Annotated in this window: 49 protein-coding genes, 6 tRNA genes and 1 rRNA gene (1 of these 56 running past the window's edge); 44 read left to right on the top strand and 12 right to left on the bottom strand. The window is 53.4% G+C overall.

From position 1 onward, the window contains the following. Positions 1–4: 4 nt before the first annotated feature. From rrf to yjfF, 7 genes are all read left to right on the top strand, one after another. Positions 5–120: ribosomal RNA gene (gene rrf, locus J1778_RS05410) — 5S ribosomal RNA — on the top strand. 87 nt (positions 121–207) lie between these two features. Further along, positions 208–284 (top strand) — tRNA-Asp (locus J1778_RS05415). A gap of 52 nt (positions 285–336) precedes the next feature. Beyond that, positions 337–412: transfer RNA gene (locus tag J1778_RS05420), tRNA-Trp, on the top strand. Positions 413–818: 406 nt separating this feature from the next. Further along, complete coding sequence (ytfQ, locus tag J1778_RS05425) at positions 819–1775, top strand: galactofuranose ABC transporter, galactofuranose-binding protein YtfQ (RefSeq protein ID WP_217172314.1); 957 nt, start codon at positions 819–821, stop codon at positions 1773–1775. A gap of 111 nt (positions 1776–1886) precedes the next feature. Further along, positions 1887–3368, top strand: a complete 1482-nt coding sequence (gene ytfR / locus J1778_RS05430; RefSeq protein ID WP_217172410.1) for a galactofuranose ABC transporter, ATP-binding protein YtfR — start codon at positions 1887–1889, stop codon at positions 3366–3368. 10 nt (positions 3369–3378) lie between these two features. Continuing rightward, positions 3379–4398, top strand: coding sequence for a galactofuranose ABC transporter, ATP-binding protein YtfT (gene ytfT, locus J1778_RS05435; RefSeq protein WP_217172315.1), 1020 nt, complete (start codon positions 3379–3381; stop codon positions 4396–4398). Further along, positions 4398–5384, top strand: coding sequence for a galactofuranose ABC transporter, permease protein YjfF (yjfF, locus tag J1778_RS05440; RefSeq protein ID WP_217172316.1), 987 nt, complete (start codon positions 4398–4400; stop codon positions 5382–5384). Before ytfT ends, yjfF begins: the two co-directional genes overlap by 1 nt. An 11-nt stretch (positions 5385–5395) precedes the next feature. Here the strand turns inward: yjfF and hdfR are convergent, their stop codons facing one another. Then, positions 5396–6220: an HTH-type transcriptional regulator HdfR gene (gene hdfR / locus J1778_RS05445; protein WP_217172317.1), complete on the bottom strand. Its 825-nt coding sequence runs from the start codon at positions 6218–6220 to the stop codon at positions 5396–5398. 118 nt (positions 6221–6338) lie between these two features. On the opposite strand from hdfR, the gene J1778_RS05450 reads away from it, so the two are divergent. Continuing rightward, positions 6339–6677 carry a MaoP family protein gene (locus tag J1778_RS05450; protein ID WP_217149092.1) on the top strand — a complete coding sequence of 113 codons (339 nt, stop codon included), beginning with the start codon at positions 6339–6341 and terminating at the stop codon, positions 6675–6677. A gap of 25 nt (positions 6678–6702) precedes the next feature. On the opposite strand, the gene J1778_RS05455 is transcribed toward J1778_RS05450, so the two are convergent. Further along, positions 6703–8238: a YifB family Mg chelatase-like AAA ATPase gene (locus J1778_RS05455; protein WP_217172318.1), complete on the bottom strand. Its 1536-nt coding sequence runs from the start codon at positions 8236–8238 to the stop codon at positions 6703–6705. Between the two features lie 366 nt (positions 8239–8604). Here J1778_RS05455 and J1778_RS05460 point away from each other — a divergent pair, with 366 nt between their 5' ends. The 7 genes from J1778_RS05460 to ilvA all read left to right on the top strand — a co-directional run bounded on the left by J1778_RS05460 (position 8605) and on the right by ilvA (position 16681). Beyond that, positions 8605–9843 (top strand): MFS transporter, encoded by a 1239-nt coding sequence (locus J1778_RS05460; RefSeq protein WP_217172319.1) that lies wholly within the window; start codon positions 8605–8607, stop codon positions 9841–9843. Between the two features lie 132 nt (positions 9844–9975). Continuing rightward, the gene (ilvL, locus tag J1778_RS05465; RefSeq protein ID WP_015699153.1) at positions 9976–10077 is read left to right on the top strand and encodes an ilv operon leader peptide; all 102 of its coding nucleotides are present in this window, start codon (positions 9976–9978) and stop codon (positions 10075–10077) included. Positions 10078–10224: 147 nt separating this feature from the next. Continuing rightward, entirely contained in the window at positions 10225–11871 is a 1647-nt protein-coding gene (ilvG, locus tag J1778_RS05470; protein ID WP_217172320.1) for an acetolactate synthase 2 catalytic subunit, read from the top strand. After that, positions 11868–12131, top strand: coding sequence for an acetolactate synthase 2 small subunit (ilvM, locus tag J1778_RS05475; protein ID WP_013577547.1), 264 nt, complete (start codon positions 11868–11870; stop codon positions 12129–12131). Before ilvG ends, ilvM begins: the two co-directional genes overlap by 4 nt. A 16-nt stretch (positions 12132–12147) precedes the next feature. Continuing rightward, positions 12148–13077, top strand: coding sequence for a branched-chain amino acid transaminase (locus J1778_RS05480; RefSeq protein WP_101079475.1), 930 nt, complete (start codon positions 12148–12150; stop codon positions 13075–13077). A gap of 203 nt (positions 13078–13280) precedes the next feature. After that, positions 13281–15131 carry a dihydroxy-acid dehydratase gene (ilvD, locus tag J1778_RS05485; protein ID WP_217172321.1) on the top strand — a complete coding sequence of 617 codons (1851 nt, stop codon included), beginning with the start codon at positions 13281–13283 and terminating at the stop codon, positions 15129–15131. A gap of 5 nt (positions 15132–15136) precedes the next feature. Beyond that, on the top strand, positions 15137–16681 hold the full coding sequence (gene ilvA, locus J1778_RS05490) for a threonine ammonia-lyase, biosynthetic (RefSeq protein ID WP_217172322.1): 1545 nt from the start codon (positions 15137–15139) through the stop codon (positions 16679–16681). Between the two features lie 59 nt (positions 16682–16740). Here the strand turns inward: ilvA and ilvY are convergent, their stop codons facing one another. Further along, positions 16741–17622, bottom strand: a complete 882-nt coding sequence (gene ilvY / locus J1778_RS05495; RefSeq protein ID WP_217172323.1) for an HTH-type transcriptional activator IlvY — start codon at positions 17620–17622, stop codon at positions 16741–16743. 186 nt (positions 17623–17808) lie between these two features. Here ilvY and ilvC point away from each other — a divergent pair, with 186 nt between their 5' ends. Next, positions 17809–19284 carry a ketol-acid reductoisomerase gene (ilvC, locus tag J1778_RS05500; RefSeq protein ID WP_013577542.1) on the top strand — a complete coding sequence of 492 codons (1476 nt, stop codon included), beginning with the start codon at positions 17809–17811 and terminating at the stop codon, positions 19282–19284. Between the two features lie 102 nt (positions 19285–19386). On the opposite strand, the gene ppiC is transcribed toward ilvC, so the two are convergent. Beyond that, a complete protein-coding gene (ppiC, locus tag J1778_RS05505) occupies positions 19387–19668 on the bottom strand; it encodes a peptidylprolyl isomerase PpiC (RefSeq protein WP_015690589.1) in 282 nt (93 codons plus the stop codon). 176 nt (positions 19669–19844) lie between these two features. Between ppiC and rep the strand changes: the two genes are divergently transcribed. Further along, positions 19845–21869, top strand: a complete 2025-nt coding sequence (rep, locus tag J1778_RS05510) for a DNA helicase Rep (protein WP_217172324.1) — start codon at positions 19845–19847, stop codon at positions 21867–21869. A gap of 87 nt (positions 21870–21956) precedes the next feature. On the opposite strand, the gene gppA is transcribed toward rep, so the two are convergent. After that, positions 21957–23447, bottom strand: a complete 1491-nt coding sequence (gene gppA / locus J1778_RS05515; protein WP_217172325.1) for a guanosine-5'-triphosphate,3'-diphosphate diphosphatase — start codon at positions 23445–23447, stop codon at positions 21957–21959. Between the two features lie 6 nt (positions 23448–23453). Further along, positions 23454–24746 carry an ATP-dependent RNA helicase RhlB gene (rhlB, locus tag J1778_RS05520; protein ID WP_013577538.1) on the bottom strand — a complete coding sequence of 431 codons (1293 nt, stop codon included), beginning with the start codon at positions 24744–24746 and terminating at the stop codon, positions 23454–23456. A 117-nt stretch (positions 24747–24863) separates the two neighbouring features. Between rhlB and trxA the strand changes: the two genes are divergently transcribed. From trxA to J1778_RS05605, 17 genes are all read left to right on the top strand, one after another. Further along, complete coding sequence (gene trxA, locus J1778_RS05525; protein WP_013577537.1) at positions 24864–25190, top strand: thioredoxin TrxA; 327 nt, start codon at positions 24864–24866, stop codon at positions 25188–25190. Between the two features lie 415 nt (positions 25191–25605). After that, positions 25606–26865 (top strand): transcription termination factor Rho, encoded by a 1260-nt coding sequence (rho, locus tag J1778_RS05530; RefSeq protein ID WP_013577536.1) that lies wholly within the window; start codon positions 25606–25608, stop codon positions 26863–26865. 288 nt (positions 26866–27153) lie between these two features. Further along, positions 27154–28239, top strand: a complete 1086-nt coding sequence (wecA, locus tag J1778_RS05535; RefSeq protein WP_217172326.1) for a UDP-N-acetylglucosamine--undecaprenyl-phosphate N-acetylglucosaminephosphotransferase — start codon at positions 27154–27156, stop codon at positions 28237–28239. A gap of 44 nt (positions 28240–28283) precedes the next feature. After that, positions 28284–29336 (top strand): ECA polysaccharide chain length modulation protein, encoded by a 1053-nt coding sequence (wzzE, locus tag J1778_RS05540; protein ID WP_217172411.1) that lies wholly within the window; start codon positions 28284–28286, stop codon positions 29334–29336. Then, positions 29333–30463 (top strand): non-hydrolyzing UDP-N-acetylglucosamine 2-epimerase, encoded by a 1131-nt coding sequence (gene wecB, locus J1778_RS05545; RefSeq protein ID WP_217172327.1) that lies wholly within the window; start codon positions 29333–29335, stop codon positions 30461–30463. The genes wzzE and wecB overlap by 4 nt, the downstream gene beginning before the upstream one ends. After that, positions 30460–31722 (top strand): UDP-N-acetyl-D-mannosamine dehydrogenase, encoded by a 1263-nt coding sequence (wecC, locus tag J1778_RS05550; RefSeq protein ID WP_217172328.1) that lies wholly within the window; start codon positions 30460–30462, stop codon positions 31720–31722. Before wecB ends, wecC begins: the two co-directional genes overlap by 4 nt. Continuing rightward, entirely contained in the window at positions 31713–32423 is a 711-nt protein-coding gene (gene rffC, locus J1778_RS05555; protein WP_217172329.1) for a dTDP-4-amino-4,6-dideoxy-D-galactose acyltransferase, read from the top strand. The genes wecC and rffC overlap by 10 nt, the downstream gene beginning before the upstream one ends. Positions 32424–32427: 4 nt before the next feature. Further along, positions 32428–33558, top strand: coding sequence for a dTDP-4-amino-4,6-dideoxygalactose transaminase (rffA, locus tag J1778_RS05560; RefSeq protein WP_217172330.1), 1131 nt, complete (start codon positions 32428–32430; stop codon positions 33556–33558). A gap of 1 nt (position 33559) precedes the next feature. Further along, a complete protein-coding gene (gene wzxE, locus J1778_RS05565) occupies positions 33560–34810 on the top strand; it encodes a lipid III flippase WzxE (protein WP_217172331.1) in 1251 nt (416 codons plus the stop codon). Continuing rightward, complete coding sequence (locus tag J1778_RS05570) at positions 34807–35889, top strand: TDP-N-acetylfucosamine:lipid II N-acetylfucosaminyltransferase (protein ID WP_217172332.1); 1083 nt, start codon at positions 34807–34809, stop codon at positions 35887–35889. Before wzxE ends, J1778_RS05570 begins: the two co-directional genes overlap by 4 nt. After that, positions 35886–37265 carry an ECA oligosaccharide polymerase gene (gene wzyE, locus J1778_RS05575; protein ID WP_217172333.1) on the top strand — a complete coding sequence of 460 codons (1380 nt, stop codon included), beginning with the start codon at positions 35886–35888 and terminating at the stop codon, positions 37263–37265. Before J1778_RS05570 ends, wzyE begins: the two co-directional genes overlap by 4 nt. Further along, on the top strand, positions 37249–37989 hold the full coding sequence (gene wecG, locus J1778_RS05580; RefSeq protein ID WP_217172334.1) for a lipopolysaccharide N-acetylmannosaminouronosyltransferase: 741 nt from the start codon (positions 37249–37251) through the stop codon (positions 37987–37989). The genes wzyE and wecG overlap by 17 nt, the downstream gene beginning before the upstream one ends. A 240-nt stretch (positions 37990–38229) precedes the next feature. Next, positions 38230–39624: a bifunctional threonine/serine APC transporter ThrP gene (thrP, locus tag J1778_RS05585; RefSeq protein ID WP_217172335.1), complete on the top strand. Its 1395-nt coding sequence runs from the start codon at positions 38230–38232 to the stop codon at positions 39622–39624. A gap of 143 nt (positions 39625–39767) precedes the next feature. After that, a tRNA-Arg gene (locus J1778_RS05590) sits at positions 39768–39844 on the top strand. Positions 39845–39912: 68 nt separating this feature from the next. Next, positions 39913–39988, top strand: a tRNA-His gene (locus J1778_RS05595). A gap of 29 nt (positions 39989–40017) precedes the next feature. Next, positions 40018–40103: transfer RNA gene (locus tag J1778_RS05600), tRNA-Leu, on the top strand. A 59-nt stretch (positions 40104–40162) separates the two neighbouring features. Continuing rightward, positions 40163–40239, top strand: a tRNA-Pro gene (locus J1778_RS05605). 713 nt (positions 40240–40952) lie between these two features. On the opposite strand, the gene hemY is transcribed toward J1778_RS05605, so the two are convergent. From hemY to hemC, 4 genes are read right to left on the bottom strand one after another with little or no spacing between them, the layout of a single operon-like run. Further along, positions 40953–42149: a protoheme IX biogenesis protein HemY gene (gene hemY, locus J1778_RS05610; protein ID WP_217172336.1), complete on the bottom strand. Its 1197-nt coding sequence runs from the start codon at positions 42147–42149 to the stop codon at positions 40953–40955. A gap of 3 nt (positions 42150–42152) precedes the next feature. Continuing rightward, positions 42153–43304: a uroporphyrinogen-III C-methyltransferase gene (hemX, locus tag J1778_RS05615; protein WP_217172337.1), complete on the bottom strand. Its 1152-nt coding sequence runs from the start codon at positions 43302–43304 to the stop codon at positions 42153–42155. Between the two features lie 13 nt (positions 43305–43317). Further along, positions 43318–44067 carry a uroporphyrinogen-III synthase gene (hemD, locus tag J1778_RS05620; RefSeq protein WP_217172338.1) on the bottom strand — a complete coding sequence of 250 codons (750 nt, stop codon included), beginning with the start codon at positions 44065–44067 and terminating at the stop codon, positions 43318–43320. Further along, positions 44064–45005, bottom strand: a complete 942-nt coding sequence (gene hemC, locus J1778_RS05625) for a hydroxymethylbilane synthase (protein ID WP_217172339.1) — start codon at positions 45003–45005, stop codon at positions 44064–44066. Before hemC ends, hemD begins: the two co-directional genes overlap by 4 nt. 330 nt (positions 45006–45335) lie before the next feature. Here hemC and J1778_RS05630 point away from each other — a divergent pair, with 330 nt between their 5' ends. The 7 genes from J1778_RS05630 to uvrD all read left to right on the top strand — a co-directional run bounded on the left by J1778_RS05630 (position 45336) and on the right by uvrD (position 53749). Continuing rightward, the gene (locus J1778_RS05630; RefSeq protein ID WP_217172340.1) at positions 45336–47894 is read left to right on the top strand and encodes a class I adenylate cyclase; all 2559 of its coding nucleotides are present in this window, start codon (positions 45336–45338) and stop codon (positions 47892–47894) included. A gap of 158 nt (positions 47895–48052) precedes the next feature. Continuing rightward, positions 48053–48256 (top strand): LPS translocon maturation chaperone LptM, encoded by a 204-nt coding sequence (gene lptM, locus J1778_RS05635; protein ID WP_112290268.1) that lies wholly within the window; start codon positions 48053–48055, stop codon positions 48254–48256. A 92-nt stretch (positions 48257–48348) separates the two neighbouring features. Then, the gene (gene dapF / locus J1778_RS05640; protein WP_217172341.1) at positions 48349–49173 is read left to right on the top strand and encodes a diaminopimelate epimerase; all 825 of its coding nucleotides are present in this window, start codon (positions 48349–48351) and stop codon (positions 49171–49173) included. Further along, complete coding sequence (locus tag J1778_RS05645; protein ID WP_101079448.1) at positions 49170–49874, top strand: DUF484 domain-containing protein; 705 nt, start codon at positions 49170–49172, stop codon at positions 49872–49874. Before dapF ends, J1778_RS05645 begins: the two co-directional genes overlap by 4 nt. Continuing rightward, entirely contained in the window at positions 49871–50782 is a 912-nt protein-coding gene (xerC, locus tag J1778_RS05650) for a tyrosine recombinase XerC (RefSeq protein ID WP_217172342.1), read from the top strand. Before J1778_RS05645 ends, xerC begins: the two co-directional genes overlap by 4 nt. Then, positions 50782–51498 carry a 5-amino-6-(5-phospho-D-ribitylamino)uracil phosphatase YigB gene (yigB, locus tag J1778_RS05655; protein WP_217172412.1) on the top strand — a complete coding sequence of 239 codons (717 nt, stop codon included), beginning with the start codon at positions 50782–50784 and terminating at the stop codon, positions 51496–51498. The genes xerC and yigB overlap by 1 nt, the downstream gene beginning before the upstream one ends. Positions 51499–51583: 85 nt before the next feature. Next, complete coding sequence (gene uvrD, locus J1778_RS05660) at positions 51584–53749, top strand: DNA helicase II (protein WP_217172343.1); 2166 nt, start codon at positions 51584–51586, stop codon at positions 53747–53749. A 122-nt stretch (positions 53750–53871) separates the two neighbouring features. Here uvrD and J1778_RS05665 read toward each other — a convergent pair whose 3' ends face one another. Then, entirely contained in the window at positions 53872–54348 is a 477-nt protein-coding gene (locus J1778_RS05665) for a WbuC family cupin fold metalloprotein (protein WP_217172344.1), read from the bottom strand. A gap of 205 nt (positions 54349–54553) precedes the next feature. Between J1778_RS05665 and ysgD the strand changes: the two genes are divergently transcribed. From ysgD to J1778_RS05675, 3 genes are all read left to right on the top strand, one after another. Continuing rightward, positions 54554–54610, top strand: a complete 57-nt coding sequence (gene ysgD, locus J1778_RS24845; RefSeq protein WP_369921081.1) for a YsgD/CorL family protein — start codon at positions 54554–54556, stop codon at positions 54608–54610. 167 nt (positions 54611–54777) lie between these two features. Then, entirely contained in the window at positions 54778–55728 is a 951-nt protein-coding gene (gene corA / locus J1778_RS05670; protein WP_217172345.1) for a magnesium/cobalt transporter CorA, read from the top strand. 21 nt (positions 55729–55749) lie between these two features. Further along, the gene (locus J1778_RS05675) at positions 55750–56802 is read left to right on the top strand and encodes an AbrB family transcriptional regulator (protein ID WP_420804065.1); all 1053 of its coding nucleotides are present in this window, start codon (positions 55750–55752) and stop codon (positions 56800–56802) included. Here J1778_RS05675 and rarD read toward each other — a convergent pair. Further along, on the bottom strand, positions 56767–57671 hold the 3' portion of the coding sequence (gene rarD, locus J1778_RS05680) for an EamA family transporter RarD (RefSeq protein ID WP_217172347.1). It continues 10 nt past the right edge of the window; 905 of the gene's 915 nt are visible here — the last part of the coding sequence; its start codon lies off the right edge, out of view — the gene reads right to left on this strand; its stop codon occupies positions 56767–56769. The genes J1778_RS05675 and rarD overlap by 36 nt on opposite strands.

Here is a 57671-nt window from a genome sequence, read left to right on the forward strand (position 1 = left end):
TTTGCCTGGCGGCACTAGCGCGGTGGTCCCACCTGACCCCATGCCGAACTCAGAAGTGAAACGCCGTAGCGCCGATGGTAGTGTGGGGTCTCCCCATGCGAGAGTAGGGAACTGCCAGGCATCAAATTAGTTCCTTTTCCCCTGACAAGGAAAATAACAGGAACAAACAGGTATCAGCCGTTTGCTGATGCGTGTGAAAGAACCGGTGGAGCGGTAGTTCAGTTGGTTAGAATACCTGCCTGTCACGCAGGGGGTCGCGGGTTCGAGCCCCGTCCGTTCCGCCAATTATTTGATTATGCCTGCTAATTTTAGCAGGCATAATGTTAAGCGTAATTTAGGGGCGTAGCTCAGTTGGTAGAGCACCGGTCTCCAAAACCGGGTGTCGCGAGTTCGAGTCTCTCCGCCCCTGCCATATTGAAACCCTTCGCGAAAGCGAGGGGTTTTTTTTCGTCTGTAATTTGTCCTCATTTCTTTCCGCGCTCATTAGTCCCCCAATAAAATCCCTTTCCTTGCCGGCTTTTGCACCATTTCGGCTCAATATGGCCCATTTTCCGGGTTGTTTTTTGTCATGTTTTGGCTGAATACATGCACTAATTGATTGTTCTCCCTGTATGTGACCCCGCTCATGCTCCCTTTTTCCCATTGTACTAAACCTAATCATCGTCCTGTGACGACAAACCGCCCCCTGACAATATTGTTTTCATTCTTTTTCCTGACGTCGTGTCGAGAGGGATGAACACTGAAGTCGGGTGAACGTCCTGGCCGTACCCTACGAGTCATAACAAAAAGTAGCTCAGACTACACGCGAGGAAAGAAACATGTACAAACGCTTAATTGTGGCAGCAGCAGTGGCAACAGCACTTTGTGGCGCGGCTCAAGCAGCCCCGCTGGTTGTTGGTTTTTCGCAGATCGGCTCTGAGTCTGGGTGGCGTTCTGCAGAAACAAAAGTGGCTAAGTCCGAGGCCGAAAAACGCGGTATTACACTTAAAATTGCTGATGCTCAGCAGAAACAAGAAAACCAAATAAAAGCCATACGCTCCTTTATTGCTCAGGGTGTGGATGCCATTTTCATCGCGCCGGTCGTGGCCACTGGCTGGGCTCCGGTTCTGACGGAAGCTAAAGAAGCCAAGATCCCGGTATTCCTGTTAGACCGTACTATTGAAGTCAGTGATCCTTCTCTCTACACCGCCGCAGTGGCCTCTGACAGCGTATATGAAGGTAAAGTGGCCGGAGACTGGTTGGTCAAAGAGGTCGCCGGTAAGCCATGTAATGTTGTAGAACTGCAAGGCACAGTGGGCGCGAGCGTTGCGTTAAACCGTAAAAAAGGCTTTGCCGATGCACTGAAAGCTGCGCCAAACGTCAAAATTATCCGTTCACAATCCGGTGACTTCACCCGCAGTAAAGGTAAAGAAGTCATGGAGAGCTTCATCAAGGCTGAACAAAACGGTAAAAACATTTGTGCTGTTTACGCCCATAACGATGACATGGCAATCGGTGCGATTCAGGCCATTAAAGAAGCCGGTCTTAAGCCGGGCTCGCAGATCAAAATTGTTTCAATCGATGGTGTTCCTGACATCTATAAAGCGATGTTGGCTGGTGAAGCGAATGCTTCTGTCGAGCTGACGCCTAATATGGCAGGCCCTGCATTTGATGCTCTGATTGCAATGAAAAAGGATGGCACTCAGCCGAAGAAATTCATTCAGACTCAGTCTGCGCTTATCCTGCCGGATATGGCTCAGAAAGAATATGACATGAAAAAAGACATGGGTTATTAAGCCGGTTTACCGGCTTGCTTTAGCGGCAAGCCGGTAAAAATTATTCCCTTTTCGCCCCCTGGCGAATGCAGCAGGAGTAGTGACGTGACGGATAATCCTGGTTCAGAAATACTGCTTGAAGTCCGCGGTTTATCCGTAGAATTCCCTGGCGTGAAAGCGCTGGAAAATGTCGACTTTAGGCTTGAACGTGGTGAGATAGTGGCACTGTTAGGTGAAAACGGTGCGGGCAAGTCCACGATGATTAAAGCACTCACCGGCGTTTATAAGCGATCTTCCGGGCAAGTCTTCCTCAACGGAAAGTCGATTGAACCTGTCAATACCGCCGATGCCCAGTCGCTTGGTATCGGTACGGTATATCAGGAAGTTAACCTTCTGCCCAATATCTCTGTCGCTGCCAATCTCTTCATCGGGCGCGAGCCGACCCGCTTCGGCCTGGTTAATCAGCGCAAGATGGAACAACAGGCTGATGCACTTCTGCAAGGCTATGGCTTGCATCTGGATGTCAGCCAGCCACTCTCAACCTATTCCATTGCTATCCAGCAAATCGTGGCGATTGCCCGCGCCGTCGATCTTTCAGCACAAGTCTTAATACTCGATGAGCCAACGGCCAGCCTTGACGCCAAAGAAGTCAGCATGTTGCTCGATATTCTTGTTCAGCTGCGTGACAAAGGCGTGGGAATGATCTTTGTGACGCATTTCCTCGACCAGGTTTATCGGATCAGCGACCGGATCACTGTTTTACGTAATGGCAAACGGGTGGGATCTGAACGTACTGTTGATCTGCCACGTATCGATCTGGTGCCAATGATGCTGGGACACAGCTTTGATGAAAGCCTGCTAAAACGTACCGGGCACCGCAATGTGACGGGTGAGCCTTTGGTCGATTTCAAAGATTATGGTCGTCGTGGTGTTATTGAAAATTTCGACCTGAAAGTGCGGCGTGGAGAAATCGTAGGGTTGGCCGGTCTGCTGGGATCAGGGCGAACAGAAACGGCGCAGCTGATCTTCGGTATCAAGGGACATGACAGTGGCAGCGCGCAGGTCGATGGCAAACCAGAAACTATCAGTACCCCCCGCAAGGCCGCGAAACTTGGGTTTGGTTATTGCCCGGAAGATCGCAAAACGGATGGGATTATCGGTGCCGCCACAGTGCGTGAAAATATCATCCTTGCCTTACAGGCTCAGCGCGGCTGGTTGCGACCTCTGCCCATGAAAGAACAGCACCAGATAGCCGAAAAGTTTATCAAGTTGCTCGGTATCCGCACACCGGGTACGGAGCAGGAAATTCAGTATCTCTCCGGCGGTAATCAGCAAAAAGTGCTTCTTTCCCGATGGCTTGCGACCAATCCCCGGTTTCTCATTCTCGACGAACCCACCCGCGGCATTGATGTGGGGGCGCATGCAGAAATCATCCGTCTGATTGAGAAACTTTGCGATGAAGGGCTGGCCTTACTGGTCATTTCATCTGAACTGGAAGAGCTGTCGGGCTATGCCGACCGGATTGTGGTGTTGCGCGACCGTCGTCATGTTACCGAAATCGAGCAGGCTGAAATCTCCGTGCCAGCCATTATGAAAGCCATTGCGGCGCAATGAGGAGATATCAATGAGTAACAGGAGTCTGCCAATGACGGGAAGACCGCGCAAAGTAAGATTTGTTTTTCCTAAGGGGGCCACGCAAATCGGCGCCTTTATCGCCATATTAGTGATCGACAGCCTTGTCGCCCCGGGATTCTTCTCTATTCATATTCAGGATGGCCGGCTGTTTGGCAGTCTGGTAGATATATTCAATCGCGGCGCGCCTGTAGCACTGCTGGCTCTTGGGATGACACTGGTTATCGCGACCGGCGGCATCGACCTTTCCGTCGGGGCGGTGATGGCGATAGCGGGTGCGACGGCGGCGACCATGACCGTCCAGGGCTATCCGCTGGCGATGGTGTTGCTGGCGTCGGTAGGTGTTGGTGCGATATGTGGCTTATGGAATGGATTTCTGGTCGCTGTCCTGCAAATACAACCGATTGTTGCCACGCTGATGCTGATGGTCGCCGGAAGGGGGATCGCACAACTGATCACCGAAGGGCAAATCGTCACGTTTGAACATAACGGTTTATCGCAGTTTGGCAGTGGTTCTCTGTTTTATCTGCCGATGCCGGTGATTATCGCCGTCGTCATGCTGGTACTGGTCTGGGCGCTGACGCGAAAAACGGCGCTCGGATTGTTTATCGAATCCGTCGGCATCAACATCCGTTCTGCTTATAACGCTGGCGTAAACGCCCGTCTGGTACTGATTTCCACCTACGTTATCTGCGGTATTTGCGCTGCCGTTGCGGGCGTCATTGTTACCGCGGACATCCGCGGTGCAGATGCCAATAACGCCGGTTTATGGCTGGAGCTTGATGCTATTCTTGCCGTCGTCATTGGCGGAGGCTCGTTGCTGGGCGGACGCTTTAATCTGCTTCTTTCCGTCGTCGGTGCGCTGATTATTCAGGGGATGAACACCGGCATTCTGCTCTCAGGCTTTAAACCCGAATTCAATCTGGTACTGAAAGCCCTGGTGGTTCTCGCCGTACTGGTGGTTCAGTCACCCCGCGTCTCGCTCAGTAATCTGTTCCGGAGGAAGGGATAATGCTTAAAAGAAATCTGCCCCTGCTGATTACTATCGCGGTTTTTCTGGCCGGATACGCGTATTGCTTCACGCAGTTTCCGGGTTTTGCATCCACGCGCGTCTTCTTTGATTTACTGACGGACAACGCCTTCCTGGGCATTGTCGCGGTCGGCATGACGTTCGTTATCCTCTCTGGCGGTATCGACCTTTCTGTGGGCTCTGTCATCGCTTTTACGGGCGTATTACTGGCGAAACTGATAGGTGCTTACGGCGTTGCCCCCGGTTACGCGTTTGTCATTGTACTTTTGATGGGCGCGCTGTTCGGGGCATTGATGGGTTGGATCATTGATACGCTGAAACTGCCGGCATTCATCATCACGCTGGCGGGCATGTTTTTTGTGCGAGGAATGAGTTTTATCGTTTCGGAAGAATCGTTGCCGATTAACCATCCGGTTTACGATTTCCTCGCCAATTATGCCTGGAAAATGCCCGGAGGTGGTCGTTTCACTTTGCTGGCTCTGGTCATGCTGCTGGTGGTGCTGGGCGGGATTATTCTGGCACATCGCACGCGATTCGGTAACAACGTCTATGCCGTCGGCGGAAGTAACGTTTCGGCTGCGCTGATGGGGGTACCGGTGCGACGTACCACGATTTATATCTACATGCTCTCAAGCACGCTGGCCGTGTTATCCGGCATCATTTTCTCATTGTACACATCTGCCGGTTATGCACTCGCAGCCAGCGGCGTAGAGCTCGATGCTATTGCTTCTGTTGTCATTGGCGGTACGTTGCTGAGCGGTGGCGTAGGCACGGTGCTAGGCAGCTTGTTTGGCGTGCTCATTCAGGGACTGATACAAACCTACATCACCTTCGATGGCACCCTCAGTTCGTGGTGGACTAAAATTGTGATGGGCGTGTTGCTGTTCATCTTCATCGGATTGCAAAAAGGCATGGGCACTTTCTGGACAGCCAGAAGAGCACGCCATCCGAGGCCTGAACCGTCCTGAAGCCGGACGGTTCAGAGATTAGTGATCAGCGGCGTTTTAAGTAATTGACGGATCAGAACCTGCTGATCGCTGGTTTGCAGCCAGACGGCGTACAGCGGGCGGATCACAGGCGGGATCTCTTCATGCACCGACAGCTGCGGATATTCCTTCGCCCAGTGTGCGGGCAGGAAAGCGCAACCGCCGGTATTTTCCAGCAGCTGTCGTGTCAGATGCGCAGAAGTTGTGGTCAGTACCGGTTCCTGATCGCTGTTTTGCAGCTTTTCCTGCTGAGGGAAATCCGCACCCCATTCCAGTTTCACATACGGCGGATGTTCTTCCCTGACCGTTTTCAGAGATGAAAAAAGTCGTAACGAGAAATTACCTAACAGCTGGCTTGAGAGTTCATCCATCTTCGGTGGTTCAGTGGTGATCAGTAAATCCAGTTGTCTTTCATGCAATTGTTTGACCAGAGACTGGCGAAGGGCGATGCGTGCCTCAAGTCTCAGTGTGCCGCGCTGCGTGTAAAGCGATTGCAGCCACGGTGTCAGATAGGCTTCCCAAAGCGAGGCCGTAGCGCCAATCGACAATTCAGTGTGCTGTAACGAACGCACCACCTCTTTTTTTGCCATCTGCCAGGTCGACATCAGATTCTCAGCATAAGGCAGCAGGCGTTCTCCTGCGGGCGTTAACCGGATATTGTTGCGATGCCGTGTGAACAAATTGGCGCCAAGTTGGGTTTCCAGTTGTCGGATACGAAAACTGACGGCCGATTGCGTCAGATAAAGAGATTCCGCCGCCCGACCAAAGTGGCGAGTTCTACTGACCTCCAAAAAGGTTTTCAGTAATTCCGTGTCCAAAACTATCTCCAATATTTTTTGTCGTTAAGATTTAAATGTTTTGTTTTACACAATGTCAAGCCTAACTAATACTCCGCGCCATAACAGCACGACCATGAGAGAATTAGGAGCGTGTCAGATGGCGGAAAGCTTCACCACGACAAATCGTTTTTTTGATAATAAACATTACCCTCGCGGGTTCTCCCGGCATGGCGATTTCACCATTAAAGAAGCGCAAATGCTAGAACGTTACGGCTTTGCCTTTAACGAGCTGGATCTGGGAAAACGTGAGCCTGCTACCGACGAAGAAAAACTGTTCCTGGAGGTTTGCCGCGGTACGCGTGAACCTGTGACAGATGCAGAAAAAGTGTGGAACAAGTACATTGTCCGCACCCGTCGTCCGAAGAAATTCCACACGTTGTCTGGCGGTAAACCGCAGGCTGACGCTGTAGAAGACTACACGGAAAGCGATGACTAATGAAACGGGGCGATGCCCCGTTTTTTTATGCCAGACTCTTATGCAGAGTTAACAATAGCCTATCCATGCTCCGATAGCTCAGCGCCTCAGCAATATGCCGTCGTTCTATCGCCTCAAAACCACCCAAATCAGCCAGCGTTCTCGCGACTTTCAGAATGCGATGCCAGGCTCTGACCGATAAACCCAGCTTATGCAGTACCTCTTCCAGAAACTCCGCGTCTGCTTTGGTTAACACACAATACGTTTCCACTTCGCTGCTGCTCAGATGAGCGTTGATTTTTCCCGCACGTTTTAACTGAATTTCTCTGGCGATCAGCACCCGTTCCCGCACGTGTGCGCTGCTTTCCCTCAAAGCAGGCGTATGATTTTGCTGACTCAAAATACCGGGTGGCAGGAGCGGGACTTCAATCGACAAATCGAACCGGTCGAGGAAAGGCCCGGAAAGCCGGCTCAGATAGCGTAAAACCTGCTGTGGCGGTGTGCGGTTGTGGATGCCCTGATAATGTCCGGTCGGGCTGGGATTCATCGCTGCAATCAGCTGCGCTCTTGCCGGATAGCGGACTTTCGCTCTTGCGCGGGAAATCGTGATTTCGCCGGATTCCATTGGCTGGCGCAAAGCATCCAGAACCTGCCGCTGAAATTCAGGCAGTTCGTCGAGAAACAATACGCCGTTATGGGCCAGCGATATTTCTCCCGGTCTGGGCAGCGAGCCCCCGCCGACCAGCGCACTCATCGACGTACTGTGATGCGGTGCCCGAAATGGCCGCACGCGTGAAAATCCGCCGTCTTCTTCCGGGTTATACACCAGACTGGCGATGGCCGCAGTTTCTAACTTTTCCTCATTGGTCAGCGGGGGTAACAATCCCGGCAACCGGCTCGCCAGCATGGTCTTTCCGGTACCCGGCGGTCCGATCAGCAATAAGTTATGCCCGCCTGCTGCCGCCACCTCCAGTGCGCGCTTGGATTGTTCCTGCCCGATGATGTCTGAAATGTCAGGCTGGTGTTCCGGAATAGTGGGGTGAGCGGGAAACTCAATGGCCGGCAAATTGTCTTCGCCCTGCATAAATGCGCAGACCTGCAACAAATGCCCGGCAACTTTCGCCACGCCCGGATCCAGCAGCGTCATTTCCGTTTGATTATTCTGCGGCAGGATCAATATCCGGCCTGCTTTCTGCGCTTCAAGTGCCGCCGGTATCGCGCCATTCACGCTGCGCAGCGCACCAGAAAGCCCGAGTTCCCCCAGAAACTCGTACTTCTCAAGCTTATCCCCCTGAAGCTGATCTGAGGCCACCAGAATCGCCAGCGCAATGGATAAATCATACCGGCCGCCTTCTTTAGGTAAATCGGCTGGCGCAAGATTTACGGTGATGCGTTTTGCCGGAAAGGTGAAACCGCAGTTGATGATGGCGCTGCGAACCCGATCTCTGGCTTCTTTAACGGTGGTTTCCGGTAAACCGACCAATGTGAGGGCCGGTAAACCGTTGCTGATATGTACCTCGACCGAGACGCCGGGCGCCTGAACACCCAGTGAGGCGCGGGTATACACCACGGCTAATGACATGCTTTTTCCTTTGCTGTGAGATTTCCTGGGGGCAGCATGCCTGAGCCTGAAACACTTGCGGGGAGAAGATTTGCAGGATGCGTACTGGCGTGGAGAAATAGTTTGTAAGTCAGTGGATTACCACAGGCAGATGCGAGACATGCCGCAACCACAGCAATATTCATTAACAGTTTGATGTGTCCGGAAACAAATTAGCCCGCTAATTAAGTTGCTGGTTATACAGGCTGAGGTGTTTAATTTAATTGTATTTAACAATAAATAAACAAATACGAATCATTGATTAACATCTCGCGGCCTTACTGAGGGTTTTCCGGAACATCCCGGTGAGCGCATAACCTACAGCTATTCCGGAATAGGGATACACCCATGTTTGGTTGGACTTCTCGGCAGCGTAACGTTGCCATCGCCAGTTTTCTGAGCTGGACTCTCGATGCTTTTGACTTCTTCGTTTTAGTCTTCCTGCTCAGTGATATTGCCACGGCGTTTCAGGTAGATATTAAACAGGTCACGCTGGCTATCCTGCTGACCCTGGCCGTTCGGCCAATCGGTGCGCTGCTGTTCGGGCGGGCGGCGGAGAAATACGGGCGTAAGCCGGTTCTCATGGTCAATATCGCGCTGTTTTCATTCTTCGAGCTGTGTACTGCGGCGGCGCCTTCGCTGACCGTATTCCTGATCCTTCGCGTCATTTACGGCATTGCGATGGGGGGTGTCTGGGGCGTGGCCTCTTCGCTGGCGATGGAAACTATTCCTGACCGTTCACGCGGCATGATGTCGGGGATTTTCCAGGCGGGTTATCCTTTTGGTTATCTGCTGGCGGCAGTGGTGTACGGCTTACTGTTTGATGTGGTGGGCTGGCGCGGAATGTTTGTGATTGGTGCGGTGCCGATTTTCCTGTTGCCATTTATCTGGTTCAAAGTGCAGGAGTCACCGGTCTGGCTGGCAGCGCGGGAACGCAACGAAAGCACGGCCCTGATGCCGGTGCTGAAGAAAAACTGGAAGCTGTGTGTCTATCTCGTGGTGCTGATGGCGGGCTTTAATTTCTTCAGTCATGGTACGCAAGATCTCTATCCGACATTCCTGAAAGTTCAGCACGGTTTCGATGCACATACCGTCAGTTTAATCGCCATAAGCTACAATATCGCGTCAATTATCGGCGGGATCTTCTTCGGTTCACTTTCTGAAAAGATTGGTCGCAAGAAGGCGATTATTATCGCCGCACTGCTTTCACTCCCGGTCATTCCCTTATGGGCATTTTCCGGCGGCTCGTGGATGCTGGGGCTCGGGGCGTTTCTGATGCAGTTTATGGTGCAGGGCGCGTGGGGCGTGGTGCCGACTTATCTGACAGAACTGGTGCCCGCCAACACCCGCGCGGTTCTGCCGGGATTCGTTTACCAGCTCGGCAACCTCATTGCTTCAGTGAATGCGACGCTGCAGGCCTACATAGCCGAAAGCCATGGACACAATTACGGACTGGCGATGGCGATAGTCGCCGGTACCGTCGCCATCCTGATTTCGGTTCTGGTGGCATTTGGCCGGGATACCCGCGGAAAAGCCATTGCCGGAGCAATAAATAATCAGGCGGTCAACGATCGCGCTAAGGTTTGATTTCTCTGACGATTTCTTGCGAATTGTGCAACGTACTGCAAATAATAACGCAAGAAAAGTGTTGTCATTAAATAGCTGACTGTGATAACTCTGTAGGTAATCGTTCGCAATATGAATTTTAGAAACCTAAAAATGAAAGCCCTTCTCCTCGTAGTTAGCCTAGTCGTGATTAGCGTGGTGGTGATTATTATCCCACCGTGCGGGGCTGCACTTGGACGAAGAAAGGCTTATTAAACAAGCCTGAACCTGAAAAGAAACCCCGCACCGAAAGGTCCGGGGTTTTTTTTTGGGTCAGGAATTTCAGAGAACAGTGAAGCGGGGTCGGAAAATGAGCAACAGCATAATATTCTGCACTTGTCGCAAAAAGGCAGGAGAATAAGGATGAACGGAGCACAGTGGGTAGTACAAGCGTTGCGTGCGCAGGGTGTAAATACAGTATTTGGATATCCTGGCGGGGCAATCATGCCGGTATACGATGCATTGTATGACGGCGGCGTGGAACACCTGTTGTGCCGGCACGAGCAGGGCGCCGCAATGGCTGCCATCGGCTATGCCCGTTCAACCGGAAAAGTCGGCGTCTGTATCGCCACTTCCGGTCCTGGTGCGACCAACCTCATCACCGGTCTGGCCGACGCGCTGCTAGATTCTGTTCCGCTGGTGGCCATCACCGGTCAGGTCGGCTCCGCATTCATCGGTACAGACGCCTTCCAGGAGATCGACGTTTTAGGTTTATCCCTGGCCTGTACCAAACACAGCTTCCTGGTTGAATCGCTGGACGCATTGCCGGAAATCATGGCGGAAGCCTTTGCTATCGCCACTTCCGGACGTCCGGGGCCGGTTCTGATCGACATCCCGAAAGACATCCAGTTGGCGACTGGCGAATTGCCGCCGCATCTGCTGGCGGTAGAAGAAGCCTTTCCGCATCCGGTGACTGAACTGCAACAGGCCAGCGCGATGATCGCGGCGGCGCAGAAACCTATGATTTACGTCGGCGGCGGCGTGGGTATGGCGCAGGCGGTTCCGGCCTTACGGGAATTCATCTCAGCAACCGGTATGCCGGCAGTCGCTACGCTGAAAGGGCTGGGCGCGCCGGATGCCACTGACCCGTGCTATCTGGGAATGCTGGGTATGCACGGCACGAAAGCGGCGAATCTGGCGGTACAGTCCTGCGATTTACTGATTGCCGTCGGTGCGCGTTTTGATGACCGGGTGACCGGCAAGCTGAATACCTTTGCACCAAACGCGGCCGTTATCCATATGGATATCGACCCGGCAGAACTGAACAAACTGCGCCAGGCGCACGTGGCGTTGCAGGGAGATTTGAATTCATTGTTACCTGCGCTGCAACAACCGCTGAACATCGGCGCATGGCGTGATGAAGTGATGACGCTGAAAGCGCAGGGCGAATGGCGCTACGATCATCCGGGCGAAGCGATTTATGCACCGCTGTTGCTGAAACAAATCTCTGATCGTAAATCTGCCAGTACCGTAGTGACCACCGACGTCGGTCAGCACCAGATGTGGACCGCGCAACACATGCAGTTCAGTCGCCCTGAAAACTTCATTACTTCCAGCGGCTTGGGCACGATGGGGTTTGGCGTTCCGGCTGCCGTTGGCGCACAGGTTGCCCGTCCTGACGACATGGTGATCTGCGTTTCCGGCGACGGCTCGTTCATGATGAACGTTCAGGAGCTGGGCACCATCAAGCGAAAACAGCTGCCCGTCAAAATCCTGTTGCTGGATAACCAGCGGTTAGGGATGGTTCGACAGTGGCAGGAATTGTTCTTCGATGGACGCTTCAGTGAAACCAACCTTTCTGATAATCCCGATTTTGTGACGCTGGCCAGCGCATTCAATATCCCCGGCCAACGTATCCACCGTAAAGACCAAGTCGATGCCGCTCTGGACGCGTTCTTCAATAGCGAAGGCCCGTATTTGCTTCAGGTTTCCATCGACGAAAATGAGAATGTCTGGCCGCTGGTTCCACCGGGCGCAGGCAACGAAACCATGTTGGAGAAAATGTCATGATGCAGCATAACGTCTCAATCCAGGCCCGTTTCCGCCCTGAAATGTTAGAACGCGTATTACGCGTTGTCCGCCACCGTGGTTTTCAGGTGTGCGCGATGAACATGACCCCGATGGTCAATGCGGAAAACATAAATATCGAATTGACCGTTGCCAGCCAGCGTCCGGTAGATTTACTGTCTTCACAGTTACGCAAACTTATGGATGTCGCTTGTGTCGAGATCCAGCAACATACATCACAACAAATACGCGCGAATGCGTGAGTAAAGGAACGAAAGAATGACGAAGAAAGCTGATTACATTTGGTTCAATGGCGAGATGGTTCCGTGGGCAGAAGCGAAGGTTCACGTCATGTCACACGCACTGCATTACGGCACATCCGTATTTGAAGGCGTGCGTTGCTACGACTCCCATAAAGGCCCGGTCGTATTCCGTCACCGTGAACACATGCAGCGTCTGCGCGATTCCGCAAAAATCTACCGTATGCCGGTGTCTCAGAGCGTGGATGAGCTGATGGAAGCTTGCCGCGAGACTCTGCGCAAAAATAATCTGGTCAGCGCGTACATTCGTCCGCTGGTATTTGTCGGTGATGTGGGTATGGGCGTTAACCCGCCGGACGGCTACAAAACTGACGTGATTATCGCGGCCTTCCCTTGGGGCGCGTATCTGGGCGAAGAAGCGCTGGAGCAGGGCATCGACGCGATGGTGTCTTCCTGGAACCGCGTTGCCGCCAACACCATTCCAACTGCCGCGAAAGCCGGTGGTAACTACCTGTCCTCATTGCTGGTCGGCAGCGAAGCACGTCGCCACGGTTATCAGGAAGGTATCGCGCTGGACGTTCACGGCTATGTCTCTGAAGGCGCAGGCGAAAACCTGTTTGAAGTGAAAGACGGCATTCTGTTTACACCTCCGTTTACCTCTTCCGCCCTGCCGGGTATCACCCGTGACGCGATTATTAAACTGGCGAAAGACATGGGTCTGGAAGTTCGCGAACAAGTTCTGTCGCGTGAATCCCTGTATCTGGCTGACGAAGTCTTCATGTCCGGTACTGCCGCAGAAATCACGCCAGTTCGCAGCGTTGACGGGATTCAGGTCGGCATCGGCAAACGTGGTCCGGTCACCAAACAAATTCAGGATGCGTTCTTCGGCCTGTTCACCGGCAAAACCGAAGATAAATGGGGTTGGCTGGATCCAATCAACCCACAGTAATTACCCGTCATCCTTCAGGCTGCTTCTGCGTTGGCTGCCTTTATTCACCCCGGTCACTTACCTGAGTAAGCTCCCGGGGATTCATTCAGTTGCCGCCTTGCTGCAACCCGAATGATTTAGGGTAATGATGAGGATAAATTAGAAATTCAGCAGGCAGCGATATCGCGGCCTGCTAAACAGAAATGATTTGGAGTGAACAGAGCATGCCTAAGTACCGTTCCCACACCACGACACATGGCCGCAACATGGCTGGCGCCCGCGCTTTATGGCGTGCCACCGGCATGACGGACAACGATTTCGGCAAACCCATTATTGCCGTCGTCAACTCATTCACCCAGTTCGTACCGGGCCACGTGCATTTGCGTGATCTGGGTAAACTGGTTGCTGAGCAAATCGAAGCGTCCGGCGGCGTGGCGAAAGAGTTCAACACTATCGCCGTGGATGACGGGATCGCCATGGGTCATGGCGGCATGCTGTATTCACTGCCTTCACGCGAGCTGATCGCGGACTCCGTGGAATACATGGTTAACGCGCACTGCGCCGATGCCATGGTCTGTATTTCCAACTGCGACAAAATCACCCCGGGAATGCTGATGGCCTCACTGCGCCTGAACATTCCGGTGATCTTCGTTTCCGGCGGTCCGATGGAAGCCGGTAAAACCAAGCTTTCTGACAAAATCATCAAGCTCGACCTGGTCGATGCCATGATTCAGGGCGCAAACCCGAACGTCAGCGATGCCGACAGCGAACAAATCGAGCGTTCTGCCTGTCCGACCTGTGGTTCCTGTTCCGGTATGTTCACTGCGAACTCGATGAACTGTCTGACCGAAGCGCTGGGTCTGTCTCAGCCGGGCAATGGTTCATTGCTGGCAACTCATGCGGATCGCCGCGACCTGTTCCTGAACGCCGGTCGCCGTATTGTCGAGCTGACCAAACGTTATTACGAAAAAGACGATGAAAGCGCATTGCCTCGCAACATCGCCAGCAAAGCCGCATTCGAAAATGCCATGATCCTGGATATCGCGATGGGCGGCTCGACTAACACCGTTCTGCACCTGTTAGCTGCCGCGCAGGAAGGCGAAATCGACTTCGACATGACCGACATCGACCGTCTGTCACGCAAAGTGCCGCACCTGTGTAAAGTCGCGCCAAGCACCCAGAAATACCACATGGAAGACGTTCACCGTGCCGGTGGCGTGCTGGCTATTCTGGGCGAGCTGGATCGCGCCAATCTCCTGAACCGCGACGTGAAAAACATTCTCGGCCTGACCCTGAACCAGACGCTGGATCAGTACGACATCATGCTGACTAAAGATGAAGCGGTGAAAAAAATGTTCCGCGCCGGCCCGGCAGGCATCCGTACCACTCAGGCATTCTCACAAGATTGCCGCTGGGATACGCTCGATGATGACCGCGCCGAAGGCTGTATCCGTTCTCTGGAACATGCGTTCAGCAAAGACGGCGGTCTGGCTGTGCTTTACGGCAACATCGCCGAAGCGGGCAGCATCGTTAAAACCGCAGGCGTGGATGAATCCAACCTGACCTTCCGTGGTCCGGCTAAAGTTTACGAAAGCCAGGACAGCGCCGTTGAAGCGATTCTTGGCGGCAAAGTGGTTTCCGGCGACGTTGTGGTGATTCGTTACGAAGGGCCGAAAGGCGGGCCGGGCATGCAGGAAATGCTGTATCCGACCACCTACCTGAAATCCATGGGTTTGGGCAAAGAGTGTGCGCTGATCACCGACGGTCGTTTCTCCGGCGGGACTTCAGGTCTGTCCATCGGCCATGTTTCTCCGGAAGCGGGCAGCGGCGGTCTGATTGCGCTGGTTGAAGATGGCGACATCATCGACATCGATATTCCAAACCGCAAAATGGTGCTGGACGTACCTGCGGCTCAACTGGCCGCGCGCCACGAAGCCGAACTGGCGCGTGGCGACAAAGCCTGGACGCCGAAAAACCGTGAACGTGTGGTTTCTCTGGCGCTGCGTGCTTACGCATTGCTGGCGACCAGCGCGGACAAAGGCGCAGTACGCGACAAGTCTAAGCTGGGAGGCTGACAGTCATGGCGGTATCACAACCTCTACCCGACCAGCCGTGCGGCGCAGAATATCTGCGTGCCGTACTGCGTGCGCCGGTTTATGAAGTCGCGCAGGTGACGCCTTTGCAGGTCATGGAAAAAATCTCTTCCCGGCTGGGTAACACCATTCTGGTGAAGAGGGAGGACCGCCAGGCCGTCCACAGTTTTAAACTGCGCGGTGCGTATTCGATGATTGCCAGCCTGACCGAAGAGCAGGCTGCACGCGGCGTGGTCACCGCGTCAGCGGGTAATCACGCACAGGGTGTCGCATTGTCGGCGACCAAAAAAGGCATCAAATCTCTGATTGTGATGCCGGTGGCGACAGCCGATATCAAAGTGGATGCCGTGCGTAATTTTGGCGGCGAAGTGTTACTGCATGGCGCGAATTTCGATGAGGCAAAAGCCAAAGCGATTACGCTGTCGCAGGAACAGGGCATGACGTTTGTGCCACCGTTTGACCATCCGGCGGTGATCGCCGGACAGGGCACGCTGGCGATGGAACTGCTGCAACAGGATGCGCATCTCGATCGCGTATTCGTACCCGTTGGTGGCGGTGGTCTGGCAGCCGGTGTGGCGGTGCTTATCAAACAGCTGATGCCGCAGATTCAGGTGATCGGCGTTGAAGCCGAAGATTCTGCCTGTCTGCGCGCGGCAATGGACGCCGGTGAACCGGTGGATCTGGCGCGTGTCGGTTTGTTCGCAGAAGGCGTGGCGGTGAAGCGAATCGGCAACGAAACCTTCCGTCTGTGTCGCGAATATCTGGATGATGTGATCACCGTCGACAGCGATTCCATCTGCGCCGCAGTGAAAGATTTGTTCGAAGACGTGCGTGCAATTGCCGAACCTTCCGGCGCACTGGCGCTGGCGGGGCTGAAGAAATACGTGCAGCAGCACAACATTCAGGGCGAACGCCTGGCGCATGTGCTTTCCGGCGCGAACGTGAATTTCCATGGACTGCGTTATGTATCGGAACGTTGCGAACTGGGCGAGCAACGCGAAGCGCTGCTGGCGGTTACCATTCCTGAGCGCAAAGGCAGCTTCCTGAAATTCTGTCAGTTGCTGGGTGGCCGTTCGGTGACGGAGTTCAACTACCGTTATGCCGATGCGGACAACGCCTGCATTTTTGTGGGCGTGCGTCTGACGCGCGGTCACGCAGAGCGGCAGGAAATTATCGAAGAACTGAATCACGACGGTTATCAGGTTGTGGATCTGTCCGACGATGAAATGGCGAAACTTCATGTGCGTTACATGGTGGGCGGGCGTCCGACCAAGCCTCTGCGCGAGCGGCTTTACAGCTTTGAATTCCCGGAATCCCCGGGTGCTTTGCTGAAATTCCTGCACACGCTGGGCACGCACTGGAATATTTCGCTGTTCCATTACCGCAGTCACGGCACTGATTTTGGTCGCGTGCTGGCGGCGTTTGAGCTGAATGAAGAAGAGCCGGAGTTCGAACAGAACCTGACGGCGCTGGGATATGACTGTCATAACGAAAGTGATAATCCGGCGTTCCGCTTCTTCTTAGCGGGCTAGAAAATTCAGGGGCCCAAACGGGCCCTTTTTCTTTGCCATCATTTTGTCGTGAAGACCGATTATAACAACTGCCAGAACGCGTCAATCAGCGGTTCGTTCAGGCGTTTTTTCTGCACGCAGACGCCCAGTTCAAGAGGGGCGCCGAGCGTGACGTTATCCAGAATAGAAATACGGTTGCGCACCGGTTCCGGGCTGTTATCGACTACCACTGACGGAATAAGCGCGATGCCGCAACCGAGTGCGACCATCGACACAATGGCTTCGTGGCCGGACACCGTGGCGTAAATCAGCGGATTGCTCAGGCGGTTGCGTTTGAACCAGATGTCGATGCGTTTTCGCGCCGGGCCATGTTCCGGCAGGATGAAAGGAATTTGCGACCAGTCCGGATGCGGTTCGCTGACCTGAGTTCGGACCGCACAGGGCAGCGAAGGGGAAATCAGGATCATCGGGATTTCGCCGATCTGCGTGAAATCGACGCTGCCCGGCAAACTTTCCGGCCGACCGGCAATCGCCAGATCCGCTTCGGTGGACTGGACTTTTTCGACCGCATCGGCGGCGTCGCCGGTGGTCAGTTTGATTTCGACCAGCGGATGCTGCGCACGGAAACGGTCAAGGATAGGCGGCAAATGGCTGTAGGCGGCGGTGACTGAGCAGAACAGGTGCAGTTCGCCGCTCAACGTCGGGCCATGCTGGTCCAGACCGCTGCGCAATTGCTGGTAATGCAGCAGCGTCTGCTGGGCAAAGTTTTTGAGTTGTTCGCCCGCACTGGTCAGCTGCACGGTGCGGTTATCTCGCTGAAATAACGGCTGGCCGAGTTCTTCTTCCAGCCGCTGGATCTGGCGCGATAACGTGGACGGGCTGACATGCATTGCTTTCGATGAACGCCCAAAATGGCGGCTTTCCGCCAGATGTAAAAACAGTTTCAGATCACGTAAGTCCATAAAGAATACAAGGCTCTTTGGTTTCACAGATGACAGGCTAAGTATATTGCATAATCTGCAACGTCATCTTCGTAATATATCAATTTAAGCAATGTGTCACATGACATATAGTGAATTCACGGCGTTCACCAGCTCACCGGTGAAACAAAAAATAACAGCACTTACCTCGATAGAACGGAGCAATACATGGCTAACTATTTCAACACACTGAACCTGCGTCAGCAGCTGGCACAACTGGGCAAATGCCGCTTCATGGGTCGCGATGAATTCGCTGACGAAGCCAGCTATCTCAAAGGTAAAAAAGTGGTGATTGTAGGCTGTGGCGCACAGGGCCTGAACCAGGGTCTGAACATGCGTGATTCCGGTCTGGATGTGTCCTACACCCTGCGTGCAGAAGCGATTGCTGAGAAGCGTGCTTCATGGCGTAAAGCGACCGAAAACGGTTTCAAAGTCGGTACCTACGAAGAACTGATCCCGCAAGCGGATCTGGTGATTAACCTGACGCCGGACAAACAGCACAGCGCTGTGGTTAAGGCAGTTCAGCCTCTGATGAAAGATGGCGCAACACTGGGCTATTCCCATGGTTTCAACATCGTTGAAGTAGGCGAGCAAATCCGTAAAGACATCACCGTTGTGATGGTTGCGCCGAAATGTCCGGGTACCGAAGTGCGTGAAGAATACAAACGCGGTTTCGGTGTACCCACACTGATCGCGGTTCACCCGGAAAACGACCCGAAAGGCGAAGGCATGGCGATTGCTAAAGCCTGGGCAGCAGCAACCGGCGGCCACCGAGCGGGCGTTCTGCAGTCTTCTTTCGTTGCCGAAGTGAAATCTGACCTGATGGGCGAGCAGACTATCCTGTGCGGTATGTTGCAGGCCGGCTCTCTGCTGTGCTTTGACAAATTGGTTGCTGACGGTGTTGATGAAGCGTACGCAGAAAAACTGCTGCAGTTCGGCTGGGAAACCATCACCGAAGCGCTGAAACAAGGCGGTATTACGCTGATGATGGATCGTCTGTCCAACCCGGCGAAACTGCGTGCTTATGCGCTGTCCGAACAACTGAAAGAGATCATGGCACCGCTGTTCCAGAAACACATGGACGACATCATCTCCGGCGAGTTCTCCAGCGGCATGATGGCTGACTGGGCCAACGACGATAAGAAATTACTGACCTGGCGTGAAGAGACGGGCGCCACGGCATTCGAAAATGCCCCACAGTTCGAAGGTAAAATCTCCGAGCAGGAATACTTTGACCACGGTGTTGTGATGATCGCGATGGTGAAAGCAGGCGTTGAGCTGGCGTTCGAAACCATGGTCGCTTCCGGCATCATCGAAGAATCTGCTTACTACGAATCACTGCACGAGTTGCCGCTGATCGCCAACACCGTTGCACGTAAGCGTCTGTATGAAATGAACGTGGTTATTTCCGATACGGCTGAATACGGTAACTACCTGTTTGCTAACGCAGCTGTACCGTTGCTGAAAGAGTTCATGACCACTCTGCAGGCGGGTGATTTGGGCAAATCTGTTGCAGAAACACAGGTTGATAATGCGCAGCTGCGTGATGTTAACGAAGCGATCCGCAACCACCCAATCGAGTCTATCGGCCGCACTCTGCGCGGCTATATGACCGATATGAAGCGCATCGCAGTCGCGAGTTAAGATTTTCCTGTAACTCGAATTATTCGGGGCTCTAATAAATACACAAAAGGGCACTGCATGAAAATGCGGTGCCCTTTCTTTTGGTTCTGGCAGAGGCAGAACTTAGTTGCGGTACAAAATCTTAATGATGTGGTAACCGAACTGAGTGTGCAGCGGGCCCTGTGGCTCGATCAGCGGTGCAGAGAAAACCACTTTATCGAAAGCCGGAACCATTGCGCCTTGCTTGAATTCACCTAAATGGCCGCCTTTCTTACCTGACGGACAGGTAGAGTGCTTCTTAGCCAGTTTCTCGAAATCGCCACCGTTCTTCAGTTGTTCAAGAAGATCAAGTGCCTGTGCTTCTTCCTTTACCAGGATGTGCATTGCTGCGGCAGTTTTTGCCATGATAAGACCTTTTTTGCGAGAGTGTTTCCAGACGCGTAATGTAACATCTGAAACGGCGCGGGGGGAATCCGGCCTGCGTTCCGGACTTAAGAAATTGCGCTGTAAAGCCAGTCAATCTCGAACGGCGTTTCTGCTACAATCGCCGTCCTTGTCTATCAGGTGAGCAAAAATACGCCATGCGATTAAACCCCAGCCAACAAAATGCCGTCGAATTCGTCACCGGACCCTGCCTGGTTCTGGCGGGGGCTGGCTCCGGCAAAACCCGGGTAATTACCAATAAAATCGCGCACCTGATCCGTGAATGTGGCTATCAGGCACGTCATATTGCGGCGGTGACCTTTACCAATAAAGCCGCGCGTGAAATGAAGGAGCGTGTCGGACAAACCCTCGGGCGCAAAGAGGCGCGGGGCTTGCTGATTGCTACGTTCCATACGCTCGGGCTGGAGATCATCAAGCGCGAATTTGCCGCGCTGGGCATGAAATCTAACTTCTCTTTATTTGATGATCAGGACCAGCTGGCGCTGCTCAAAGAGCTGAGCGAGAAATGGCTTGAAAACGATAAGACGTTATTGCAGCAACTGGTCTCGACGATCTCTAACTGGAAAAACGATCTGATTGATCCTTCGCATGCCGCCGGGCTGGCACGATCGGAACGCGATCAGATTTTCGCGCATTGCTACAGTCTTTATCATGACCACATGCGCGCCTGTAATATTCTCGATTTCGACGACCTGATCCTGTTGCCGACGCTGCTGTTGCAGAAAAATGAAGAAGTACGTGAGCGCTGGCAGAACAAGCTGCGTTATCTGCTGGTCGATGAATATCAGGACACCAACACCAGTCAGTACATGATGGTGAAACTGCTGGTGGGGAACCGCGCGCGTTTCACCGTGGTGGGCGACGATGACCAGTCGATTTACTCCTGGCGTGGTGCCCGGCCGCAAAATCTGGTGCTGCTGAAAGAAGATTTCCCGCAGTTGCAGGTCATCAAGCTGGAGCAGAACTACCGCTCCACGCAGCGTATTCTGAAAGCCGCTAACATTCTGATCGCCAATAACCCGCATGTGTTTGAGAAGCGTTTGTTCTCTGAACTGGCTTATGGCGAGTCACTGAAAGTGGTGACAGCAAATAATGAAGATCATGAAGCGGAACGCGTCGTGGGTGAGCTTATCGCCCATCACTTCATCAATAAAACAGCGTATGGCGATTACGCGATTCTATACCGCGGTAACCACCAGTCACGCCTGTTTGAAAAAATGCTGATGCAGAACCGTATCCCGTACCGGATTTCCGGCGGCACTTCTTTCTTCTCCCGACCGGAGATTAAAGACCTGCTGGCCTATTTGCGTGTGCTGACTAATCCCGATGACGACAGCGCCTTCCTGCGTATCGTTAACACGCCACGCCGTGAAATCGGTGCCGCCACCTTGCAGAAACTGGGTGAGTGGGCGAATCAGCGCAACAAAGGGTTGTTCAAGGCCAGTTTTGATATGGGGCTGAGCCAGTCGCTGACCGGCCGCGGACTGGAATCCCTGCAACGCTTCACGCACTGGATGGGCAATATTTCCGAGCTGGCAGAACGTGAACCGGTCGCTGCCGTAAGGGATTTGATCCACGGCGTTGATTACGAAAGCTGGCTGTTCGAAACCTCGCCGAGCCCGAAAGCGGCAGAAATGCGTATGAAAAACGTCAACCAGCTGTTCAGCTGGATGACGGAAATGCTGGAAGGCACCGATCTGGATGAGCCGATGACGCTCACTCAGGTGGTCACGCGCTTTACGCTGCGCGACATGATGGAACGCGGTGAGAACGACGAAGAGCTGGATCAGGTTCAGCTGATGACTCTGCACGCCTCAAAAGGGCTGGAGTTCCCGTATGTCTATCTGGTCGGCATGGAAGAAGGTTTGCTGCCGCATCAGAGCAGCATTGATGAAGATAATGTGGATGAAGAGCGACGTCTGGCATACGTGGGCATTACCCGCGCGCAGAAAGAGCTGACGTTTACCCTTTGTCGCGAACGCCGTCAGTACGGCGAGTTGATCCGCCCGGAACCGAGCCGCTTCCTGCTGGAATTACCGCAGGACGATCTGGCATGGGAAACTGAACGTAAGGTGGTGAGCGCACAGGAACGGATGGTAAAAGGGCAGAGCCATCTGGAGAAAATCCGCGAACAGCTGGCAAAAGCCAAAAGCGGCAATTAACCATCATCGATTAAAGATGAGCCACAAAAAAAAGCAGAGACTGATCACTCAGTTCTCTGCTTTTATTCATGATTTCAAACTAACGCGTTACTGCTCTTCGACAAACAGCGGCCAGTGAACATAACTCTGCCAGTGGCTTTCCTGCTCTAACTCTTCAGCGCGCAGCGGATGTTGTTCCAGCCAGCCCTGCGGCACAATCACACTCAGTTCATCATCATTGGCGCGTAAACGCACCGCAGGCAATGTGTCGTCGCGGCGACGGCTGGCAAAGATAATCGCCAGTCGCATAATCCGGCAAAGACGTTGCGCCTGACGCGGCGGCAGAGCGTTTTGCTCATTAAGCAGCGGTAAATCCAGCGTTCCATTCTGATTTTGCAAAAGCGTCGCCAGCAGCTTTTTCTGCGCGGGCGTGAAGCCCGGCAGATCCAGATGCCGGATCAGATACGCGGCATGATGAGGCGCTTTTTTGAAATCGACACTTAGCCCGATTTCATGGATCAGACAGGCACTGTTGAGTAAATCACGGGCGCGGGCGTCCAGTTTCCATTCCTGAGCCACCTGCAGCGAGAAATTCTCTGCGAGCTGGGCGACACGTTCTGCCTGTTCATTATCGAGCAGGTAACGGCGTTGCAGATTTCGCAGCGTACGCTGGCGGATATCCTGTTCAATCGGCAAATGCAGCATGCCGTAAACCAGACCTTCACGCAGCGCACCGCCGGCAAGTGTCATGGTTTCGATATTCAATGTTTTGAAAATGGCGATCAGAATGGACAGTCCGCTTGGGAAAACCAGCGCACGTTCGAGGGTCAGGCCTTCAATCTCCAGCTCTTCCAGTTTGCCGCACTGAATGGCGCGCTGTTTGAGTTGCTGAAGTTTAGGCAGCGTGATGCGCTCATCCATGCCCTGAGCAACCATGATTTCCTGCAAAGCTTGCACGGTACCCGATGCCCCGACGCAAATCTGCCAGCCATTGGCAATCAGCTCTGGTGCCACAGGCAGGATCATGTCGATCGCGGCCTGTTCAGCCTGATCGAAGTTCTCTTTGGCCAGATTGCGGTCAGCAAAATAACGCTCAAGCCAGGTCACACAGCCCATGGAAAGACTGAAAAGCGTAGTGGCCTGCGCACCGACACCGGTGACCAGCTCTGTGCTTCCGCCACCAATATCAACTACCAGACGCTTATCCGGGCCGCCCGTCGTGTGGGCAACGCCGTGATAAATCAGACGCGCTTCTTCTTCACCGCTGATGACCTGAATCGGACAGCCAAGAATTTCCTGCGCTTTGCCCAGAAATTCGTCGGCATTACTGGCAAGCCGCAGCGTTGCGGTAGCAACGACGCGGATTTGGTCACGGGGGATATCCTGCAATCTTTCAGAAAATAGCTTCAGGCATTGCCATCCGCGCTGCATTGCATCCTGAGAAAGCAGGTTTTGTTTATCCAGACCGGCAGCCAGACGCACTTTGCGCTTAATTCTGGCGAGGGTCTGGATACTGCCTGCCACCTCACGAACAACCAGCATGTGAAAGCTGTTAGAGCCCAGATCAATCGCTGCATACAGTGAGGTGGAGCTTAGCATAGGTTATCAGCCCGGACGTTTACGGTTGCTACGTGGCGCACTGCTGCGACGTGAAGACGAATTGCTGTTACGACGCGGGCCGTTACCGGTACGCGAGCGGGCAAGACGTTTTGCAGGAGGCAAATCCGTTAACAGCGCATCGCTGTTGTATTTACTGACCGGAATGCTGTGGCCGGTGTACGTTTCAATCGCCGGCAGATTCAGGGCATATTCTTCACAGGCAAGGCTGATGGAATGACCGCTCAGGCCCGCGCGACCGGTACGGCCAATGCGGTGAACGTAGTCTTCACAGTCGTCAGGCAGGTCATAGTTAAAGACGTGCGTCACGGCAGGAATGTGCAAACCACGGGCAGCAACGTCAGTCGCAACCAGAATATCCAGCGTGCCTTTGGTGAAATCTTCCAGAACGCGCAGACGTTTTTTCTGCGGAACGTCACCGGTCAGCAAGCCAACGCGATGACCATCGGCAGCCAGATGGCCCCAGACGTCTTCACAGCGATGTTTGGTGTTCGCGAAGATAATGCAGCGGTCTGGCCATTCTTCTTCAATCAGCGTCTGTAACAGGCGCATCTTTTCTTCGTTTGAAGGATAGAACAGCTCTTCCTGAATACGGTGACCGGTTTTTTGTTCCGGTTCGATTTCAATCGACTCGGCATTGTTCATGTTTTCGAACGCCAGTTCTTTCACACGATAGGAAAGCGTTGCTGAGAACAGCATGTTCAGGCGTTGATTGGCAGGCGGCATCCGGCGGAACAACCAGCGGATATCTTTGATGAAGCCCAGATCGAACATGCGGTCTGCTTCATCCAGCACCACCACCTGAATCGCACCCAGGTCGATGTGGTTCTGTTTGGTGTAATCGATTAAACGGCCAGTGGTTCCGATCAGGATGTCCACGCCGCTTTCCAGCACTTTAAGCTGTTTGTCGTAACCGTCGCCGCCATAGGCCAGACCTAATTTCAGTCCGGTAGATTCAGATAATGCTTCGGCGTCGGAGTGGATCTGCACCGCGAGTTCACGCGTAGGTGCCATGATCAAGGCACGCGGCTGGTTAGTCTGACGACCTTCCGCAGCAGGGTGAGAAAGCAGATAATGGAAAGTAGACGCTAGAAAAGCCAGCGTCTTGCCGGTACCGGTTTGCGCCTGACCTGCAACATCACGCCCAGCGAGCGTGATCGGCAATGCCAATGCCTGAATAGGCGTGCAGTAATGGAACCCTTTCTTTTCAAGGGCTTCTACTGCCAGCGGGTGCAGGGCGAAGTCGGAAAACTTCTGTTCGGTCAAGTGTGTTTTGCTCATAGTGTGGTAGAATATCAGCTAACTATTGCTTTACGAAAGCGTATCCGGTGAAATAAAGTCAACCTGATGTTGGTTAATGCTACATCAACAAGGTAAAGATAATCCTTTGGAGTAAACATGAGCGATAAAATTATTCACCTGACCGATGACAGTTTCGACAACGACGTATTGAAAGCCGAAGGGCTGGTGCTGGTCGATTTTTGGGCAGAGTGGTGCGGACCATGTAAGATGATCGCTCCAATTCTGGATGAAATTGCCACTGAGTTCGAAGGCAAGCTGACCATCGCGAAACTGAATATCGATGAAAATCCAGGTACTGCACCTAAATACGGCATCCGTGGTATTCCTACCCTGCTGTTATTTAAAGGCGGCGAAGTCGCAGCAACTAAAGTTGGCGCACTGTCGAAAGGTCAGCTGAAAGAGTTCTTAACAGCTAATCTGTAATCGGTCGGGATGACCCAAGCCAGGTGTTTAGCGGGCTGCCGTGTTTTTCACATTGTCCGCTAGACGCCTGTCGAGAAGCGTGCTAAGTTTACCCTTACTGCAAATAGAGCTTACCTGTAGTTTGATTCTTACGTTTTACTCTGTTGTGTCAAAAACATCTGCCTATAAAGTTTCTTTGAATAATAATTAAATTGAACTGGCACTGTGCTTGACCATCTAACGGTTTTGACAAAATCGGCTTTAAGACACCTTCAATATCAGCATTACCCCTCAAGAATCGCCCGCGTGCGACTGCCTGCGGCTGGATTTCTGGGCTGTTATTTAAGTGTCATACAATAAACAGGCATGGATGACCCTGCCATACCCATTCACGACAGATGTTCGAGACATACCCCGAGTTTAAGAACCCACCATTATGAATCTTACCGAATTAAAGAATACGCCGGTCTCTGACCTGATTGCACTCGGCGAAAATATGGGACTGGAAAACCAGGCCCGCATGCGCAAGCAAGACATTATCTTTTCAATATTGAAGCAGCATGCGAAAAGCGGAGAAGACATCTTCGGTGATGGCGTACTGGAGATATTGCAGGATGGATTTGGTTTCCTCCGCTCCGGAGACAGTTCCTACCTCGCAGGCCCCGACGACATCTACGTATCTCCAAGCCAAATCCGCCGCTTCAACCTTCGCACTGGCGACACCATTTCCGGTAAAATCCGCCCACCTAAAGAAGGTGAACGTTATTTTGCCCTGTTGAAAGTTAACGAAGTTAACTACGACAAACCAGAAAACGCCCGCAGCAAAATCCTGTTCGAAAACTTAACCCCTCTGCATGCAAATTCACGTCTGCGTATGGAACGTGGTAATGGTTCAACAGAAGATTTAACCGCTCGCGTACTTGACTTAGCGTCTCCAATTGGCCGTGGCCAACGTGGTCTGATTGTTGCGCCGCCGAAAGCCGGTAAAACCATGCTGCTGCAAAATATCGCGACCAGCATTGCGTACAACCATCCTGATTGCGTACTGATGGTTCTGCTGATTGACGAACGTCCGGAAGAAGTGACCGAGATGCAACGTCTGGTAAAAGGCGAAGTTATCGCTTCTACCTTTGACGAACCTGCATCCCGTCACGTTCAGGTAGCCGAAATGGTTATCGAGAAGGCGAAACGTCTGGTTGAGCATAAGAAAGACGTTATTATCTTGCTGGACTCCATCACCCGTCTGGCGCGTGCCTACAACACCGTGGTTCCTGCTTCAGGTAAAGTCCTGACCGGTGGTGTGGACGCCAACGCCCTGCACCGTCCAAAACGTTTCTTCGGTGCTGCACGTAACGTGGAAGAGGGCGGAAGCCTGACCATCATCGCTACGGCGCTGGTCGATACCGGTTCTAAAATGGATGAAGTTATCTATGAAGAATTTAAAGGTACCGGCAACATGGAACTGCATCTGGCGCGTAAAATCGCGGAAAAACGTGTATTCCCTGCGATTGACTACAATCGTTCGGGTACCCGTAAAGAAGAGCTGCTGACCACGTCTGAAGAGCTGCAAAAAATGTGGATCCTGCGCAAAATCATTCATCCGATGGGTGAGATTGATGCGATGGAATTCCTCATTAACAAGCTCGCCATGACCAAAACCAATGACGACTTCTTCGATATGATGAAACGTTCGTAATTCGGTGCAAAACTCAGTCTAACGCCACGCTCAGTCGTGGCGTTTTTTGCTTTAGGTAGCTACCATAATGCTACTTTGGGAAGATTGTCAGACTATTCGGATAATAGCTGATGGTTTTTCACATGCCCTTTCTTTACTTTGTCGGTAGATTGCCCGAGAAATGGCAGCAGATAAGGTCTTGCCCGAGACAAAACCATAACTGTCACCATAGGATATGATTTAAGGCTGTGAGGTTTATGATGTTTTCGATCCCCCGCACCTTATTTTTGCAGAAGAGATCTCTTAACTGTGAATTTACTCAATATGAGTACTGAGCTAGCTGTTGTCTTCGTATTTTCATTCCTCTTTTTGTTCGTTGCCCGTAAGGTCGCGAATAAAATAGGACTCGTTGATAAACCCAATTTTCGTAAGCGTCACCAGGGTCTGATCCCGCTGGTAGGCGGCATTTCTGTCTATGCCGGCGTTTGCTTCGCCTTTCTGATCACCAATTACACCATTCCACATGGCAAGTTGTATCTGGCCTGCGCCGGTTTGCTGGTGCTCGTCGGTGCGCTGGATGACCGTTACGATATCAGTGTCAAAACCCGCGCCATGGTTCAGGCCGTCGTCGCTATCGCCATGATGAGTTTTGCTAATCTCAATCTGCGCAGCCTTGGTCATCTGATTGGCCCGTGGGAAATGGTATTAGGTCCGTTTGGTTATCTCATCACACTGTTTGCCGTATGGGCCGCGATCAATGCCTTTAATATGGTCGATGGTATCGACGGATTACTGGGTGGCCTGTCTTGTGTCAGCTTCGGCTCGCTAGGCATCATCATGTATGACAGCGGGCATATGGAGCTGGCGCTCTGGTGCTTTGCGATGATTGCCGCCATTGTTCCTTATATCTTGCTCAATCTGGGTGTATTAGGGCCGCGCTATAAAGTCTTTATGGGCGATGCGGGCAGCACACTGATTGGATTCACCGTGATTTGGATCCTCTTACAAAGTACGCAAGGCGAATCCCATCCTATGAATCCGGTGACCGCGCTCTGGCTTATCGCCATTCCGCTGATGGATATGGTTGCCATCATGTATCGCCGTTTGCGCAAAGGAATGAGCCCGTTCTCTGCTGACCGCCAGCACATTCATCATTTGATCATGCGGGCAGGTTTTACTTCCCGGCAGGCCTTTGTTCTGATCACATTAGCGGCAGCGCTCCTCGCGGGCGTCGGCGTGATTGGCGAGCACCTGAGTTTCGTCCCTGAATGGATCATGCTGGCCTTATTTTTTGTTGCCTTCCTGTTGTATGGGATCTGCATCAAGCACGCCTGGCGTGTGGCGCGGTTTATTAAACGTATTAAAAGGCGTTTGCGTCGTTCCTCCAATCAATAATCACTCTCTTAAGCAGGGGCATACTGGCTGTGGATAAACCAGAAATGATCAGAAACCAGAACGAACACGACATCGAGAATGAACTCGATATTCGCGGCCTGTGCTGCACGCTATGGAAAGGTAAATTCTGGATTGCTGGCCTGGCGATACTTTTTGCTTTGGTGGCATTAGGTTCGTCTTATCTGATGAAACAGGAGTGGAGTTCCACGGCGATCACCGATCGTCCAACGGTGAACAATCTGTCTTCCTATTACTCCCAGGCACAGTTCCTGCGCAATTTAGATATCCGAAATGCACCGCAATCGGACGTTAACCGTCCGGCGATTTCTGATGAAGCGTATAACGAGTTTGTTATGCAGCTGGCAGCGTACGACACACGCCGTGATTTCTGGATGCAAAGTCCTTATTACAAGCAGCGTCAGGAGAATGACCCGCGTGCTGATGCCGTTTTGCTCGATGAACTGATCAACGACATTCAGTTTACGGCGCGTGATGCGGCAAAAGTGCCGAATGACATTGTTAAGCTGACAGCGGAAAACGCACCTGACGCCAATAAGCTGCTGCGTCAGTATGTTGATTTCGCCAGTCATCGCGCGGCACAGCATTTATATGATGAACTGGAAGGTGCCTGGGCGGCTCGTACACAGTCCATGAAAGCCCAGGTGAAGCGTCAGGAAGCCGTGGCGCAGGCTGTTTTCGCCCGCACGATGAACAACACCGAACAGGCACTTAAGATAGCTCAGCAGCAAAATATCAATAAAAGTGTGACCGATACCCCTGCCGAAGAGCTGCCAAATTCCGATATGTTCCTGCTGGGTGTACCGATGTTAAAAGCGCGACTGGAATTATTGCAGGCGTCCGGTCCGGGATTTGATCTCGATTACGACCAGAACCGCGCGATGCTTTCAACGCTGAATGTCGGCCCTACGCTCACTGCGAAATTCCAGACCTATCGTTATCTGAGAACGCCGGAAGAACCAGTGAAACGTGACAGTCCCCGCAGGGTATTACTGATGATTATGTGGGGCATTGTCGGTGGTCTAATCGGGGCTGGCGTGGCCCTGACTCGCCGTAAAAATAAGAGAAACACATTGTGAAAGTGTTGACGATTTTCGGCACCCGTCCGGAGGCCATTAAAATGGCTCCGCTGGTGCTCGCTTTGTCGCAGGATGCGGCTTTTGAATCCAAAGTTTGTGTCACGGCTCAGCACCGTGAAATGCTGGACCAGGTATTACGCCTCTTTGAAATTACACCGGATTATGATCTTAACATCATGAAACCGGGGCAGGGGCTGACTGAAATTACCAGCCGCATCCTGACCGGACTGAAACCTGTGCTGGATGAATTCCAGCCGGATGTGGTGCTGGTGCATGGTGATACGACAACCACCTTGTCAGCAAGCCTTGCTGCATTTTATCACCAGATCCCTGTTGGTCATGTCGAGGCAGGATTGCGAACCGGTGACCTCTCTTCTCCCTGGCCGGAAGAAGGCAACCGCCTGCTGACCGGGCATCTGGCCAGATGGCATTTCGCCCCCACGGAAAACGCCCGGGCAAATTTGCAGCAGGAGAATATTGCTCCGCAGGGCATTTTTGTCACCGGCAATACCGTGATTGATGCGCTGCTGTGGGTGCGTGATCGCTTTAGCAGTGATGCGTCGCTGGCCCAGCAACTGGCAGATAGCTACCCGTTCCTTGATGCCGCTAAAAAGCTGATTCTGGTCACCGGCCACCGTCGCGAAAGTTTCGGGGAAGGTTTTGAGCGCATTTGCTCGGCGCTGGCGGACATTGCCCGTCAGCATCCCGACGTACAAATTGTTTACCCGGTGCATCTCAATCCGAACGTCAGTGAACCGGTGAACCGAATTCTGCAAGGCATTGATAATATTGTTCTTATTGACCCGCAAGACTATCTGCCGTTTGTCTATCTGATGGATAAAGCGTATCTGATCCTCACCGATTCCGGTGGCGTGCAGGAAGAAGCGCCGTCGCTGGGCAAACCGGTTCTGGTGATGCGTGAAACCACCGAACGTCCGGAAGCGGTTGATGCCGGAACCGTGCGGCTGGTGGGGACAGATCCCGCTAAAATAGTAGAGGAAGTGAATCGCCTGCTGAACGATGAAAACGAATACAACAGCATGAGCCGGGCGCACAATCCTTACGGTGACGGGCATGCCTGTCGCCACATTCTTGACGCTTTGAAAAATCATTGGGTACCACAATGAGTTTTGACACTATTTCTGTTATTGGCCTGGGTTATATCGGTTTACCTACCGCCGCCGCTTTTGCCTCCCGCGGGAAAAAAGTAGTGGGTGTGGATATTAATCCGCACGCCGTGGAGACCATTAACCGCGGGGCTATCCATATTGTTGAGCCAGACCTTGATGTGCTGGTAAAGCGTGCGGTTGAAGAAGGTTTCCTGCGCGCAACGACGCAGCCTGAACCGGCTGATGCGTTCCTGATTGCCGTGCCAACGCCATTTAAAGGCGATCATTTGCCGGATATGAAATTCGTCGAATCTGCCGCCCGTTCACTGGCGCCGGTTTTGAAGAAAGGCGACCTGATTATTCTGGAATCCACTTCACCGGTCGGTGCGACAGAGCAAATGGCGCAGTGGCTGGCAGAATCCCGTTCCGATCTGAGTTTCCCACAGCAGGCCGGTGAGCAGTCTGATATCAATATCGCCTACTGTCCGGAACGTGTGCTGCCGGGGCAGGTGATGGTTGAGCTGATTAAAAATGACCGCGTGATTGGTGGCATGACTTCGTTGTGTTCACAGCGTGCCAGCGATTTGTATAACATTTTCCTCGAAGGCGAATGTGTGATCACCAATTCCCGCACCGCTGAAATGTGCAAGCTGACCGAGAACAGTTTCCGTGACGTGAACATTGCCTTTGCAAACGAGCTGTCACTTATTTGCGATGCGCAGGGGATTAACGTCTGGGAGCTGATCAGCCTGGCAAACCGCCATCCGCGCGTGAATATTTTACAGCCCGGTCCGGGCGTCGGCGGCCACTGTATTGCGGTTGATCCGTGGTTTATCGTGGCACAAAACCCTGAGCTGGCGCGGATGATCCGCACGGCTCGTGAAGTGAACGACAGCAAACCGCACTGGGTCGTGGACCGTGTGAAAGCGGCGCTGGCGGATTGCCTGACCACGACCGGCAAGCGCGCTGCTGATATCAAAATCGCCTGCTTCGGGCTGGCGTTTAAACCGAATATTGACGATCTGCGCGAAAGTCCGGCAGTTGAAGTAACCCATCTGATCGCTGACTGGCATTCAGGAGAAACCTGGGCGGTTGAACCTAATGTTCATCAGCTTCCGGCTTCACTCGCGGAAAAAGTTACGTTACAGCCTGTTGATCGTGCGCTGAAAGAAGCCGATCTGCTGGTGATGCTGGTTGATCACAAACCGTTTAAAGCGATCCCCGCCGATCAGATTCAGCAATCCTGGATTGTGGATACCAAAGGCGTATGGCGATAAATCTGCCGTTACGTGGTGAGCTTGAACCTCTGGTCTGGGAGAGTGATTTCTTCCAGCTTAAAAGCGCGCGACTGACACCGGATGCCACAGCGGCTGAGCTCACGGCACAGGCGCTGGACGACTATGCGCTGGTGCAGGCGAAAGTGGATGCGTCAGAAACGCATACGCTGGATGTGCTTTCGGCGCTGGGCTTCCGGCTGGCAGAAGGTGAAACGGACATTTGTGTGACGGTGACGCCGCAGGATAACGCGCGGCCGGCCGGGCGTCTGGCAGCGCCGGAAGACATCCCCGATGTGACCGCGATTGCGCGTCAGGCATTTCGCCTCAGTCGTTTTCGCGCACCCTGGTATCAGCCGGAAGACAGCGCGCGTTTTTACGCGATGTGGGCTGAAAAAGCGGTTCTCGGCACCTTTGATCACCTTTGCCTGTGGGCAGATGATGAACAGGGCAACGGGCTGGGCTTTGTCACGCTGCGACGTTTGTCCGAAGATGAAGTAAGAATTGGCCTGCTGGCTGTCAGACCTGAGTATCAGGGGCAGGGAGCGGGCAAAAAGTTAATGGCGGCTGCGAAAAAATGGTGTGCTGAACAGGGCGTGTCGCGGTTGTATGTCGCCACGCAAACCGGCAATCTCGCGGCCTTAAATCTTTATCTCGCCAGCGGTGGCAAAGTCACCCGCACGGCGTACTGGTTGTACAGGTGAAACGATGATCCCTTTTAATGCGCCACCGATTGTGGGTACTGAAATTGATTTCATGCGCGAGGCGATGAGCAGCGGCAAACTGTGTGGCGATGGCGGATTCACTCTGCGTTGCCAGAAGTGGTTTGAGCAGCGTTTTAACTGCCCGAAAGTCTTGCTGACGCCATCCTGTACCGCATCGCTGGAAATGGCCGCGTTACTGCTGGATATTCAGCCCGGCGACGAAGTGATTATGCCGAGCTTCACCTTTGTCTCGACTGCCAATGCGTTTGTGCTGCGTGGTGCCAAAATCGTGTTTGTTGATGTCCGTCCAGACACCATGAATATCGACGAAACCCAGATTGAAGCGGCGATCACTGAGAAAACCAAAGTGATTGTTCCCGTACATTACGCCGGTGTGGCCTGTGAAATGGACACCATTATGGCGCTGGCCGAAAAGCATCGTCTGTTTGTGGTGGAAGACGCGGCGCAGGGCGTGATGTCGACATATAAAGGCAAAGCGCTGGGTACAATCGGTCATATCGGCTGTTTCAGTTTTCACGAAACCAAGAATTACACTGCGGGTGGCGAAGGTGGGGCAACGCTGATTAACGATCCGGCGCTGATTGACCGTGCTGAAATCATTCGCGAAAAAGGCACTAACCGCAGCCAGTTCTTCCGCGGGCAGGTGGATAAATACACCTGGCGCGATATCGGTTCCAGCTATCTGATGTCCGATTTACAGGCCGCGTATCTGTGGGGAAATCTCGATGCCGCTGAAAAGATTAACCAGCGCCGTCTGAGTATCTGGAATGAGTATTACGAAGCGTTGCAGGATCTGGCCGACGCAGGTCGTGTTCAGTTGCCTTCGGTCCCGCAGGATTGCGTGCAGAATGCTCATATGTTCTATGTTCGCCTGAACGATATCGAAGACCGCGACGCGTTTATTCGACACATGAAAGCGGCGGATATCCTGACTGTATTCCATTACATCCCGCTGCACGCCTGTCCGGCGGGTGAAGATTTTGGTCGTTTCTCTGGTGTCGATCGTTTCACCACAAAAGAGAGCGAACGTCTGGTGCGACTGCCGTTGTTCTATAACATGACCGACGACACGCAGCGCACGGTAATTGCGGCCATGCTGCAATATTTCGCCTGATATGTCGCTGGCAAAAGCGTCTGTCTGGACCGCCGGTTCCACGCTGATTAAAATCGGTGCCGGGCTGCTGGTGGTTAAAATGCTGGCGGTGGCTTTTGGGCCTGATGGTGTCGGGCAGGCGGGGAATTTCCGCCAGCTGGTGACCGTACTGGGTGTGCTATCCGGTGCCGGAATTTTCAACGGCGTTACCAAATATGTCGCTGAACATCATGAAAACCCGGAGCGACTCAAAGCCGTTCTCGGTACGTCTTCCACGCTGATTTTAGCTTTCTCGACGGTACTGGCGGCCGTTTTTCTGCTGGCCGCCGGGCCGGTGAGTGTCGGGCTGTTCGGTCATGACCGCTATCAGGCGGTTGTCCGCTTCGTGGCTTTTATTCAGATGGGTATCGCCTACGCTAACTATTTTCAGGCGATCCTGAAAGGCTACCGGGATGCCATGGGTAACGCGCTGGCGGTGATCGGCGGCAGCCTGATGGGTCTTCTGGCCTATCTGCTGTGCTTTAAACTGGGCGGCTATGAAGGCGCGCTGGCCGGACTGGCGCTGGTGCCGGCGCTGGTTATCCTGCCTGCGGGCGGTATGTTGTGGCGGCGAAAATCTTTTCCGCTTCACTATTTAAAGCCGGGCTGGGATCGCTTTATCGCCAGCCATCTGGGCAAATTTACGCTGATGGCGCTGATCACCTCCGTTACCTTGCCGGTGGCGTATGTGATGATGCGAAATCTGCTGGCGGAGCATTACAGCTGGAAAGATGTGGGGATCTGGCAGGGTGTCAGCAGCATTTCCGATGCCTATTTGCAGTTCATTACCGCCTCTTTCAGCGTGTATCTGTTGCCGACGTTATCGCGCCTGACCGATAAACGGGATGTCACGCGCGAGATTGTGAAATCGCTGAAATTCGTTTTACCTGCCGTGGCCGCTGTCAGTTTTACCGTCTGGCTGCTGCGCGACTTCGCTATCTGGCTGCTGTTTTCAAAACAATTTATCGCGATGCGCGATTTGTTCGCCTGGCAGCTGGTCGGCGATGTGCTGAAAGTCGGTTCGTATGTTTTTGGGTATCTGGTGATCGCCAGAGCGTCATTGCGCTTTTACGTGCTGACTGAAATCAGCCAGTTCGCGTTACTGACGGGATTCTCTCACTGGCTGATCCCGATACACGGTTCTCTTGGCGCTGCACAGGCCTATATGGCGACCTATATCGTCTATTTCACCCTGTGCTGCACCGTATTTGTTATCTATCGTAGACGAGCATGACAACGCTGATTCACGTTCTGGGATCTGACATTCCCCACCATAATGTCACCGTACTGCGCTTTTTTAATGATGTACTGGCCGAATGCGCGCCAGAAAAGCTGATTTGTCATTTTATGGTCGCGGCGGCGGATGCCTCAGTATTTGCTGAATTCACGCGTCTGGATATTCGCGTTTATCCGGATAAAAAGACGCTGGCGGCGGCGGTGATTTCCCGTGCGCAGGAACGGACGCATCACTTTTTCTTCCACGGCCAGTTTAATCCGACACTCTGGCTGGCATTGCTGACCGGCAAAATTAAAGCGCGACAGGTCAGCTGGCATATCTGGGGCGCAGACCTTTATGAATCGGCGGGCGGTCTGAAATTCCGACTGTTCTATCTGATGCGTCGTCTGGCGCAGGGGCGTATCGGACATGTTTTTGCCACCCGCGGCGACCTGATCCACTTCCATCAGCATCATCCCCGCGTACCGTCTTCCCTGCTCTATTTCCCGACGCGGATGGATCCGGCTCTGACGCAGCCTGCGGATATGCCCGGACCCGAAGGGCCGATGACGGTTCTTGTCGGTAATTCCGGCGATCGCACTAACCGCCATATTGAAGCGCTGCGTTCGTTGCATCAGCAGTTCGGTGCTGATATCCGGGTGATTATCCCGATGGGCTATCCGGCCAATAACCAGACATATATTGAGCAGGTCCGCGCTGAGGCATTAAAACTTTTTGCGCCTGAAAACGTTGAACTGATGACCGGCGCAATGGCGTTTGACGACTATCTCAACGTGTTGCGTCGCTGTTCGCTGGGGTACTTTATTTTCGATCGCCAGCAGGGCATTGGTACGCAGTGTCTGCTTATCCAGTTCGGCGTGCCGTTCGTCGTCAGCCGTCAGAATCCGTTCTGGCAGGATCTGGCTGAGCAACATTTGCCGGTGCTTTTTTACGGTGATGCGCTGGATGCAAAAACGGTAGCAGAAGCACGCCGTCAGTTGCTGAGCGCTGACCGCCAAAATATCGCCTTCTTTAACCCGAATTACATTGCGGGCTGGCAGCAGGCCTTGCAGCTGGCGGCGGGAGAGGCATCATGACGCTGACACAGCTCGGTGGCTTGTCACTGGTGTATGCGTTCTCGCTGCTGTTCATTCTGACTCTGACGTATAAAGAGTTTCGCCGCGTACGTTTCAACTTTAACGTCTTGTTTTCACTGCTCTATCTACTGACGTTCTATTTCGGCTTCCCGCTGACCTGTATGCTGGTTTTCCAGTTTGACGTGAAAGTGGTGCCGGTTGAAAACCTGTTGCAGGCCATGCTGGCTGCCACTTGCTTCTACGGCATTTATTACGTCAGCTATAAAACACGGCTGAAGGCAAAACGTGACGGACCTTCACGCCCGCTGTTTACCATGAACCGTGTGGAAACCCATCTCACCTGGATGTTGCTGGCGCTGATTGCGGTAGTGACGGTTTCAATTTTCTTTGCGCATAACGGCTTTTTGCTGTTTAAGCTCAAGTCGTACAGCCAGATATTCTCCAGCGATGTTTCCGGCGTGGCGCTCAAGCGCTTCTTCTACTTCTTTATTCCGGCCATGCTGGTGGTCTTTTTCCTCAAACCTGACGTGCGCCGCTGGCTGTTTTTCCTCGCCAGTACAGTGGCGTTTGGTTTCCTGACGTACATCATTGTCGGCGGAACCCGTGCCAATATCATTATCGCCTTTGCTCTGTTTTTGTTTATCGGCATTGTCCGCGGCTGGATCAGCTTATGGATGCTGGCGGTGGCGGGCGTGCTGGGTATCGTCGGGATGTTCTGGCTGGCGCTGAAACGCTACGGTCTGAATGTCAGCGGTCCGGAAGCCATTTATACGTTCCTCTATCTCACGCGCGATACCTTCTCACCGTGGGAGAATCTGGGGCTGTTACTGCAAAACTACGACAAAATCAGTTTCCAGGGACTGGCGCCGATTGTTCGTGATTTCTACGTCTTTATCCCCAGTTGGCTGTGGCACGATCGCCCTGGCGTGGTGCTCAACTCGGCCAACTATTTCACCTGGGAAGTGCTGAATAACCATTCCGGTCTGGCGATTTCACCGACGCTGATTGGCTCACTGGTCGTGATGGGCGGTGTGTGGTTTATTCCGCTGGGTGCAGTGGCGGTGGGTATGATCATCAAATGGTTCGACTGGTTGTACGAAAAAGGCAAAGCAGATACCAACCGCTACAAGGCCGCCATCCTGCAAAGTTTTTGCTTCGGTGCGGTCTTTAATATGATTGTACTGGCCCGCGAAGGCGTGGATTCCTTCTTCTCACGGGTGGTTTTTTTCTGTGTCGTTTTCGGCGCGTGCCTGGTGATGGCCAAATTGCTGTACTGGATGTTTGACGCCGCCGGGCTGATACGTGCCAAAATACCCCGCAGAAAAAACCTCATGGAGCCGCTGGCAGTAAGGAAGAGACATGAATCTGGAGAATAACGTTCCGCAATACGACATTCGCGGGATCCGCCTTTGGGGCTTTCGTAATATGGCGCATTTTCTCGATTACCTTTTTGCTGGTCACAAGGTGAAAGCCGGTGCGCTGGTGGCGATGAATGCAGAGAAAGTGCTGACTGTCGAAAGTAATCCGGAAATGAGTGAGCTGATTGGCCGCGCGGAATACAAATATGCCGATGGCATCAGCATTGTGCGGGCCATCCGCCGAAAATACCCGCAGGCACAGGTTTCCCGTATCGCCGGTGCTGATCTCTGGGAAGGGCTGATGGAGCGTGCGGGTCGTGAAGGAACGCCGGTCTTTCTGATCGGCGGCAAACCTGAAGTGTTGGAACAAACAGAAGAAAAGCTGCGCACGCAGTGGAACGTCAATATTGTCGGCAGCCAGAATGGCTACTTTACGCCGGCGCAGCGTGGCCCGTTATTCGAACGCGTCAGAAGCAGCGGGGCAGCGATTGTGACGGTGGCAATGGGCTCGCCGAAACAGGAAATCCTGATGCGTGATTGCCGTCTGGTTCATCCGGATGCGCTCTATATGGGCATCGGAGGCACCTACGACGTTTTCACCGGCCACGTTAAACGTGCGCCAAAAATCTGGCAAAAAATGGGGCTGGAATGGCTCTATCGTCTTATTTTGCAGCCCAGCCGTTTGCGTCGTCAGCTCAAACTGCTTAAATTCGTCCGTTATTACTACACCGGTCGTCTGTAATAAATCCGCCGTTTTGAATCTTCAGGACGGCGCGTCACCTCTCATTTCTTCACTTCTCTTGCCTGTGTTTCCTGTCCGCTTTGCGGATCAATGCTTATCTTTCTCAATAGGCGTTTGCAACTCGTCGGGAAATACGGAACCATAACGCCGTTTTTCCGCCCTATACGGGCATCATCACAATAAAAATAACATTCCGGTCATTCCGGAAGGCAAACACAATGAGAGAGAAATTGAGGATCTATGGAGAATAAAGAAGAAAAGGGTGGGCTACACCGGGGGCTGGAAGCGAGACATATCGAGCTGATTGCGCTGGGCGGCACCATCGGTGTCGGATTATTCATGGGCGCGGCGAGCACCCTGAAATGGGCCGGGCCGTCAGTGTTACTGGCGTACATTCTGGCCGGTGTGTTCGTCTTCTTTATCATGCGCTCAATGGGCGAAATGCTGCATCTTGAGCCGGTCGCCGGTTCGTTTGCGGTTTATGCGCATAAATATCTCGGGCCGTATTACGGTTATCTCACCGCGTGGAGTTACTGGTTCATGTGGATAGCGGTGGGGATTTCCGAAATCACCGCAATTGGCGTTTACGCGCAATACTGGTTCCCGGATTTACCACAGTGGATCCCCGCGCTGGCTGCTGTGGCGATTGTTGCGGCGGCAAATCTTGCGGCGGTGAAACTCTATGGCGAAATGGAGTTCTGGTTTGCGCTGATCAAAATCACCACCATCATTGTGATGATCGTGGTCGGACTGGCGGTGATTTTCTTCGGGTTTGGTAATCATGGCGAGCCGGTGGGCTTTGCGAATCTGACCGCGCACGGCGGCTTCTTTGCCGGTGGCTGGAAAGGCTTCCTGTTTGCGCTCTGTATTGTGGTGGCATCCTATCAGGGCGTGGAACTGGTGGGGATTACCGCCGGTGAAGCGAAGAATCCGCAGGTCACTCTCAAACGCGCCATCAATAACATCCTGTGGCGTATCCTGATTTTCTACGTTGGCGCGATTTTCGTTATTATCACCATCTTCCCGTGGAACGAAATGGGCACGCACGGTAGCCCGTTTGTCCTGACTTTTGCGAAGATTGGTATCGCTTCAGCGGCGGGCATTATCAACTTCGTGGTACTGACGGCGGCGCTCTCGGGCTGTAACAGCGGCATGTACAGCTGCGGACGTATGTTATATGCGTTATCGCAGAATCGTCAGTTGCCCGCGTTTCTGAGCAATGTCTCCAAAAGCGGTGTGCCGGTTTATGGCATAGCGATCACGATTTTGTGTCTGCTGGTCGGTTCGTGCCTGAACTACATCATTCCGAATCCTGAGAAAGTGTTCGTGTACGTTTACAGTGCCAGCGTATTGCCGGGCATGGTGCCGTGGTTTGTGGTGCTGATCAGCCAGTTACGTTTTCGTGAGGCGCATAAAGAGAAACTGAAAAACCATCCGTTTAAATCGGTTCTCTTCCCTTATACCAACTATCTGACGCTGCTTTTCCTGGCGTGTGTGCTGGTCGGTATGGCGATTAATCCGGATACCCGCGTTTCGTTGCTGGTGGGTGGGATTTTCATCGCGGCGGTGTCGCTGATATACTTCGGCCTCGGCATGCACAAACGTGCCGCGCTGACGGCGGAAAAAGCAAAATAACGCTGTAAGTCATGGGTGGGGAAGGGAAGGCGCTTACTTTTAATGCGTATTGGATAAAGCGTAATCAAACGCAATATTTCTGAAAAAAAGCACTAGACAGCCAAGCGTTAAAACCGTAGTATCCCCACCCGCAACGGCGCTAAGCGCCCGTAGCTCAGCTGGATAGAGCGCTGCCCTCCGGAGGCAGAGGTCTCAGGTTCGAATCCTGTCGGGCGCACCATTTAGTATGCGCTAGAGTTGCGGTGAAATGTTGAAGTCTGGCAGTTCACGTTAGTAGTTAGAGATATGGTGGCTATAGCTCAGTTGGTAGAGCCCTGGATTGTGATTCCAGTTGTCGTGGGTTCGAGCCCCATTAGCCACCCCACTCTAAAAATGATTTTGTGATTGTGACATGCGATGGTGGCGGAATTGGTAGACGCGCTAGCTTCAGGTGTTAGTGTCCTTCGGATGTGAGGGTTCGAGTCCCTCCCTTCGCACCACACACAAATTTCATTTAAATGATGCAGTTAGCATCAGAAAGTAGTAAGATGCACGACATCGGCGAGTAGCGCAGCTTGGTAGCGCAACTGGTTTGGGACCAGTGGGTCGGAGGTTCGAATCCTCTCTCGCCGACCACATTCGAAGAAACCTGCTTTTTTTAAAGCAGGTTTTTTTTCGTCTGGAGTTTCTCAACTCACCCTGTTGTTTATCCGCGACATTCCGCTACAGGCCTGTCTCTCTCAGGAGACATTTATCTTGTTGATAAATAAAGCCTAACCAAAGCTGACATTCACACGTCGTTCACTGGCGACAGAATGGCGGTTTGCCGGACGGTCTCTGGCTTTGCAGAAATTGAGTGCTGAGATTTAACAAAAATAAAGTCTTTAATTATCAGTAGAATAAAAAATTCTCAACAGACTCTTGCCATCCTGGCATGCGTCCTGCAATATTCCCGCCGTAGATGCTCATTCCACCTATTATGTTTGCTCCGGCTTCATAAACCTGGGAATGACGCAGAGCCAATTTACAGTGCCTATTGTCATCCTGACCGATAACGCGCAAGCGCTATCATCCAGAAGGCAAAACGTTGAGTGAGGCACTAAATCTGTTGTCCTGGACCTGATTGTTTTATACACCTGCCCATATGCAGGTGTTTTTTTTTGCCCATACCCCGGCATCCTTTGAGCTGCAGATGTGTTGGCTGCTCTTAGTCACCCGAATCACTGACTTAAGTCAGCTCATCGGGATTCCTGCGTTTGCCGCCTTTCTGCAACTCAAATGATTTGGGGTATAAGTATTGATGATATAAAAAAGGTTCCCGAAGGAGCCTTTAGCAGACAGCAATTTTATTACGGTTGCTGTGAATTATTCAGGGTCAGCATCAATCCTTCACGGCGCATCTCAGCCGCTTCAGCCGGTTTGTGCAGCTTATCCAGCGCATCGGCCAGCCACGCATAGTCATACGCGTCAGGACGTTGTTTCAGCGCTTCACGGAACGCTTCGCTGGCCTGCTGCCATTCACCGTGTTTCATCAGCAACTGACCCAACGTGCTGCTCAGTAGCGGCGTTGTGCCATTTTGCTTAATGAGCTGACGTAGTGTTTTTTCCAGTTGCTCAGGATTACCCGAACGCAATTTCGGCATCAGCGCGACCAGACGATCGTCATACTGACGTTTCAGCCCGTCGAGGATCACTTCCTGAGCCAGGTCCTGATCGTTGCATTCAATCAGATGCGTCGCCATTGCCACCTGCAATGCCACTTCATGGCGGGTTTTGCGGCTCTGATCTTTCCACCAGCGTTTCAGACCTTCGCTGCCTTCTTCTGCCATCAGCTGATTCATCATGCCGATATAAGCCTGTTCCTGAAGGACGCGGATTTCATCGTCATTACGGACGCCGGCTTTAGCCATCGACGGTAAAATTTCCAGCAGTGAACCGTAGGCGCCGGTACGCAGATACGCCTGTTCCGCCAGACGTAAAACTTCCGGATGACGTGGCGACTGCCCGAGCAAACGGTCAACGCCGTGGCGCGCGGCATGGATTTCACCCTGCGCCAGTTGAATACGCACACGGGTAATATCCACCGGCATCTGATCGGTATCGGCAATTTCCGCCGCGCGTTCCAGATACTGATTGGTGCGGATGTCATCACCGCGCTGCTGCGCCGCTTCTGCTGCCAGTAAATAGTTCACTACCGGTTGTTCGGCATGATCGGCATTGCGTGCCAGCAGTTTCTCCATCTGGCGATGATCGCCTTCTGCCAGTTTGAGCATCGCAGCGTTAGTTTGCTTACGCGCTTTAGAGCTTTTGCGTCCGGCAAACCAGCCGCGGGTACGCGCACCGGTACGCAGAATGCGTCGCAGGATCCATTCAATAAAGAACAGCACCAGAATCAGCACGATCAGCATTATGGCTAAACCGGTGACGCTGGTTTCAATGTTGTAATTGTCGGTCTGGATCAGCACATAACCCTGATGGCCGGCCAGTATCGGGCCGACGATAATCCCGGCAAACACGATCAGGAATAACACGAAGACTCTTAACATGCGTTATTCCCCTTGTGTGGCGGCGGCGGGCTGCTGGAGCAGGTTACGCACGCGGGTCTGCATCAGTTTCTCCAGCATCGGCTGGCTTTTCAGCTCGTCCGGTACATCCATTGAAATGGATTGCTGGCTGAGATTATCCAGTTCTTCCAGGAAGGCTTTGGTTGACGGGTCAGACGTATCAAAATAGGCGCGAACCCAGGTCGATACGCTTTCCAGTGACTGCTTGTAGACTTCATCCTGATGACGCGGAACGGCCTGTGCGGCAATCAGCAGACGTGAGCGGATATTTTCGCGCAGATACACATCCTGATTCGGCGCAAGCAGCGGTTCTGCGCTGGAATCACGGCGGCGGATGGTAATGAAGTCATCCATAAAGTTGTGCCAGCTTTTGGTCAGGTTCTGACGCCATTCGGTCAGTGAGCTGGAAAGGCTTGAGCTGTCGTTGTCCATCGGGGAATCATCGGTGTCATTATCGGCCAGACGCAGGTTATCCACCTGATTTGACAGCTGATTCAGCTTGAGAATGATACCGTCGAAATCGACCTGCGCGACGGCAGAAAGACTGCCCACGTCTTCGTTCAGGGCGCGGCGCACGTCAATCAGGCTTGGGTCATTCATATCCGCGAGGCTGGCATCGGCACTTTTCAGCAGAGCGGCAGCGGTGGTGACATCCTGATCGCTCCACAGTTTGCGACCGGCCAGTTTCACCAGATAATCGGCCTGAGCCAGTAACCAGGTTTTGGCATCGCTGCCGGAAATACTGGCGACTTTATCTTGTAATTCATTCAGCTGACGACCAAACGACGCCTGCTGGCGATCAGCTGCCTGCTCAGTCTTATCCTGCTGAGCGAGCAGGGAAGCGATTTGCTGCTTATCCTGTTGCTGGCTTTTTTGCAGGGCATCAAGCTGTTCGGAAAGCGCCGCATTGGCGGAGGCCTGCGCCAGCGATTGCTGGTGGCCGTGATAGTAAAGACCTGCACCAAGCGCGATCACTAATACAATCGCAATAGCGCCTAATACCGGCGCGGTACGTTGCTTTTTACGCAGCGTTTTCAGCTCCTGGTCACGTTCTGAAGCGTCTGGCTGGGGGCTCTCAACCGCTGGGGAGATCACAACATTCTCATCCGGCGCGGAAGGATTTTTTTGTTCCGTCATTTTGGCACATCCCTTAGTCAGGTAGTTGTAATGCGCGGATCAGCGCATCATTGTCTGCATTTTCTGCAACCCTAATTGCGCTCCAGCCAAGCTGGCGGGCGAGGGTTGCCAAACGTTCACTGACCACCACCAGGTTACAGCGCAGTAACCATGAATTTCGGTAGTATTCAGGAACTAATTCGTACAACTGTTGCAGCATTTCTCCGCTGGTCACGACCAGCGTATCAATTCCGGCGCGTTGCCAGAGGGCGCTCTGTTCGCTGGCATCGTAGTAAACCGGGCTGCGCTGATAACACTCGCAGTAGGTCACTTCAACGCCGCGTTCCGTGAGTGTTTCGGCCAGCAATTCCCTTCCGCCATTGCCCCGCAATATCAGCGCTTTTTTGCCCTGAATGCGCTGCAGCGCCGGGAGATTCAATAACGTCTCGCTGGTTTCACCCTCCTGCGGATAGATAACCGGGAGACTGCTGGCACGATGAAACAGCAGGCCTGTGGTGCGGCCAATCGCATAATAGCTGACGTTATCCGGCCAGCGGGTGGCAGACTGACGTAATGCGCGATCGGCGTAGTTCACGGCATGTTGAGAGAGTACAAACACCAGATCCTGCTGATTTAATGAGGATAGCAGGTTCGGCAGCATTGCGAGCTGGTTCCCCGGCGCAAATTCAATCAGCGGGGAATGAAAGGCTACCCGGCCCAGTGTCCGCAGCCGGGTAACCAGCGTTTCTCCTGCCGGAGAGGGGCGGGTAACCAGAATGGTCATCGGGGAGTGTTCCCCTGATAGACCTCTTGCAGAATTTCACGTGCACCGTTGGCCAGCAGCTCTTCGGCCAGCTCCACGCCCATGCTGACCGCGTCTGCGGCAGCACCGCGACGTTCGCCGGATACCATCTGGCTGCCATCGGGTGCGCCAACCAGTGCGCGAAGCCACAGTTCGTCGCCATTGAGTTCAGCGTAGCTGCCAATCGGCACCTGACAACCGCCTTCGAGGCGCATATTCATGGCGCGTTCAGCCTCAACGCGTACCGTGGTTTCGCGGTGTGCCAGTGGCGCGAGTAATTCGCGGGTGATGTGATCGTCGAGACGGCATTCGATGCCGACGGCACCTTGTCCGACAGCGGGCAGACACTCTTCCGGCGTCAGCGCTGTACGGATACGGCTCTCAAGACCCAGGCGTTTGAGCCCGGCGACGGCCAGAATAATGGCGTCGTATTCGCCGTTATCGAGTTTGGATAAGCGGGTGCCTACATTGCCGCGCAGATCGCGGATCACCAGATCCGGACGCTTCTGGCGCAGCTGGCACTGACGGCGCAGGCTTGATGTGCCGACAATACTGCCGTGGGGCAGATCCGCCAGGCTGGCGTATTGATTTGAGACGAAAGCATCACGCGGGTCTTCGCGTTCACAAATCGTGACCAGACCCAGGCCTTCAGGGAATTCAACCGGCACATCTTTCATGGAATGCACGGCAATATCCGCGCGGCCATCGAGCATTGCCAGTTCGAGTTCTTTGACGAACAAACCTTTGCCACCCACTTTGGCCAGCGGGGTATCTAAAATGATATCGCCCTTGGTGACCATTGGGACCAGTTCCACCTGCAAACCGGGGTGACAGGCCATCAGCTGGCTTTGAACATATTGTGCCTGCCACAGAGCCAGCGGGCTCTGGCGGGTGGCAATTCGAATGATTTTGTCTAACATGTTTGTTACCGTTTAACTGTCTCTGCGACCATCCTACCACTGACAATAGAAAGCTGTCAGCGTAAGAAGCCATTCGTAAAAGAAGGTTAACGGTCACTGCGGGGAATTGTTCCTTTGTGGAACAGACGGTAAAATCCAGAGAAGCGGAAGAGTAATTGTGGTGCGTTACTTTCTTTACGGTCAATCAGCAAGGTGTTAAATTGATCACGTTTCCAGCAATTATTCGTCAACTATTTGCACAATTCCGATTGTTCAAAGCATAAGCATCACGATAAATGACGGATTTGGAACGGGGTTATTTCCAGACACTGTATAATCAGGCGAAACGTCTTGTACCTCTACATCGAGACATTGAAGCAAAGATTGGATGCGATCAACCAGTTACGAGTCGATCGTGCACTGGCAGCCATGGGTCCTGCGTTTCAACAGGTCTACACGCTGCTTCCTGTCTTTTTACATCAACATCACCCTCTGATGCCGGGATACCTTGAAGGTAAGGTTCCGCATGGTATCTGCATTTTCACGCCTGATGAAGCCCAGCAAACCTATCTGACTGACCTCGAAGAGAAATGGGGCAGCGCGCTTGAGCCCACAGTGAAAGGCGAATTGCCTGTCACCGGCATCTATTCGATGGGTAGTACCTCCTCAATCGGTCAGAGCCAAAGTTCTGATCTGGATATTTGGGTCTGCCATCAGTCCTGGCTCGATAACGAAGAACGCAACCGCTTACAGCAAAAATGCAGCCTGTTAGAAAAATGGGCGGCCTCGCTGGGCGTTGAAGTCAGCTTCTTCCTGATCGACGAAAACCGCTTCCGCCATAATGAAAGTGGCAGCCTGGGCGGGGAAGACTGCGGTTCAACGCAGCACATCTTATTGCTCGACGAATTCTATCGCACCGCGGTGCGCATGGCCGGTAAGCGTATTCTGTGGAATATGGTGCCGGGCGAAGAAGAAGCGCATTACGACGAATACGTCCTTTCGCTATACGCGCAGGGCGCCCTGACGCCAAATGAATGGCTGGATCTGGGCGGCCTCAGCACACTTTCGGCGGAAGAGTATTTCGGCGCGAGTCTGTGGCAGCTGTATAAAAGTATCGATTCGCCTTATAAAGCCGTGCTCAAAACGCTGTTGCTGGAAGCCTATTCGTGGGAATACCCGCAAACCCAGTTGCTGGCGATGGACATTAAACAGCGTCTGCATCAGGGGGAGATCGTCTGCTTCGGGCTTGATTCCTATTGTATGATGCTCGACCGCGTGACCCGCTATCTCACCCAGATTGAAGACACCACCCGCCTTGATTTAGTCCGCCGCTGTTTCTATTTAAAAGTCTGCGAAAAACTGTCCCGCGCACGGGCATCCGTCGGCTGGCGTCGTGAAATTCTCAGTCAGCTGGTGGCGGAATGGGGCTGGGACGAAGAACGTCTGGCTATTCTGGATAACCGGGCGAACTGGAAAATCGAGCGTGTGCGTGAAGCGCATAACGAACTGCTCGATGCCATGATGCAAAGCTATCGCAACCTGATCCGCTTTGCCCGTCGCAACAATTTAAGCGTCAGCGCCAGCCCGCAGGATATCGGCGTGCTGACCCGTAAGTTGTACGCCGCTTTTGAAGCGCTGCCGGGCAAAGTCACGCTGGTGAACCCGCAGATTTCACCTGACCTGTCTGAGAACGATTTAACCTTTATACATGTGCCGATTGGCCGTGCGAATCGCACCGGCTGGTATCTGTATAACCAGTCGCCGTCGATGGAATCTATCGTCAGCCATCAGCCGCTGGAATATAACCGCTACCTGAACAAACTGGTGGCGTGGGCCTATTTCAACGGTCTGCTGACGTCGACTACGCGCCTGCATATCAAAAGCGGCAGTCTGTGTGATATCGCCAAACTGCGCGAACTGGTGGCGGATGTTTCGCATAACTTCCCGCTGCGTCTGGCGGCACCGACGCCAAAAGCGCTGTACAGCCCCTGTGAGATTCGCCATTTAGCGATTATCGTCAATCTGGAACACGATCCGACCGCGGCCTTCCGTAATCAGGTGGTGCATTTTGATTTCCGTAAACTGGATGTTTTCAGCTTCGGGCAGAATCAGGAATGTATGGTCGGCAGTATCGACCTGCTTTATCGCAACTCGTGGAACGAAGTGCGTACGCTGCACTTCAGCGGTGAACAGGCAGTACTGGAAGCGCTGAAAACCATTCTGGGCAAAATGCATCAGGATGCCGCACCGCCGGAATCGGTGGAAGTGTTCTGCTACAGCCAGCATTTGCGTGGCCTTATCCGCACGCGCGTTCAGCAACTGGTGTCGGAATGCATTGAGCTTCGCCTTTCCAGCAAGCGTCTCGAACCTGGCCGTTTTAAAGCCGTGCGCGTTGCCGGACAAACCTGGGGTCTGTTCTTCGAACGCCTGAGTGTTTCCGTACAGAAGCTGGAAAACGCCATCGAGTTCTACGGCGCGATTTCCAACAACAAACTGCACGGATTGTCGGTGAAGTTGCAGACTGACCAGGCACATCTGCCGGCAGTCATTGATGGCTACGCCAGTGAAGGGATTATTCAGTTCTTCTTCGAAGACAGCGCTGACGATATCGGTTTCAACATCTACATTCTCGATGAGTCGAACCGCGTCGAGGTTTATCACCATTGTGAAGGCAGTAAAGAAGATCTGGTGCGCGACGTCAGCCGCTTCTACTCCTCCTCGCATGACCGGTTTACTTATGGCTCAAGCTTTATCAACTTTAACCTGCCGCAGTTCTACCAGATTGTTTCCCTTGATGAGCGCATTCAGGTGATCCCGTTTCGCAGCAACGCGTTATCGGCGGCCTGCGCCACGTTGCCTGAAACTGAGGTCGAACCTTCCCGGTTGAAACAGCAATTTCAGTTGCATTAGAAAAGTTGTCCCAATCCCGGACACGCGGCAGAATATCTGGCTTTCCTTCTGTTTAAACCCTGAAAATGTGCTCGCGTGTTTTATCGATTCCTGTTGCTTTTCATGATCCACCTGCGATTATAGAGAGCTTGGTCGCATGAATTACGGGCATTCATAAAATGAAAAACGCTTTACGCTGGTCTCTGGCCGCGACGATATTATTTTCTCTCTCCGGTTGCGGACTGAAAGGGCCGTTGTATTTCCCACCACCGGAAAAATCAACCACTCAGAAAACCAGTAATGTTCCAGGTACTGCTAACGACGGTTCATCGCAGCAGAAAGGTGTATCACCAGAAGATCTCACGACGAATTCCAGAGATTAACCGGCCTGTGCCGGGGTTCGGGCAGACTGCCGGAACTCTTTCTTCAAGAGATCATCGCGACTGGATTTGACCAGCGGTAAACGGAGTCAGTTATGCAGTTCTCCAAAATGCACGGCCTGGGAAACGATTTTATGGTCGTTGATGCCGTCACTCAAAATGTCTACTTCTCGCCTGAGTTGATCCGCCGTTTGTCCGATCGTCACCGTGGCGTGGGTTTTGACCAACTGCTGGTGGTAGAGCCACCTTATGACCCCGAATTAGATTTTCACTACCGCATTTTCAATGCCGACGGCAGCGAAGTGGCGCAGTGTGGCAACGGCGCGCGTTGCTTTGCCCGCTTTGTCCGCATTAAAGGTCTGACTAACAAACGCGACATTCGCGTCAGTACGCAGACCGGTCGCATGGTGCTGACGGTAACGGAAGATGAAGACGTTCAGGTCAACATGGGCGAGCCGGTGTTCGAGCCGCAACAGGTTCCTTTCCGTGCAGCGAAACCGGAAAAGACCTATATTCTGCGTGCAGAAGAGCGCACAGTATTTTGCGGCGTCGTGTCGATGGGAAACCCGCACTGCGTATTGCAGGTCGAGGATGTATTAACGGCTGAAGTCGACCTCCTCGGGCCAATGCTGGAAAGCCATGAGCGTTTTCCCGAGCGTGTGAACGTCGGGTTTATGCAGATCCTCAGTCCGGAAAGCGTTAAATTACGCGTGTACGAACGGGGTGCAGGTGAAACACAGGCGTGCGGAAGTGGTGCCTGTGCCGCCGTCGCTGTAGGTATCCAGCAAGGGTTACTTGCTGAAGAAGTTCAGGTGGAACTGCCGGGAGGCAGCCTCGAAATTCGCTGGAAAGGGCCGGGTCATCCGTTGTATATGACCGGACCTGCCACTCATGTTTACGACGGATTTATTCATCTATGAACAATCTTGATGACCAGATTGAACCGGTGATAGCACTCGACGACGACAGCGTGATGCAATATCTGCTGCAAAACCCGGATTTCTTTATTCGCAATGCCCGAAGTGTTGAGCAGATGCACGTACCGCATCCGGTGAAAGGCAGCACTTCGCTGGTTGAATGGCAGCTCGGTCGTCAGCGTCATCAGATTGCACAGCTCGAAGAAGAAATTACCTTGCTGATGGAGCAGGCGTCGATCAACGAATCGCTGTTCGGGCGGATGATCGAACTACAGGCCACGCTCGCGGCGGCCAGCAGTTTGCAGGATATGCTGAACCGTCTGCAACGCTGGGCACGCAGTCTCGGACTGGCGGGCGCCAATGTGCGTCTGTTCAGCGAAGGCTGGCGTATCGGCGCGCCTTCTGATTTCACCCATCTGGCGGTGAGTCGAAGCGCATTTGAATCGATGCGTATTCAGCGTTTGGGCGAAACCCCGCATTACCTGGGTGGCCTGAACGGTCCGGAATTGTTGCTTTTATTACCGCAGGCCAAAGCCGTCGGTTCTGTCGCGCTTTCCCTGATGGGTGAGCAGGGTGAACTGGGCGTGCTGATTTTCAGCAGCCGCGACCCGCAGCACTATCAGCCGGGAATGGGCACCGTCTTACTCGATCAGCTGGCTAAAATGCTACCTGGCCTGCTGGAACGTTGGATCGAACGGGTATGAGCCATACTGAATCGCCTCTGTATCCCGCGGTCGAGGCGTTTCTGCGTTACCTGCACGTCGAACGTCAACTCAGCCCGCTCACCACGACCAATTACAGCCGCCAGTTAGAAGCCCTGATCGCCATCTCAGGTGAGATAGGTATTTCTGACTGGCAGCAACTCGATGCACCAAAAGTTCGTATGTTACTGGCGCGCAGTAAACGCGCCGGTTTAGGGCCTTCCAGTCTGGCGCTGCGCATGTCTTCACTGCGCAGTTTCCTTGACTGGCTGGTGCGTCAGGGCGTACTGAGCGCCAATCCTGCCAAAGGGATTTCCACCCCGCGTTCACCTAAGCATTTGCCGAAAAATCTTGATGTCGATGAAGTGAATAAACTGCTGGAAATCGATCTCAACGATCCGCTTTCCGTGCGTGACCGCGCAATGCTGGAAGTGATGTACGGCGGCGGGCTGCGTCTTTCTGAACTGGTGGGCATCGACTGCAAGCATATCGATATGGCCTCCGGTGAAGTGCGCGTGTTGGGTAAAGGCAGTAAAGAGCGCAAAGTGCCGATCGGGCGCACGGCCGTCACCTGGCTGGAACACTGGCTGGAACGTCGTAGTCTGTTTAATCCGCAGGATGACGCGATGTTTTTGTCCAGCAAAGGCTGCCGTATTTCTGCGCGAAATGTTCAGAAGCGCTTTGCCGAATGGGGTGTGAAACAGGGCGTGAACAGCCATATCCATCCGCATAAACTGCGTCACTCGTTTGCCACGCATGTGCTGGAATCCAGCGGCGATTTACGCGCGGTACAGGAATTGCTGGGCCACGCGAATCTGTCCACCACGCAAATCTATACCCATCTGGACTTTCAACATCTGGCGACGGTTTACGACGCCGCGCATCCCCGCGCAAAACGAGGAAAATCATGATGAAGTTCTATCGTCCGCTGAAACGCATTGAAGCGATCACCTTCGATTTAGACGACACGCTGTATGACAATTACGATGTTATCCGTCGTACCGATTCTGAAACGCTGAAATCGATTCAGGGTTTCCATCCGGCACTGGCCGATATGGCACCGGACACCATCCGCCTGATGCGCGCAGAATTGCTGGCAGAGGATGCGGAGATCTATCACGACGTCACCGAATGGCGTCGTCAGGCGGTATTGCTGGCAATGAAACGCGCAGGTCTGAGCGAAAGTGATGCCACGCTGGGCACGAAAGCGGCGATGGAAACCTTCGCCAAGTGGCGCAGCCGGATTTATGTTCCGGGTGAAAATCACGACGCGCTCGCTGCCCTGGCAGAACGCTGGCCTTTAGTGGCGATCACCAACGGGAACGCCGATCCGCACGCCTGTGGTCTGGCGCAATATTTCCAGTTTACTCTGCGCGCGGGCGATCACGGCCGGGCGAAACCTTACGCCGACATGTATAAAAAGGCGTCGATGAAGCTGGATATCCCGCTGGAAAACATTCTCCACGTGGGCGATGACCTGACCACGGACGTCGCGGGTTCCGTGCGCTGCGGAATGCAATCGTGCTGGATTAATTTGCGCGAAGGCGACCTGATGCACATTAAGGATGCCCGTCTGTTACCGCATATTGAGATTTCGCAGTTGGCATCGCTGACAGCATTGCTATAATCCCTTCTTAAATTACTCTGTATAAATTCACAGTAGAAAAGCATTCACCAGGTGAGTGCTTTTCTCATCCTGACAAACGGTGCCTATGGACGTTTCTGACCTGCTCGACAGCCTGAATGAAAAACAACGTGAAGCCGTGGCCGCGCCGCGCAGCAATCTGTTGGTACTGGCCGGGGCAGGCAGTGGCAAAACCCGCGTGCTGGTTCACCGCATCGCGTGGCTGCTGGCCGTCGAAAAGTGCTCACCGTATTCCATTATGGCGGTCACCTTCACCAACAAAGCGGCGGCGGAAATGCGCCACCGTATCGACCAGCTGATCGGCACCAGTCAGGGCGGCATGTGGATTGGCACCTTCCACGGCCTTGCTCACCGTTTGCTGCGTGCGCACCATTTAGACGCGAATCTGCCGCAGGATTTCCAAATCCTCGACAGCGACGACCAGATGCGTCTGATCAAGCGTCTGATCAAAGCGCTGAATATCGACGAGAAACAATGGCCGCCGCGTCAGGCGATGTGGTACATCAACGGCAAAAAAGACGAAGGTCTGCGTCCGCAGCACGTTGAAACTTATAACAATCCTGTTGAAGCCACCTGGTTGCGTATCTATCAGGCCTATCAGGAAGCCTGTGACCGTGCCGGGCTGGTGGATTTCGCCGAGCTGTTATTGCGCGCCCATGAACTCTGGCTAAACAAGCCGCACATTTTGCAGCATTACCGCGAACGCTTTACCAACCTGATGGTGGATGAATTCCAGGACACCAACAGCATTCAGTACGCGTGGATCCGTCTGCTGGCGGGTGACAACAATAACGTGATGATCGTCGGCGACGATGACCAGTCGATTTACGGCTGGCGCGGTGCGCAGGTTGAAAACATCCAGCGCTTCCTGAAGGATTTCCCGAATGCGGAAACTATCCGTCTGGAGCAGAACTACCGTTCGACCAGCACCATTTTGAAAGCCGCTAACTCGCTGATTGAAAATAATAACGGCCGTATGGGTAAAAACCTGTGGACCGAAGACGGCGAGGGCGAGCCAATTTCACTGTATTGCGCGTTCAATGAACTGGATGAATCGCGCTTTGTGGTTAACCGCATCAAAACCTGGCAGGACAACGGCGGTGCGCTGAAAGATTGCGCCATTCTTTACCGCAGTAACGCCCAGTCGCGTGTACTGGAAGAAGCCTTATTGCAGATGGCGATGCCGTACCGCATTTATGGCGGACAGCGGTTCTTCGACCGTCAGGAAATCAAAGATGCGCTGGCGTATCTGCGTCTGATGTCTAACCGTAATGACGATGCTGCGTTCGAGCGCGTGGTGAACACCCCGACGCGCGGCATCGGCGACCGTACGCTGGATGTGGTGCGTCAGACCGCCCGTGACCGTCAGCTGACCATGTGGCAGGCCACGCGCGCATTGTTACAGGAAAAGGTTCTGGCAGGGCGTGCGGCGTCTGCCCTGCAGCGTTTCACCGAACTGGTTGATGCACTGGCGCATGAAACGTCAGACATGCCGCTGCATGTGCAGACTGACCGGGTGATCAAAGATTCCGGCCTGTTCATTATGTATGAGCAGGAAAAAGGCGAAAAAGGCCAGGCGCGTATCGAAAACTTAGAGGAACTGGTGACGGCAACGCGTCAGTTCAGCTATCAGGATGAAGACGAAGACCTGATGCCGTTGCAGGCATTCCTGTCCCATGCCGCGCTGGAAGCGGGCGAAGGGCAGGCCGACGCTAATCAGGACGCCACGCAGCTGATGACGTTGCACTCGGCGAAAGGGCTGGAATTCCCGCAGGTGTTTATCGTCGGCATGGAAGAAGGTATGTTCCCGAGCCAGATGTCGCTGGAAGAAGGCGGACGTCTGGAAGAAGAACGCCGTCTGGCGTACGTCGGCGTTACCCGCGCCATGCAAAAACTGACCCTGACTTACGCCGAAACCCGCCGCTTATACGGCAAAGAAGTCTCGCACCGTCCGTCACGTTTTGTCGGAGAATTACCGGAGGATTGTGTCGAAGAAGTCAGGATGCGCGCCAATGTGTCACGTCCGATGAGCAACCGCAGCGTCGGCACGCCAACCAGCGTCAGCGATACCGGCTTCAAACTCGGCCAGCGCGTCCTGCATCCAAAATTTGGTGAAGGTACCATCGTTAACATGGAAGGCAGCGGCGAACACAGCCGTCTGCAGGTGGCGTTCCCGGGGGAAGGGATTAAGTGGCTTGTCGCCGCCTACGCCAGGTTAGAGGCCGCAAGCTAGCTTACTTGCGATCTTGAGGCCGGGCAGTGCTCGACATCCTCATGGACTAGGTGTCCATTCCGGTGTCTCCGCTCTGGCCGGACTCAACCTCGCTGCGCCGCTGACGCTTGCACAACGGCGTATTAAAGGGCGAAAACCTCACCCACTTCTGCTTTCGCATACCATTCCAGCGTTTCTTTTACGCCTTCTTCGCCTTCCGGCGGCGTGCCTGGCAGATAATCTTGTTCCTGCACCGGCTGATACGCGCCGTGTTTCACTTCAAAAATCACGCCACCTTCGTCGAGGGACAACACGCTGTGCCAGGTGTTGGCCGGGATTTCAAGCAGGCGGGTTTCTGCACCGAGCCACAGACGATCGGTGACGTTGCCGCTGTTATCGTAAATCAGTACCAGAAAACGTCCGCGCAGGGCGGTCAGCATTTCCCAGGTGTGTGGATGGCGGTGGATACGCACGTAAGTACCCGGTTCCATCGCAATGGCCAGCCGTTGCACGTCATCTTCCGGCGCCGGATGGATATTCAGATTCTGACGCAGTCGCGGGGAATGAGCGGCTTTGGTGATCAGATCACACAGCGTGTCCTGGTTTATTTGTTTAATCATTTCAGTCTCTGCCTGAGAAGCCCGGTAACGGGGAAATACGGTGTCTGAGTGTAGCCAAAAAAACGATCAGACATAAGCGGGTAAAGGTTATCAACACCGCCTGAAATTTATGCATAAATGTTGCCAGAATAGATTTGTTCGCGGTTGACAGTCTTTTTATTACCGGCGTAACATGCGCGCACTATTATCAATGAGGAACTGCGCCTTGGACACACCCAGTAGATACTGGCTCAATAACCTGTTTTCCAGGTACCACTTCTAAGGCCCTCCTCATTGCTGATGGCCTTAGTGGTTGTCAGCGACCCCCGTTCTGTCGCTGTGAGTCAGATCTGAAGTTGGTCTGAATTACGCCGGTGACATTTTTCACTCCGTGATTTTCTGTGCTTCAACGCGTTGTCCACTTTCCGTAATTTTTGGGAGAACGGGCACATGCTGAGTGCTTTTAAATTAGAAAACAGCCGCTTATCCCGTTTAGAGCTGGACGAGTCAGACGATCTCAAAACTTCGCTGTGGGTAGATCTGGTTGAGCCTGACGAACAGGAACGTGAGCGCGTTCAATGCGAATTAGGGCAAAGCCTGGCGACGCGTCCTGAACTGGACGACATCGAAGCCTCTGCGCGTTTCTTTGAAGACGAAGACGGTCTGCACATTCACTCCTTCTTTTATTACGAAGATGCCGACGATCATGCGGGTAACAGCACCGTCGCATTTACCGTGCGCGAAGGCCGTTTGTACACCCTGCGTGAACGCGAATTACCGGCGTTTCGTCTCTACCGTATGCGTGCCCGTAATCAGAAACTGGTTGATGGGAATGCCTATGAACTGCTGCTTGATTTGTTCGAAACCAAAATTGAACAGCTGGCGGACGAGATCGAAAACATCTACAGCGATCTGGAAAAACTCAGCCGTGTGATCATGGAAGGGCATCAGGGCGACGAATATGACGCCGCGCTTTCCACGCTGGCAGAACTGGAAGATATCGGCTGGAAAGTCCGTTTATGTCTGATGGATACCCAACGGGCGCTGAATTTCCTGGTGCGCAAAGCCCGTTTACCCGCAGGTCAGCTGGAGCAGGCGCGCGAAGTGTTACGCGACATCGAATCGCTGTTGCCGCACAACGAATCCCTGTTCCAGAAAGTGAACTTCCTGATGCAGGCGGCGATGGGCTTTATCAACATCGAACAGAACCGCATCATCAAGATTTTCTCGGTGGTTTCCGTGGTGTTCCTGCCGCCAACGCTGGTGGCATCCAGCTACGGGATGAACTTCGAATTCATGCCTGAGCTGAAATGGTCATTCGGTTATCCGGGCGCGATTGCGCTGATGATCCTCGCCGGTCTGGCACCTTATCTGTACTTCAAACGTAAAAACTGGTTATAACAGGCCATGTTGATGGAAAGGATGGCTCCGGCGGGCCAGTGGACAATCCTCGTTGTTGCCTCGCTGATCCTGGGCATTATTTTTCAAACCTTCCACGTTCCTGCTGCGCTCCTGCTCGGGCCGATGATTGTCGGCGTCGTCATGGGTTTATTGGGCGCCAGCGTGCGCATTCATCCGCTGTTTTTCAAAATATCGCAGGGCGTTTTGGGCTGCATGATTGCCCAAAGCCTGTCGCCGTCGATATTACCCCCGTTACTCAATGACTGGCCGCTGGTGCTGATGGTGCTGGTGGCGACGCTGCTGGCCAGCGGGCTTTCCGGCTGGCTGCTGGTACGTTTTAGCCAGTTGCCCGGTCCCACAGGTGCCTGGGGCTCATCGCCGGGCGGTGCCAGCGCCATGGTCGCGATGGCCGGTGATTTTGGGGCTGATGTGCGTCTGGTCGCGTTCATGCAGTATCTGCGCGTACTGTTTGTGGCCACAGCGGCTGCATTTGTTGCACGCATGGCAATGGGCGACAGCGCATCGCTTGCGGCGGCAGTGGTGTGGTTTCCGCCGCTCACCTGGCGTTTCTTTGCGACGCTCTTTCTGGCGGTGGCCGGTGTCTGGCTGGGGCCGCGTCTGCGCATACCTTCCGGCGCGTTGCTGCTCCCGGCTATTGTCGGCGCGATTTTGCATTCCACCGGTACAGTGACCTTAGAAGTGCCGGAGTGGCTGCTGGCGATGGCTTACACGTTGATTGGCTGGAGCGTCGGACTGCGCTTCACACGACCGATATTTAAACTGGCATTGCGCACGCTGCCGCAGATGATCGCGTCGATTATCGGGCTGATGCTGATTTGCGGCGGTATGGCGTGGGTGCTGACCAAATTGCTGGGTGTGGATATGCTGACGGCGTATCTGGCGACCAGTCCGGGCGGGCTGGATACCGTGGCAATTATTGCAGCGGGCAGCCATGCGGATTTAGGCTTTGTGATGGCGATGCAGACGTTACGTCTGATCACCATCCTGGCAACCGGTCCCGCGATGGCGCGCTTTATTTCACGCAGCGCTGTGCCCGCTTCTTCCTCGTCGTAAACGGCCCTGCGTATACAGCGCATCGGTGATAAAGCACAGTAATCCCACCCAGATAAAGCCAAAGGTGATGAGCTGTGACGTATTGACGGTTTCACCGTAAAACACCACTGCCAGCAGGAACATCAGCGTCGGGCCGAGATACTGGAAAAAGCCCAGCGTTGAAAGCTTCAGGCGGGCGGCGGCGGCAGTGAAGAACAGCAACGGGATGGTGGTAATAATCCCGGCTGCCATCAGCAGCAAGTCCAGCGACCACGGATTAGCAGCCAGATTACTGGTCGGACTGTTGGCAATAAAGAACAGGTAAATCCCGGCGACCGGCAGCAGCCATAGCGTTTCAATCAGCATGCCGGTTTGCGAATCCACACCGATTTTTTTGCGCAGCAGGCCGTAAAAGGCAAACGTCAGGGACAGCCCGATGGCGATAATCGGCACCGAGCCAAATACCCAGACCTGTACCAGCACGCCGGTGCAAGCGAGTGCCACGGCAAACCATTGCAAACTTCGGAACCTTTCGCGCAAAAACAGCATGCCGAGCACCACATTCACCAGCGGATTGATAAAGTAGCCGAGGCTGGCTTCCAGAATATGATTGTGATTTATCGCCCAGATAAATATCAGCCAGTTCCCACCGACAAGCAGGGCAGTAATCAGTAACATGCCGACTTTCTTCGGTTGTGCTAACACCCGCCGGACATCGCCCCAGCTGCGGCTGACGGAGAGCAGCACTAACATAAAGAAGAAGGACCAGATCACCCGGTGGGTCAGAATTTCGTCAGCGGGCACCTGTTTGATCAGCTTGAAGTACGCGGGCGCGACTCCCCAGATCAGATAGGCAATAAAGGCAAAAATAACACCTTGCCGGGTACGGT

The sequence above is a fragment of the Rahnella bonaserana genome, from assembly GCF_019049675.1.
Taxonomy (GTDB): domain Bacteria; phylum Pseudomonadota; class Gammaproteobacteria; order Enterobacterales; family Enterobacteriaceae; genus Rahnella; species Rahnella bonaserana.

What these genes read in the sequence shown, in the direction of transcription:
- ytfQ (WP_217172314.1), top strand. Translation starts at nt 819, where the DNA reads ATGTACAAACGCTTAATTGTGGCAGCAGCAGTGGCAACAGCACTTTGT.
- ytfT (WP_217172315.1), top strand. Translation starts at nt 3,379, where the DNA reads ATGAGTAACAGGAGTCTGCCAATGACGGGAAGACCGCGCAAAGTAAGA.
- yjfF (WP_217172316.1), top strand. Translation starts at nt 4,398, where the DNA reads ATGCTTAAAAGAAATCTGCCCCTGCTGATTACTATCGCGGTTTTTCTG.
- J1778_RS05450 (WP_217149092.1), top strand. Translation starts at nt 6,339, where the DNA reads ATGGCGGAAAGCTTCACCACGACAAATCGTTTTTTTGATAATAAACAT.
- J1778_RS05455 (WP_217172318.1), bottom strand. Translation starts at nt 8,238, where the DNA reads ATGTCATTAGCCGTGGTGTATACCCGCGCCTCACTGGGTGTTCAGGCG.
- J1778_RS05460 (WP_217172319.1), top strand. Translation starts at nt 8,605, where the DNA reads ATGTTTGGTTGGACTTCTCGGCAGCGTAACGTTGCCATCGCCAGTTTT.
- ilvL (WP_015699153.1), top strand. Translation starts at nt 9,976, where the DNA reads ATGAAAGCCCTTCTCCTCGTAGTTAGCCTAGTCGTGATTAGCGTGGTG.
- ilvG (WP_217172320.1), top strand. Translation starts at nt 10,225, where the DNA reads ATGAACGGAGCACAGTGGGTAGTACAAGCGTTGCGTGCGCAGGGTGTA.
- ilvM (WP_013577547.1), top strand. Translation starts at nt 11,868, where the DNA reads ATGATGCAGCATAACGTCTCAATCCAGGCCCGTTTCCGCCCTGAAATG.
- J1778_RS05480 (WP_101079475.1), top strand. Translation starts at nt 12,148, where the DNA reads ATGACGAAGAAAGCTGATTACATTTGGTTCAATGGCGAGATGGTTCCG.
- ilvD (WP_217172321.1), top strand. Translation starts at nt 13,281, where the DNA reads ATGCCTAAGTACCGTTCCCACACCACGACACATGGCCGCAACATGGCT.
- ilvA (WP_217172322.1), top strand. Translation starts at nt 15,137, where the DNA reads ATGGCGGTATCACAACCTCTACCCGACCAGCCGTGCGGCGCAGAATAT.
- ilvY (WP_217172323.1), bottom strand. Translation starts at nt 17,622, where the DNA reads ATGGACTTACGTGATCTGAAACTGTTTTTACATCTGGCGGAAAGCCGC.
- ilvC (WP_013577542.1), top strand. Translation starts at nt 17,809, where the DNA reads ATGGCTAACTATTTCAACACACTGAACCTGCGTCAGCAGCTGGCACAA.
- ppiC (WP_015690589.1), bottom strand. Translation starts at nt 19,668, where the DNA reads ATGGCAAAAACTGCCGCAGCAATGCACATCCTGGTAAAGGAAGAAGCA.
- rep (WP_217172324.1), top strand. Translation starts at nt 19,845, where the DNA reads ATGCGATTAAACCCCAGCCAACAAAATGCCGTCGAATTCGTCACCGGA.
- gppA (WP_217172325.1), bottom strand. Translation starts at nt 23,447, where the DNA reads ATGCTAAGCTCCACCTCACTGTATGCAGCGATTGATCTGGGCTCTAAC.
- rhlB (WP_013577538.1), bottom strand. Translation starts at nt 24,746, where the DNA reads ATGAGCAAAACACACTTGACCGAACAGAAGTTTTCCGACTTCGCCCTG.
- trxA (WP_013577537.1), top strand. Translation starts at nt 24,864, where the DNA reads ATGAGCGATAAAATTATTCACCTGACCGATGACAGTTTCGACAACGAC.
- rho (WP_013577536.1), top strand. Translation starts at nt 25,606, where the DNA reads ATGAATCTTACCGAATTAAAGAATACGCCGGTCTCTGACCTGATTGCA.
- wzzE (WP_217172411.1), top strand. Translation starts at nt 28,284, where the DNA reads ATGATCAGAAACCAGAACGAACACGACATCGAGAATGAACTCGATATT.
- wecC (WP_217172328.1), top strand. Translation starts at nt 30,460, where the DNA reads ATGAGTTTTGACACTATTTCTGTTATTGGCCTGGGTTATATCGGTTTA.
- rffC (WP_217172329.1), top strand. Translation starts at nt 31,713, where the DNA reads ATGGCGATAAATCTGCCGTTACGTGGTGAGCTTGAACCTCTGGTCTGG.
- rffA (WP_217172330.1), top strand. Translation starts at nt 32,428, where the DNA reads ATGATCCCTTTTAATGCGCCACCGATTGTGGGTACTGAAATTGATTTC.
- wzxE (WP_217172331.1), top strand. Translation starts at nt 33,560, where the DNA reads ATGTCGCTGGCAAAAGCGTCTGTCTGGACCGCCGGTTCCACGCTGATT.
- J1778_RS05570 (WP_217172332.1), top strand. Translation starts at nt 34,807, where the DNA reads ATGACAACGCTGATTCACGTTCTGGGATCTGACATTCCCCACCATAAT.
- wzyE (WP_217172333.1), top strand. Translation starts at nt 35,886, where the DNA reads ATGACGCTGACACAGCTCGGTGGCTTGTCACTGGTGTATGCGTTCTCG.
- wecG (WP_217172334.1), top strand. Translation starts at nt 37,249, where the DNA reads ATGAATCTGGAGAATAACGTTCCGCAATACGACATTCGCGGGATCCGC.
- thrP (WP_217172335.1), top strand. Translation starts at nt 38,230, where the DNA reads ATGGAGAATAAAGAAGAAAAGGGTGGGCTACACCGGGGGCTGGAAGCG.
- hemY (WP_217172336.1), bottom strand. Translation starts at nt 42,149, where the DNA reads ATGTTAAGAGTCTTCGTGTTATTCCTGATCGTGTTTGCCGGGATTATC.
- hemX (WP_217172337.1), bottom strand. Translation starts at nt 43,304, where the DNA reads ATGACGGAACAAAAAAATCCTTCCGCGCCGGATGAGAATGTTGTGATC.
- hemD (WP_217172338.1), bottom strand. Translation starts at nt 44,067, where the DNA reads ATGACCATTCTGGTTACCCGCCCCTCTCCGGCAGGAGAAACGCTGGTT.
- hemC (WP_217172339.1), bottom strand. Translation starts at nt 45,005, where the DNA reads ATGTTAGACAAAATCATTCGAATTGCCACCCGCCAGAGCCCGCTGGCT.
- lptM (WP_112290268.1), top strand. Translation starts at nt 48,053, where the DNA reads ATGAAAAACGCTTTACGCTGGTCTCTGGCCGCGACGATATTATTTTCT.
- dapF (WP_217172341.1), top strand. Translation starts at nt 48,349, where the DNA reads ATGCAGTTCTCCAAAATGCACGGCCTGGGAAACGATTTTATGGTCGTT.
- J1778_RS05645 (WP_101079448.1), top strand. Translation starts at nt 49,170, where the DNA reads ATGAACAATCTTGATGACCAGATTGAACCGGTGATAGCACTCGACGAC.
- xerC (WP_217172342.1), top strand. Translation starts at nt 49,871, where the DNA reads ATGAGCCATACTGAATCGCCTCTGTATCCCGCGGTCGAGGCGTTTCTG.
- yigB (WP_217172412.1), top strand. Translation starts at nt 50,782, where the DNA reads ATGAAGTTCTATCGTCCGCTGAAACGCATTGAAGCGATCACCTTCGAT.
- uvrD (WP_217172343.1), top strand. Translation starts at nt 51,584, where the DNA reads ATGGACGTTTCTGACCTGCTCGACAGCCTGAATGAAAAACAACGTGAA.
- J1778_RS05665 (WP_217172344.1), bottom strand. Translation starts at nt 54,348, where the DNA reads ATGATTAAACAAATAAACCAGGACACGCTGTGTGATCTGATCACCAAA.
- corA (WP_217172345.1), top strand. Translation starts at nt 54,778, where the DNA reads ATGCTGAGTGCTTTTAAATTAGAAAACAGCCGCTTATCCCGTTTAGAG.
- J1778_RS05675 (WP_420804065.1), top strand. Translation starts at nt 55,750, where the DNA reads ATGGCTCCGGCGGGCCAGTGGACAATCCTCGTTGTTGCCTCGCTGATC.